The organism is Bacillus lumedeiriae, from assembly GCF_044891285.1.
In the GTDB taxonomy this organism is placed as follows: Bacteria; Bacillota; Bacilli; order Bacillales; family Domibacillaceae; genus Pseudobacillus; species Pseudobacillus lumedeiriae.
In genome coordinates this window covers 230686-282517 of sequence record NZ_JAUIYO010000003.1, presented here as the reverse complement: position 1 = coordinate 282517, position 51832 = coordinate 230686, and the positions used below count along the sequence as shown (strand labels likewise).

49 protein-coding genes, 11 tRNA genes and 1 pseudogene are annotated in these 51832 nt (G+C 41.8%); 43 read left to right on the top strand and 18 right to left on the bottom strand.

The genetic code is table 11. From position 1 onward, the window contains the following. Window positions 1–53: 53 nt before the first annotated feature. The 11 genes from QYG89_RS07630 (at window position 54) to QYG89_RS07580 (ending at window position 1095) form a co-directional block, all read left to right on the top strand. Window positions 54–130 (top strand) — tRNA-Asp (locus tag QYG89_RS07630). Window positions 131–179: 49 nt separating this feature from the next. Then, window positions 180–255 (top strand) — tRNA-Phe (locus QYG89_RS07625). A gap of 35 nt (window positions 256–290) precedes the next feature. After that, window positions 291–375 (top strand) — tRNA-Tyr (locus tag QYG89_RS07620). A gap of 17 nt (window positions 376–392) precedes the next feature. After that, window positions 393–468, top strand: a tRNA-His gene (locus QYG89_RS07615). Window positions 469–481: 13 nt separating this feature from the next. Next, window positions 482–556: transfer RNA gene (locus QYG89_RS07610), tRNA-Gln, on the top strand. A 12-nt stretch (window positions 557–568) separates the two neighbouring features. Next, window positions 569–642, top strand: a tRNA-Cys gene (locus QYG89_RS07605). A gap of 11 nt (window positions 643–653) precedes the next feature. Continuing rightward, window positions 654–727, top strand: a tRNA-Gly gene (locus QYG89_RS07600). Between the two features lie 15 nt (window positions 728–742). Further along, window positions 743–816: transfer RNA gene (locus QYG89_RS07595), tRNA-Ile, on the top strand. 6 nt (window positions 817–822) lie between these two features. Beyond that, window positions 823–894 (top strand) — tRNA-Asn (locus QYG89_RS07590). Between the two features lie 15 nt (window positions 895–909). Continuing rightward, window positions 910–997 (top strand) — tRNA-Ser (locus QYG89_RS07585). A gap of 24 nt (window positions 998–1021) precedes the next feature. Then, a tRNA-Arg gene (locus QYG89_RS07580) sits at window positions 1022–1095 on the top strand. A gap of 373 nt (window positions 1096–1468) precedes the next feature. Here the strand turns inward: QYG89_RS07580 and QYG89_RS07575 are convergent. From QYG89_RS07575 to QYG89_RS07565, 3 genes are read right to left on the bottom strand one after another with little or no spacing between them, the layout of a single operon-like run. Further along, window positions 1469–2260 carry a putative hydro-lyase gene (locus QYG89_RS07575; protein ID WP_404316188.1) on the bottom strand — a complete coding sequence of 264 codons (792 nt, stop codon included), beginning with the start codon at window positions 2258–2260 and terminating at the stop codon, window positions 1469–1471. Between the two features lie 21 nt (window positions 2261–2281). Continuing rightward, a complete protein-coding gene (locus QYG89_RS07570; RefSeq protein WP_404316187.1) occupies window positions 2282–3502 on the bottom strand; it encodes an NRAMP family divalent metal transporter in 1221 nt (406 codons plus the stop codon). 19 nt (window positions 3503–3521) lie between these two features. After that, on the bottom strand, window positions 3522–4280 hold the full coding sequence (locus QYG89_RS07565; RefSeq protein WP_404316186.1) for a LamB/YcsF family protein: 759 nt from the start codon (window positions 4278–4280) through the stop codon (window positions 3522–3524). 291 nt (window positions 4281–4571) lie between these two features. Between QYG89_RS07565 and pxpB the strand changes: the two genes are divergently transcribed. The 4 genes from pxpB to accC are packed head-to-tail and all read left to right on the top strand — an operon-like array spanning window position 4572 to window position 8140. Continuing rightward, the gene (gene pxpB / locus QYG89_RS07560; RefSeq protein WP_404316185.1) at window positions 4572–5309 is read left to right on the top strand and encodes a 5-oxoprolinase subunit PxpB; all 738 of its coding nucleotides are present in this window, start codon (window positions 4572–4574) and stop codon (window positions 5307–5309) included. Continuing rightward, window positions 5306–6301 (top strand): 5-oxoprolinase subunit C family protein, encoded by a 996-nt coding sequence (locus QYG89_RS07555; protein WP_404316184.1) that lies wholly within the window; start codon window positions 5306–5308, stop codon window positions 6299–6301. The genes pxpB and QYG89_RS07555 overlap by 4 nt, the downstream gene beginning before the upstream one ends. 14 nt (window positions 6302–6315) lie before the next feature. Then, window positions 6316–6780, top strand: coding sequence for an acetyl-CoA carboxylase biotin carboxyl carrier protein (gene accB, locus QYG89_RS07550; RefSeq protein WP_404316183.1), 465 nt, complete (start codon window positions 6316–6318; stop codon window positions 6778–6780). Window position 6781: 1 nt separating this feature from the next. Next, window positions 6782–8140 carry an acetyl-CoA carboxylase biotin carboxylase subunit gene (gene accC / locus QYG89_RS07545; RefSeq protein WP_404316182.1) on the top strand — a complete coding sequence of 453 codons (1359 nt, stop codon included), beginning with the start codon at window positions 6782–6784 and terminating at the stop codon, window positions 8138–8140. Window positions 8141–8195: 55 nt separating this feature from the next. On the opposite strand, the gene QYG89_RS07540 is transcribed toward accC, so the two are convergent. Beyond that, the gene (locus tag QYG89_RS07540; RefSeq protein ID WP_404316181.1) at window positions 8196–8954 is read right to left on the bottom strand and encodes an IclR family transcriptional regulator; all 759 of its coding nucleotides are present in this window, start codon (window positions 8952–8954) and stop codon (window positions 8196–8198) included. 402 nt (window positions 8955–9356) lie between these two features. On the opposite strand from QYG89_RS07540, the gene QYG89_RS07535 reads away from it, so the two are divergent. The 8 genes from QYG89_RS07535 to QYG89_RS07500 all read left to right on the top strand — a co-directional run bounded on the left by QYG89_RS07535 (window position 9357) and on the right by QYG89_RS07500 (window position 12759). Further along, window positions 9357–9977, top strand: a complete 621-nt coding sequence (locus QYG89_RS07535) for a DUF3298 and DUF4163 domain-containing protein (protein WP_404316180.1) — start codon at window positions 9357–9359, stop codon at window positions 9975–9977. Window positions 9978–10337: 360 nt separating this feature from the next. Next, entirely contained in the window at window positions 10338–10559 is a 222-nt protein-coding gene (locus tag QYG89_RS07530) for a spore germination protein (RefSeq protein ID WP_404316178.1), read from the top strand. Window positions 10560–10585: 26 nt separating this feature from the next. Next, window positions 10586–10798, top strand: a complete 213-nt coding sequence (locus QYG89_RS07525; RefSeq protein WP_404316176.1) for a spore germination protein GerPB — start codon at window positions 10586–10588, stop codon at window positions 10796–10798. Between the two features lie 48 nt (window positions 10799–10846). Next, window positions 10847–11473: a spore germination protein GerPC gene (gerPC, locus tag QYG89_RS07520; protein WP_404316173.1), complete on the top strand. Its 627-nt coding sequence runs from the start codon at window positions 10847–10849 to the stop codon at window positions 11471–11473. After that, on the top strand, window positions 11470–11646 hold the full coding sequence (locus QYG89_RS07515) for a spore gernimation protein GerPD (RefSeq protein WP_404316171.1): 177 nt from the start codon (window positions 11470–11472) through the stop codon (window positions 11644–11646). The genes gerPC and QYG89_RS07515 overlap by 4 nt, the downstream gene beginning before the upstream one ends. Before the next feature lie 13 nt (window positions 11647–11659). Then, entirely contained in the window at window positions 11660–12028 is a 369-nt protein-coding gene (locus tag QYG89_RS07510) for a spore germination protein GerPE (protein ID WP_404316169.1), read from the top strand. A 56-nt stretch (window positions 12029–12084) separates the two neighbouring features. Beyond that, window positions 12085–12303, top strand: coding sequence for a spore germination protein (locus QYG89_RS07505; protein ID WP_404316167.1), 219 nt, complete (start codon window positions 12085–12087; stop codon window positions 12301–12303). A gap of 30 nt (window positions 12304–12333) precedes the next feature. Then, complete coding sequence (locus tag QYG89_RS07500) at window positions 12334–12759, top strand: Hsp20/alpha crystallin family protein (protein ID WP_404316165.1); 426 nt, start codon at window positions 12334–12336, stop codon at window positions 12757–12759. Between the two features lie 379 nt (window positions 12760–13138). On the opposite strand, the gene QYG89_RS07495 is transcribed toward QYG89_RS07500, so the two are convergent. Together QYG89_RS07495 and QYG89_RS07490 are read right to left on the bottom strand one after the other, a co-directional pair. Next, complete coding sequence (locus QYG89_RS07495; protein ID WP_404316163.1) at window positions 13139–13318, bottom strand: aspartyl-phosphate phosphatase Spo0E family protein; 180 nt, start codon at window positions 13316–13318, stop codon at window positions 13139–13141. Between the two features lie 316 nt (window positions 13319–13634). Continuing rightward, a complete protein-coding gene (locus QYG89_RS07490; RefSeq protein ID WP_404316161.1) occupies window positions 13635–14771 on the bottom strand; it encodes a CAP domain-containing protein in 1137 nt (378 codons plus the stop codon). A gap of 290 nt (window positions 14772–15061) precedes the next feature. Between QYG89_RS07490 and fliD the strand changes: the two genes are divergently transcribed. The 3 genes from fliD to QYG89_RS07475 all read left to right on the top strand — a co-directional run bounded on the left by fliD (window position 15062) and on the right by QYG89_RS07475 (window position 19704). Beyond that, window positions 15062–17137 carry a flagellar filament capping protein FliD gene (gene fliD / locus QYG89_RS07485; RefSeq protein WP_404316159.1) on the top strand — a complete coding sequence of 692 codons (2076 nt, stop codon included), beginning with the start codon at window positions 15062–15064 and terminating at the stop codon, window positions 17135–17137. Window positions 17138–17282: 145 nt separating this feature from the next. Continuing rightward, a complete protein-coding gene (locus QYG89_RS07480; protein ID WP_404316157.1) occupies window positions 17283–17669 on the top strand; it encodes a hypothetical protein in 387 nt (128 codons plus the stop codon). 295 nt (window positions 17670–17964) lie between these two features. Then, window positions 17965–19704, top strand: a complete 1740-nt coding sequence (locus QYG89_RS07475; protein ID WP_404316155.1) for a methyl-accepting chemotaxis protein — start codon at window positions 17965–17967, stop codon at window positions 19702–19704. A 349-nt stretch (window positions 19705–20053) separates the two neighbouring features. Here QYG89_RS07475 and QYG89_RS07470 read toward each other — a convergent pair whose 3' ends face one another. Genes QYG89_RS07470 through QYG89_RS07460 form a run of 3 tightly spaced genes read right to left on the bottom strand, consistent with a single transcriptional unit; the run spans window position 20054 to window position 23142 of the window. Beyond that, entirely contained in the window at window positions 20054–21295 is a 1242-nt protein-coding gene (locus QYG89_RS07470) for an ABC transporter permease (RefSeq protein ID WP_404316153.1), read from the bottom strand. Beyond that, window positions 21288–21974: an ABC transporter ATP-binding protein gene (locus QYG89_RS07465; protein WP_404316151.1), complete on the bottom strand. Its 687-nt coding sequence runs from the start codon at window positions 21972–21974 to the stop codon at window positions 21288–21290. Before QYG89_RS07465 ends, QYG89_RS07470 begins: the two co-directional genes overlap by 8 nt. Next, window positions 21949–23142, bottom strand: a complete 1194-nt coding sequence (locus QYG89_RS07460; protein WP_404316149.1) for an efflux RND transporter periplasmic adaptor subunit — start codon at window positions 23140–23142, stop codon at window positions 21949–21951. Before QYG89_RS07460 ends, QYG89_RS07465 begins: the two co-directional genes overlap by 26 nt. Window positions 23143–23627: 485 nt before the next feature. On the opposite strand from QYG89_RS07460, the gene QYG89_RS07455 reads away from it, so the two are divergent. The 6 genes from QYG89_RS07455 to QYG89_RS07430 all read left to right on the top strand — a co-directional run bounded on the left by QYG89_RS07455 (window position 23628) and on the right by QYG89_RS07430 (window position 33687). Next, window positions 23628–25367, top strand: coding sequence for a methyl-accepting chemotaxis protein (locus QYG89_RS07455; RefSeq protein ID WP_404316147.1), 1740 nt, complete (start codon window positions 23628–23630; stop codon window positions 25365–25367). A 493-nt stretch (window positions 25368–25860) separates the two neighbouring features. Further along, window positions 25861–27267 carry a sigma-54 interaction domain-containing protein gene (locus QYG89_RS07450; RefSeq protein WP_404316145.1) on the top strand — a complete coding sequence of 469 codons (1407 nt, stop codon included), beginning with the start codon at window positions 25861–25863 and terminating at the stop codon, window positions 27265–27267. Window positions 27268–27482: 215 nt separating this feature from the next. After that, window positions 27483–28985 carry an aminotransferase class I/II-fold pyridoxal phosphate-dependent enzyme gene (locus QYG89_RS07445; protein WP_404316143.1) on the top strand — a complete coding sequence of 501 codons (1503 nt, stop codon included), beginning with the start codon at window positions 27483–27485 and terminating at the stop codon, window positions 28983–28985. 137 nt (window positions 28986–29122) lie between these two features. After that, the gene (locus QYG89_RS07440) at window positions 29123–30616 is read left to right on the top strand and encodes an amino acid permease (protein ID WP_404316141.1); all 1494 of its coding nucleotides are present in this window, start codon (window positions 29123–29125) and stop codon (window positions 30614–30616) included. Between the two features lie 281 nt (window positions 30617–30897). Continuing rightward, the gene (locus tag QYG89_RS07435; protein ID WP_404316139.1) at window positions 30898–31929 is read left to right on the top strand and encodes an aromatic ring-hydroxylating oxygenase subunit alpha; all 1032 of its coding nucleotides are present in this window, start codon (window positions 30898–30900) and stop codon (window positions 31927–31929) included. Between the two features lie 180 nt (window positions 31930–32109). Continuing rightward, complete coding sequence (locus tag QYG89_RS07430) at window positions 32110–33687, top strand: BCCT family transporter (protein ID WP_404316137.1); 1578 nt, start codon at window positions 32110–32112, stop codon at window positions 33685–33687. A 56-nt stretch (window positions 33688–33743) separates the two neighbouring features. On the opposite strand, the gene QYG89_RS07425 is transcribed toward QYG89_RS07430, so the two are convergent. The 4 genes from QYG89_RS07425 to QYG89_RS07410 all read right to left on the bottom strand — a co-directional run bounded on the left by QYG89_RS07425 (window position 33744) and on the right by QYG89_RS07410 (window position 37169). Continuing rightward, a complete protein-coding gene (locus tag QYG89_RS07425; RefSeq protein ID WP_404316135.1) occupies window positions 33744–35117 on the bottom strand; it encodes a sigma-54 interaction domain-containing protein in 1374 nt (457 codons plus the stop codon). Between the two features lie 390 nt (window positions 35118–35507). After that, the gene (locus QYG89_RS07420; RefSeq protein WP_404316133.1) at window positions 35508–36050 is read right to left on the bottom strand and encodes a chromate transporter; all 543 of its coding nucleotides are present in this window, start codon (window positions 36048–36050) and stop codon (window positions 35508–35510) included. Continuing rightward, a complete protein-coding gene (locus tag QYG89_RS07415; protein ID WP_404316131.1) occupies window positions 36047–36652 on the bottom strand; it encodes a chromate transporter in 606 nt (201 codons plus the stop codon). The genes QYG89_RS07420 and QYG89_RS07415 overlap by 4 nt, the downstream gene beginning before the upstream one ends. 28 nt (window positions 36653–36680) lie before the next feature. Continuing rightward, a complete protein-coding gene (locus QYG89_RS07410) occupies window positions 36681–37169 on the bottom strand; it encodes an Lrp/AsnC family transcriptional regulator (protein WP_404316129.1) in 489 nt (162 codons plus the stop codon). 202 nt (window positions 37170–37371) lie between these two features. Between QYG89_RS07410 and ggt the strand changes: the two genes are divergently transcribed. Together ggt and QYG89_RS07400 are read left to right on the top strand one after the other, a co-directional pair. Beyond that, a complete protein-coding gene (ggt, locus tag QYG89_RS07405) occupies window positions 37372–38970 on the top strand; it encodes a gamma-glutamyltransferase (RefSeq protein WP_404316127.1) in 1599 nt (532 codons plus the stop codon). A gap of 263 nt (window positions 38971–39233) precedes the next feature. After that, window positions 39234–40520, top strand: coding sequence for an Nramp family divalent metal transporter (locus QYG89_RS07400; RefSeq protein ID WP_404316125.1), 1287 nt, complete (start codon window positions 39234–39236; stop codon window positions 40518–40520). A 169-nt stretch (window positions 40521–40689) separates the two neighbouring features. Here QYG89_RS07400 and QYG89_RS07395 read toward each other — a convergent pair whose 3' ends face one another. Continuing rightward, entirely contained in the window at window positions 40690–42009 is a 1320-nt protein-coding gene (locus tag QYG89_RS07395) for a Na+/H+ antiporter NhaC family protein (RefSeq protein WP_404316123.1), read from the bottom strand. Window positions 42010–42226: 217 nt separating this feature from the next. Here QYG89_RS07395 and fmdA point away from each other — a divergent pair, with 217 nt between their 5' ends. Both fmdA and QYG89_RS07385 read left to right on the top strand, forming a co-directional pair. Continuing rightward, window positions 42227–43405, top strand: a complete 1179-nt coding sequence (gene fmdA / locus QYG89_RS07390; RefSeq protein WP_404316121.1) for a formamidase — start codon at window positions 42227–42229, stop codon at window positions 43403–43405. A gap of 12 nt (window positions 43406–43417) precedes the next feature. Beyond that, window positions 43418–43690: an FmdB family zinc ribbon protein gene (locus QYG89_RS07385; protein ID WP_404316118.1), complete on the top strand. Its 273-nt coding sequence runs from the start codon at window positions 43418–43420 to the stop codon at window positions 43688–43690. 317 nt (window positions 43691–44007) lie between these two features. Here QYG89_RS07385 and QYG89_RS07380 read toward each other — a convergent pair whose 3' ends face one another. Together QYG89_RS07380 and QYG89_RS07375 are read right to left on the bottom strand one after the other, a co-directional pair. Next, the gene (locus tag QYG89_RS07380; RefSeq protein WP_404316116.1) at window positions 44008–44238 is read right to left on the bottom strand and encodes a hypothetical protein; all 231 of its coding nucleotides are present in this window, start codon (window positions 44236–44238) and stop codon (window positions 44008–44010) included. Window positions 44239–44243: 5 nt separating this feature from the next. Continuing rightward, a complete protein-coding gene (locus QYG89_RS07375; RefSeq protein WP_404316114.1) occupies window positions 44244–44564 on the bottom strand; it encodes a YbjQ family protein in 321 nt (106 codons plus the stop codon). 413 nt (window positions 44565–44977) lie between these two features. Here QYG89_RS07375 and QYG89_RS07370 point away from each other — a divergent pair, with 413 nt between their 5' ends. After that, window positions 44978–46465: an APC family permease gene (locus tag QYG89_RS07370; protein ID WP_404316112.1), complete on the top strand. Its 1488-nt coding sequence runs from the start codon at window positions 44978–44980 to the stop codon at window positions 46463–46465. Window positions 46466–46621: 156 nt separating this feature from the next. Here the strand turns inward: QYG89_RS07370 and QYG89_RS07365 are convergent, their stop codons facing one another. After that, window positions 46622–47098: a thioesterase family protein gene (locus tag QYG89_RS07365; protein WP_404316110.1), complete on the bottom strand. Its 477-nt coding sequence runs from the start codon at window positions 47096–47098 to the stop codon at window positions 46622–46624. Between the two features lie 93 nt (window positions 47099–47191). Continuing rightward, window positions 47192–47740: pseudogene (locus QYG89_RS07360) on the bottom strand (glutathione peroxidase). A 181-nt stretch (window positions 47741–47921) separates the two neighbouring features. On the opposite strand from QYG89_RS07360, the gene QYG89_RS07355 reads away from it, so the two are divergent. The 6 genes from QYG89_RS07355 (at window position 47922) to QYG89_RS07330 (ending at window position 51626) form a co-directional block, all read left to right on the top strand. Continuing rightward, window positions 47922–48128, top strand: a complete 207-nt coding sequence (locus QYG89_RS07355) for a YwbE family protein (RefSeq protein WP_404316108.1) — start codon at window positions 47922–47924, stop codon at window positions 48126–48128. A gap of 105 nt (window positions 48129–48233) precedes the next feature. Further along, on the top strand, window positions 48234–48572 hold the full coding sequence (gene flaG, locus QYG89_RS07350; RefSeq protein ID WP_404316106.1) for a flagellar protein FlaG: 339 nt from the start codon (window positions 48234–48236) through the stop codon (window positions 48570–48572). A 138-nt stretch (window positions 48573–48710) separates the two neighbouring features. After that, entirely contained in the window at window positions 48711–49115 is a 405-nt protein-coding gene (fliS, locus tag QYG89_RS07345) for a flagellar export chaperone FliS (protein WP_404316104.1), read from the top strand. After that, entirely contained in the window at window positions 49115–49459 is a 345-nt protein-coding gene (locus tag QYG89_RS07340) for a flagellar protein FliT (RefSeq protein WP_404316102.1), read from the top strand. Before fliS ends, QYG89_RS07340 begins: the two co-directional genes overlap by 1 nt. A 399-nt stretch (window positions 49460–49858) precedes the next feature. After that, on the top strand, window positions 49859–50419 hold the full coding sequence (gene hpf, locus QYG89_RS07335) for a ribosome hibernation-promoting factor, HPF/YfiA family (RefSeq protein WP_404316100.1): 561 nt from the start codon (window positions 49859–49861) through the stop codon (window positions 50417–50419). 142 nt (window positions 50420–50561) lie between these two features. Beyond that, window positions 50562–51626, top strand: coding sequence for a YecA family protein (locus QYG89_RS07330; RefSeq protein ID WP_404316098.1), 1065 nt, complete (start codon window positions 50562–50564; stop codon window positions 51624–51626). The last annotated feature ends 206 nt before the right edge of the window (window positions 51627–51832 follow it).

Below are 51832 nucleotides of genomic sequence, written 5' to 3'. Positions count from 1 at the left end.
CGTCGGGCTCATAACCCGAAGGTCGCAGGTTCAAATCCTGTCCCCGCAATCATGGTCCGGTAGTTCAGTTGGTTAGAATGCCTGCCTGTCACGCAGGAGGTCGCGGGTTCGAGTCCCGTCCGGACCGCCATATTTTTTTCAGTAGACTAACCTCTACTGTTACTATATATATCTTGTGTGGCTCAGTAGCTCAGTCGGTAGAGCAATGGACTGAAAATCCATGTGTCGGCGGTTCGATTCCGTCCTGAGCCACCATTTTTATGTTCTCATTTCTCTTTTTCATTAGATATGGAGGGGTAGCGAAGTGGCTAAACGCGGCGGACTGTAAATCCGCTCCCTCAGGGTTCGGCGGTTCGAATCCGTCCCCCTCCACCATTTACTAGATAGCTATGGCGGTCGTGGCGAAGTGGTTAACGCATCGGATTGTGGCTCCGACACTCGGGGGTTCGATTCCCCTCGATCGCCCCATATATATGATTAATGGGCTATAGCCAAGCGGTAAGGCAACGGACTTTGACTCCGTCATGCGCTGGTTCGAATCCAGCTAGCCCAGCCATCCAATCTTAAAGGCAGCATAGCCAAGTGGTAAGGCAGAGGTCTGCAAAACCTTTATCACCGGTTCAAATCCGGTTGCTGCCTCCAGTTCTAGACAGGCGGGTGTAGTTTAATGGTAAAACCTCAGCCTTCCAAGCTGATGTCGTGGGTTCGATTCCCATCACCCGCTCCATTTATTTATCTAAATGGGCCTGTAGCTCAGCTGGTTAGAGCGCACGCCTGATAAGCGTGAGGTCGATGGTTCAAGTCCATTCAGGCCCACTCCATTCCGCAGTAGCTCAGTGGTAGAGCAATCGGCTGTTAACCGATCGGTCGCAAGTTCGAATCTTGCCTGCGGAGTTATTTTATTTTTATGGGGAAGTACTCAAGAGGCTGAAGAGGCGCCCCTGCTAAGGGTGTAGGTCGCGTAAGCGGCGCGAGGGTTCAAATCCCTCCTTCTCCGTTCTACATTACATCATGACATCATGCGCCTTTAGCTCAGCTGGATAGAGCATACGCCTTCTAAGCGTACGGTCAGAGGTTCGAATCCTCTAAGGCGCGTAAAAGAAATAGATGATTAGAGCTTTTTCGTTCACCGTCTACATAGACGAGCGAAGAAGCTTTTTTCTGTTTGTCCAGGGAATTGTCCGAGTGTTCAATAGGTGCAGCGTAGGAAACAGAGCAAGCGATTGCAGACATTCTAACGGTTAGTCATAGTGAAGACAATGAAGTATATGAAATGGCCTTTAAGTGTTTAGTGGATTTGAACATGAAGGAAGAATGATAAAAACAAACGTAGAAATTTTAAGAGGAGGCTGTCTCCAAACGAAATGAGACAGCCTCCTCTTTCATTCCCTTTATTCAGAGAAAGTACTACAAAGAAGGGAGGTCGTTCAGATGGTAAAAAGTTAAACAGGATCCCTAGATTAAGCTTTTATAAAACACTAAATTTTTCGTCTCGCACGTCACTAATAAACATATGACCGGGAGCATGAGTAATCATAAGTGAAGGTTTGCTTTGTAAAGCTACCGCTTGAGGGGTAACACCGCAAGCCCAAAAAACAGGAATTTCTCCTTCTTTGATTGTGACTGCATCGCCGAAATCAGGTTTTGAAATATCAGCAATTCCAATTTGACTAGGGTCACCGATATGAATAGGTGATCCATGTACTGAAGGGAAGCGGCTAGTAATTTGAATCGCGCGAATCGCATCCTCATGCGACATTGGACGCATACTCACAACAGTGGGACCTTCAAATACTCCCGCTTTTTCACAAGGAATATTTGTTTTATACATTGGGACGTTCCGGTTTTCTTCGATATGTCGAACAGGGATGCCGCTATCAAGAAGCGGTGTTTCAAAAGTAAAGCTGCAGCCTAGTAAGAAACCGACCATATCATCTTCCCAATATTCAGTAATATCTGTTGTCTCTTCTGTGAAAACCCCATCTTTGTAAATGCGATATTTAGGAATATCTTTGCGAATATCAGCTTCTTTAGCGATTTTACTCGGATGGAAAGAGCCGGGTTCTGTGACATCTAATAAAGGACACGGCTTCGGATTCCGCTGGCAGAATAGCAAGAAATCAAAGGCGTATTCTTTTTTTAGAATAACTAAATTTGCTTGGGTGAATCCTTTTGACATTCCCGCAGTTGGTTCTGTAATTTCTTGTTTACGAATGAGTTCTCTCACTTCACTTGGAGCCATATATTCATAGTTGATCATATCCTAAATCTCCTTGCGATATTATTTAAATAATAATGGTATTTGTTCAATTAGTGTCCGGATCCCTAAATATCCCATGATGAGTACGACGAATCCTCCTGAAATCGTTAACCATAGTGGATGTTTATAGTCCCCAACGATATTCTTCTTGTAAGCAGCTATTAACAGCGTTCCTAGTGCTATTGGTAAAATAAGGGCATTAAGGGCCCCGACTAATAATAAAACATTGACAGGTCGTCCAACTAAAGAAAACGTGATCGTTGACACTAAAATAAATAAGATAATAATCCAATTATGATACTTTTCAATGACTGGGCTGAATGAACGAATAAATGAAACCGATGTATAAGCGGCACCTACGACAGATGTAATGGCAGCTGCCCACATAATCACACCAAACATTCGGTAACCAATATCGCCTGCAGCAAGCTGGAACACTGAAGCTGGAGGATTGTCTGGGTCAATGGCAAGCCCTTGCGACACAACTCCGAGTACAGCTAAAAATAACGCGACACGCATGATACCTGTAACAGCGATGCCTGTTATAGAACTTTTTGTTACTTCAGGTAAGGATTCAACCCCTTTAATTCCCGCATCTAACAGACGATGCCCGCCGGCAAATGTAATGTATCCTCCGACTGTTCCGCCAACGAGTGTTACGATCGCGAATATACTAATTTTTTCAGGAACGAACGTATTAGCGATGGCTTCTCCAACAGGCGGTGATGTCACGAAGGCCACATACAACATTAAGATGATCATAACGAAACCGGCCGCTTGAGCCGCTTTGTCCATTGCTTTGCCAGCTTCTTTAAAGACGAAAATAAAGATAGCAAATGCTGCACTAATAATGGCTCCTATAATAGGATCAATTCCAAGCATAGCATTTAATCCAAGCCCTGCTCCGGCGACGTTTCCAATATTAAATGCCAGACCGCCTATTACAATAATAGCGGCTAAAAACACGCCTAATCCAGGAAGGACTTTGTTAGCGATCTCTTGACCCCGCAGTCCTGATACAGTAATGATCCGCCAAACATTTATTTGCGCAAAAACGTCTAAAAGTAATGAAATTAAAATAACAAATGCAAAACTTGCGGCTAATTGCTGAGTAAATACCGTTGTTTGAGTTAGAAATCCAGGGCCAATCGATGATGTAGCCATTAAAAAAGCGGCACCGAGCAAGACGCTCGTACTAGCCTTCTTTTTCGCTTTTACTTTTTCATGTTGTTGTTCTGCCATAAAGGTGTCTCCATTCTATTTAAATAATTGATGAAACAACAATCTTGTTATTTTCTAATGTTTCTTTAATATATTTCGCGAAAGCAAGTGCATGTTCACCGTCTCCGTGAATGCAAACGGTGTCTGCTTTTAAAGGAACTTCCGTCTGTTGTTGAGAAGTGACTTTTCCTTCTGTCACCATTTTCACCACCTGTGATACCGATTGTTCTTGGTCTGTGATTAAAGCATCAGACTGAGAACGAGAAGTTAACGTACCATCAGATTGATACGTACGGTCAGCAAACACTTCATGTGCTGTACGTAAGCCGATCTTTTCTCCCGCTTTCGTCAATTCACTTCCAGCAAGTCCAAATAAAACTAAAGACGGCGAGATGTCATAGACCGCCTGGGCAATCGCTTCAGCAAGTTTGGCATCTTTTGCGGACATATTGTACAAAGCCCCATGTGGTTTAACATGCTGCATCGTTTCATTGCATGTAGATAAGAAGCCTTGAAGAGCACCCATTTGATAAACAACCATATCATATGCTTCTTGGGGTGTAATATTCATTTCACGGCGTCCGAATCCATTTAAATCCGGCAGGCCAGGATGGGCACCAATTTTCACACCATTTTTAATGGCAAGATGAACCGTTTCCCTCATCACACTTGGATCGCCTGCGTGAAAACCACACGCAATATTCGCTGATGTGACATATTTTAATATTTCTTGTTGTTCACTAAGTTTATACCGGCCAAAACTTTCCCCTAAATCACAATTTAAATCGACTTTAAACATTCTTTTCTTCCCCTCCAATATTTACTGTACTTCCCTTCATTAAAGGTAAGCGCTTGCAAAATAATTATCCATATTGTTCCGAATTGAGGAACAATGGTTTTGAAAAGTAAATTTAGTTTATCATAAAAAAAAAAATCTGAATAGATATTATTATTTAAATTATTGAAAATGCTGAAATGAAACAATTATGAAATTTTCACACTTGTTTTTTTATTTTTGAATAATTATAATTTAAATAATCCGTTTTTAAGAACGTTAGTACCGAATTTAGAAACTAATGGAGGTGTTGAAATGAGTCATTGTTTCACCCAAGCCAACATAAAACCTTTAGGTGATTCTGCGCTGATTGTACAGCTTGGTGAAGGAATAAGCCCGGCTATTCACCAAAAAGTCCAGGCATTATCATCATTGTTGAATATGAATCCTTTTGATGGATTTGTGGAGTCTGTACCGGCTTTTAACAATATTACAATCCATTACAACCCAGTTGTCGTAATGAATAACCTGGTCAATCACCAATCACCAATCACTTCTTTTCAAGTAGTTTGTTCGCATGTGAATGAATTAATTCAACAGATGGATGAAAGTAAAAGTGTGGAAGCAAGACTAGTTGAGATTCCTGTCTTATATGGAGGGGAATATGGTCCTGATTTAGATTATGTAGCATCGTATCACAAGATATCGGCAGAAGAAGTGATCCGAATACATACACAAAGTGAATGTTTAGTGTATATGTTAGGATTTGCTCCCGGATTTCCATTCATGGGAGGAATGGATGAAAGAATTGCAACGCCTCGCAGAGAGACGCCTAGGTTAGCGATTGCACCTGGGTCAGTCGGAATAGCTGGAAAACAAACAGGGGTTTATCCATTAGAAACACCTGGAGGCTGGCAGATTATTGGGCGTACTCCATTGGAATTATTTCGTCCAGATCTTTCGCCGCCGACATTGCTGCAAGCTGGAGACAAGATTAAATTTGTTCAAATTTCTCCTGAAGAATATCACGCGTATAAGGAGAGTAAGCTATGACTGTAACAGTGCTTAATCCGGGACTGCTGACAAGTGTACAAGACTTGGGAAGATACGGTTCCCAACAGTATGGTGTTATTGTTAGTGGAGCAATGGATAAATATTCGCTAAGAGCAGCAAATTTACTAGTAGGAAATCAAGAAAATGAAGGCGCTTTAGAAATTACTTTATTTGGTACATCTCTTCAATTTGCAGAAGATAGGTTAATCGCTATAACAGGCGGCGATTTACGTGCTGAGATTGATGGTGAGAAAGCGCCAACATGGCAGCCGCTATTTGTGAGAAAAGGCTCGATATTACAATTCAAATCTCCTTTAAAAGGATGCCGGGCATATGTAGCTTTTGCCGGAGGGCTGGCTATTCCGGAAGTAATGGGAAGCAAAAGCACATACCTTCGCGCAGGAATAGGGGGATTTAAAGGCAGAGCTTTGCAAAAAGGCGATGTCATTGAATGCGGCGAAATGAATGAGTTTAGTACGTTGTTATTTGATAAATTAAGTAAGAAACATGGCGGCGTTACGTGGACAGTTAATTATGATGCACTTATCAGTTTGCAGCAAACCCAGACGATACGTGTGATAAGGGGCACCGAGTTCGATCGATTCGATGAAAAAAGTAAAAAAACACTTTTTCAAGAACCTTACACATTAACGACTCAAGCCGATCGGATGGGATACCGAATGGAAGGTCCTTCACTTTCTTTAGAAAAGGAATTTGAATTACTGTCTGAAGGTGTCACACACGGAACCATTCAAGTACCGCCAAACGGACATCCTATTATTTTAATGGCGGACCGTCAAACAACAGGCGGCTATCCAAAGATCGGTCAAATTATCTCAGCTGATTTACCAAGTATGGCGCAGCTGCAGCCAACTGCCAAAATACATTTCAAAGAAGTTTCACATGAAGAAGCAGAGATGGAATTATTAAAGAAAGAGCAAATCATCAATCAGATAAAAATAGGGATCCGCTTTAAAGGACTTTACTTATGAGAGGAAATGACACAATGAAAGTAACTGAGTTCAAAGAATTAATTGACTATATTGAGCAGTCTTCTATCGATGTACTTAAATTAGAGAACAAAGATATAAAACTATATTTTCAAAAGCAGAATGCGGTGAGTGTGGCAATAGATTTAGCAGAACAAGAAACTCAAGCAGTACAAACGGTTACAATAGATGAACCGATCATGGATGGAGAACAGCCTCCATCAACTAAAGAGGATGGCCTTCATCAAATCACGTCTCCTATGGTTGGAACCTTTTATTTACGTTCGAACCCAGATGCAGAACCTTTTGTTCAAGTAGGGTCAATAGTTGAAAAGAACCAGCCAGTTTGTGTGTTAGAAGCAATGAAGCTGTTTAATGAAGTCGTATCAGATGTTGACGGAGAAATAGTAGAAATATTAGCTGAAGATGGGAAAATTATTGAATTTGGACAACCTTTATTTATTGTAAAGGTGAGTGGATAATATGTTGAAGAAAATATTGATCGCTAACCGCGGGGAAATAGCTGTCCGAATTATCAGAGCATGCAAAGAGATGAATATTCAAACAGTGGCTATTTATTCTGAAGCAGATAAAGAGGCGCTTCATGTTAAATTAGCAGACGAAGCCTATTGTATAGGGAAAGCTCCTTCTAAAGAAAGCTATCTTAATACGGTTAATATCATAAGTATTGCAACGATCACTGGAGTGGATGGAATTCATCCCGGCTATGGGTTTCTAGCAGAAAATGCGGATTTCTCTGAATTATGCCGTGATTGCCGTATTGCATTCATCGGCCCCTCGCCGCAAGCCATTCGAAAAATGGGAATCAAGGATGTGGCCAGAGATACGATGAAAGAAGCCGGCGTGCCGATCGTACCTGGTTCAGACGGAATCATAAAAGATTATGAGGAAGGTGTAAAGATTGCAGAGAAAATAGGCTTTCCAGTGATCATTAAAGCGACAGCAGGCGGCGGCGGAAAAGGGATACGGGTGGCCTACGACCAAGAGGAATTAAAAAAAGGGATAGAGGTCACACAACAGGAAGCTGAGACGGCCTTTGGAAATCCTGGGGTGTATTTAGAAAAGTTTATCGAAGATTTTCGTCATGTAGAAATTCAAATCATGGCAGATTCGCACGGAAACGTCATACATTTAGGTGAACGTGATTGTACGATTCAACGAAGAATGCAAAAGCTCATCGAAGAAACTCCATCACCCGCTATTTCCCCCGAAACCCGGGAAAAAATGGGGGAAGCGGCTGTTCTAGCAGCAAAAGCAGTTGATTATGTGGGCGCTGGTACAGTTGAATTTATATATGATCACAAAGAAGATACATTCTATTTCATGGAGATGAACACTCGTATTCAAGTAGAACATCCGATCACAGAGATGGTTACTGGAGTCGACTTGATTAAAGAACAGATTCGAGCAGCTTCCGGCTATCCGTTACAATTGAAGCAAGAAGATGTAACGATGACGGGATGGTCGATGGAATGTAGAATTAATGCCGAAAATCCAGCCAAAAATTTCATGCCTTCACCAGGGGAAGTAAAAGAATATACGTTGCCTGGAGGCTTTGGGGTTCGAGTAGATTCTGCGGTGTATGCAGGATATAAAATACCTCCATTTTATGATTCAATGGTTGCTAAGTTAATTGTCCATGGCAGAACAAGAGAAGAAGCGATTGCGAAAATGGTCCGCGCTTTAGACGAGTTTATTGTAGAGGGCGTTTCAACAACGATCCCATTCCATAAAGCCCTTTTACAAAACGAAGTATTTTTAAGCGGAAACTTTAATACGAATTTTCTTGAAACATATAGTTTAGATATAGAAGAAAACTAAACCGAAAACATCCCCTATTTATTCCTGAGAAAACAGGTAAATAGAGGATGTTTTTTTATGCTTTAATATATCCTAATCGTTCAGAAATTTGTTGGGCCGCCCGCTTTACTTTTTCTGCAAAAATAGATATATTTTCATTTTGATAATTCGCTTCAATACCAGCAATACTAATACCGGCAACGACATCGCCTTTATGGTCGAAAATAGGAGCAGCGATCGCAGATGTATGATTCTCTAATTCAGAATGACTAATCGTGTAACCGTCTTGTTGAGCTTGTCTAATCGTTTGATATAAACATTCTTTATCAGTGATCGTTCCCGTCGCAAAAGGTTTTAGGTCAACCGATTCAATATAGTGATCAATTTCCATACTTGGTAAAAAAGATAAAATGATTCGAGAACAAGCCCCAGCGTATAAAGGACTTCTTCTGCCGATGGCTGTATATAAGCGGACTTTTTGGTTTGTATCGATTTTTTCAATATATATAGCTTCATTGCCTTGTTTAACAATCAAATTAATGGCTTCATCTACATCATTATGCAGCTCTTGCATAATGGGGAGGGCGATTTGCCGAATATCAAGTCTTAAAGAAACGAGATGACCGAAATTAAGAAATAGTAGTCCTAATCGATATTTTGAATCTGTTCCTTTTTCTAAGAATCCCATTTCCTCCAAAGATGTTAACATACGATAGACGGAAGTTTTCGGAATGCCCGATAACTCAATAATTTCTTGGAATGTTAATTGTGCATGATCTATAAATAAATTTAAAATATCCATGGAACGGACAACTGTTTTATTTTTACTATACATGACTGATCTCCTTTATGTAGACATTATACTTTGCCTATTTGAGAATTTAAAATGGGGCCACTACCAAACTATCTACATAGGAAGTGGGAAAACGAATGATCAATACGGCTTAATCTTATCATATCAAATTTTTAAAAGAGGTAGAAGGTGAGAGAAAACTTAGATGAATGGCCGCTCCTTATTACTGAATATGTAAATCCTATTTAATGTTTCAATCTCTGAATGATCCCCATTCTTAGCAGCATTAAAAAAGTATGCGAAACTTCTTGTTAAAGAAGTAGAGAAATGGAAGGAGAAAGCGAATTTAGTGTTCCGCCCGCATCAGCAAGTCCCTATCCTTTTTCCACACCTTTATCCTTTTCAAGAATACGATGAACTAAAATGAAAAAGGGATGAAGAACGATGCCGATTGCGTTACCAGTGAATATTGAAACGGTTAAAATCAGCGGCGGGCCGAATAAAACCGTCTTTTATCCTAGGGTAACCGGTATGGAAAATCAGAGGCTGGAAAGAGCAATGAACGAGACGATTGCTTATCAAACACAGCAGCTCATCAAGCAGCAAGTGGGGAATATGCCGACGACAGTGACGGAAATGATTGGATCGTATGAAATCAAAAATAACCAGCGCCAGGTTTTGAGTCTGTCACTCTCTAATTATACGTATCACTTCCATGCCGCCCACGGGATGACGTATATAAAGTCGTTGACGTTTGATCTGAAGCAAGGGAAGCTATGTCAACTGAAAGATTTATTTAAACCGGGAAGTGACTATGTGAAAAGACTTTCTGACTTGATCCGTGTGCAGATCAAACAGCGGGATATTCCGCTCCTGGACGGTTTCACAGCCATTCAGCCGAATCAAGACTTTTACATTGCTGACAAAGCGCTCGTGATCTACTTTCAGCTGTACGAAATCACTCCTTATGTTGTCGGCTTACCGATGTTTCCGATCTCTGTCTTTGATTTACAGGATATTATCGACGAGAATGGCCCGCTTGGACGGATGGCCGTGAATAACTAGCTAATCATAAAGGGAATCAGCGACAAACACCTATCAGGAAGAAGGAGTTCGAAAAAACAGCGAATTCCTTCATTTTTTTTTGATTGGTTAATATATTATCTGTAAGTGTATGAAATTTTCCCTTCTTATCTAGACGTTTATCCCGCATTAACTGGCAGTAAGATCCCCAGCTCAGGGGTGTAGATTGTTTCTAAGAAGCATAGGTGGAGGATCAACTGCCAGTAAACGCCCGATCCATTCAACTAACCATCAGTGGGGAGGAAGAAAACCCCCCACTGATGGAAGTTTCATGTTATCACATTTATTCTGTTTCTTCATACTGTAACTAGTAGTAATCGCTTTTCAAAAGGGATGGGATCAATGCCAGCAATCGTAGGAGCGGTAAAGGTAATTAGTATAGGGAACAGCAGCATTTTCAATATCGGTGACGTGTATACGATTTCTCCATCCAGCACAGCCAAAACCTTTGCTGGAGCGGGTTCTTTTAATACAGGGGATGGAATGCGCGTAAGAAATGAATATAGTTCCACGAATACGTATGACACAGACGGGGCCGATTCAAACATTGAGACGGTGATTTAAACATGTTTGACAAAGGAGGAGATCGCATGAATGTTCATATTCATCAAAGCATCGTGATCCACAACTTAAAAATTGATGCGATTTCCAACTCTTCCTTTTTGCAAATCGGCAGTGCCGGCATGATTAAAGCGTTGTCCAATCTTTATAATACGGGGGGATTTACTGAACCGGCTCCAGAAGCGAGGGAGCCGGCACCGCGCCCTTTTTTTGTTCCGCTTACTCCACCGGCTCGTACTTAATCATCGTAACGAACATTTTTTATAATCTAGCTGTAAGGGGGAGATTTTATGTATTTTGATTATTCTCATATGATACATAATCTCCAAAAAATATATGAGCAAATGGAATTTCAGAGGAGCAAAATCACTCAGCTGGAAGCGGATGTAGAAAAGCTTCGGCAGGAAGTTCAATCGTTAAAAAAAAACCAGTGGTCCAAGATTGAAAGAATTGAATATAAATTTGATCAATTAAAAGTGGAAAGGCTGGAAGGTACGTTAAATATCGGCATCACGCCTCACAGCGGGGATGGGACGATTGAAGATTTTTCCGTTGATCAAAACGAAGTAACCGTTCCGTCCATGAACCCGCAGCAGCGGCTAATGTTATTTGGAAACATTCAGCGGCAAGTTCATGAGTATTTAAATGGGGATTGTTATCCAGCTCTGAGGGAGATTGAGCAGAAGAAAAATCAGCTGTTAGATGCCGATTACCGGAAATATATTATTGACGATATTAGAAAGCAGATTGATTCACGTGTTCATTATTATCTCAACCAAATGAACATGAGTCATATGGAGAAAGAACAGCTGGCAGAGGTGGAAGAAAGAACGGTCCGTAGAGTAAAGGAAGATATTCATAAGACATATGATGAATTTATTGCTCAGCTGCCGAAGGAGGGAGGATTTCTGAAATGAACTTCACGGTCGTTAATGAAAATATTTGTGTCAATCATATAGAGATTGGAGGAGTGTCGAGTTCCTCCGTTACTTTAGTTGGCGATACGGATTCGATTACGCTGTCATCTGTTTTTGATACACCGCTTGAGTCTTTAATGATCGGACCTTTTGTTCCTCTTTCTTCTGGGTAGAGGAGGTGTTCCATTGTTTAAGAGAACATCCGTCGTTAAACATATTCGCGTGGTCACCGTATCTGACAGCTCGGTTGTAGAAATTGGTGACTCTGCTGCTATGAAACTAGGGAATCGTGTGTTAGCTGTCCAACGTCAAACAGAGCTCTTTTACGGAAATGAAGGGAATTTTGAAGATTATCCGATTTTTTCAAAAGCGATTCCGGTTCTAAAAACAGATGAGAACCTTGCTTTTACAAGATACAATCTTTCTCCTTTCATCCGTGTAGGACATATTAATATCATTGGGGTCGCTTCATCCAGTGTGCTGCACATCGGATCAACGGGAATGATTCATGCGGATTCGAGAATCAAACATATTCGACAATTGTTACATGAATAAAAGCATGTTCTTCATTGTGATCGTAAGGAGAACTATGCACTGAAAAGGGTGTTCTTATGCCTTCAATTATTAGCGGGCCGTTTAAGGTGAATTCCAATGGCGGAGTGATGAACTTCGGGGATGCTTTGAATATTTCTCCAAAAAGTACATCTAAGAGTGTAGCGGGTTCAGGCGGGGGGAATACAGGGGATTTTATCATTACGAATAATGGAATCAGTGTAAGCAACGTGGCGGACCCTGATGCGGTCGATCAAAACCAAGCCGGAAATGTGTGATGACACATTGAGAAAAAGTGGTGAATATCCGTGGATCATTACTTTAATGGATGGGATTCTTTCTTTAAAAAGTTTTTTGAAGGGGAAATGGAAGGGAAACTCAATCATTATTTTAAAGGAGCAGAACATCAGCTGCGCGTGAATTTATACGAATCCAAAGATGAGCTTATGTGTTTGTTTCTTCTCCCAGGAGTCAAAAAAGTAGAGGATATTCATTTGAATGTGCACGAAAGGACATTGGAAGTCAGCTGTGACATCCGCCTCGAGCATAGCGGATTTCGTATCGTTCAAGAAGAATTTAACGAAGGGATATTCAGGCGGATGATTAATTTGCCATTTTCCGTACGAACAGATCGGATTGATGCTTCCTATAAAAGGGGGCTGCTCGCCGTTCACTTATTCCGCCTTATCCCGCGCAGCGACAGCCAAAGCATTTTAATTAAGGATGGCGAATAAAGCTATAGTAATGGCCTGGTGATCCGTTTCTCACTGAATCACCAGGCCATCTTTGTGGGGGGAAGGGGGAAATAAAAAAGAGAAAGCGGGAATGGCCAATCGGTATCGATTGATGAGTCAGTTATGTACAAAACTAGGCAGCTCATTCACAAGCAAACAGGCGGACGGATACCGCTTGTTCTGTTATTTCTGTGCCAGCGCACGTGTGGAGGGGACAGAGGGGAATGGCAGGTAATAGCTTCTTCTTTGGATTTTTCATAGAATCCTGCTGCGCACCTTTGTATCCATATGAATCCGCATTGTTTCATAAGAAAATAAACCTATCAAAGCTCGGCTTCATGATAAAATCTTTGATGCCTCATTTCAAGGGCTCAAATTTTCAGCTGGCGTATGAAGACAAGGCTAGTAACTGATATTTGTTAATCAATATATCTAGTTCTTCGCTATATTTAATTGTTTCATCATTAGTCAGACCTTTAGATAATCCAGCAGAAATCATTAAATGCCGGACAGTATTAATTTGGTCCATTAATTCATTAACTGTTTCATTGTTCATCATTCTCATCTTCTCCTAATCTAATAGTACAGTTTTGAGAATATTCGTGTTATTTAACATTATATGACTCCTAGGTCATACAGAAAAGGGGTTCGACAAAAGTTCTAGAAAAACTCCATTTTATTTAATAGGCGGGAGTCAAGAAATGTTCAGGAGATGACAAAACAAAGGGCTGCCATACAGTCAGGAGAGACCGGCTGTATGGCAGCCCTTTGTTTTTGCGGTCAACATTCATTGGTTTTCCGTCGATCGTGCGGCAGATGCGGTCGACTATGTCGGAAATACGGTCGAGATTCAGCGATATACGGTCGCCCAGCCCTTATCTCCTAAAGAAGTTCTCTGTATAGTAAGGCTGGAATTTCTCATTAAAGGCAACACCCACACCTAGAAAGCGATATTCTGGTCGAAGGATGTTTTCCCGGTGTCCGAGGGAGTTCATGAGTCCTTCGTGTGCAAAGATGCTGTTAAATTGTCCATAGGCAAGGTTTTCTCCAGCTGCCGTGTAGAAAATGTGATCCTTATCCATTCGGTCAAATGGAGACTGTCCCTGCAGGTTCGTATGGGAAAAGTAATGATGCGCAGCCATATCTATACTATGTTTTTTTGCCGTTTCTTTCACTTCATCGTCCCATGTCAAAATCGGGAGGCGGTGATTCACGCGGGCTGCGTTCGTCAAGTCAAACAGTTGGTACGCAAAGCCTTCTTCTAGCTGCTTGCTTCCTTCTGTGTAAACGTCATTCTTTTTCTGTTCCAAATGTTTGCTGATAATCTGAATGGCCGTTACTGTATTGTTCTCATGCTTGTCGTAAAAAACCGTTACGTAGCTGTCATCCATATCGAATACGTCGTAGTCACGATCTTTTTCAAATTGAAGAAAGACGAGCCCTTTGCGCATGCCACTTAACGGCGTTCCTAATGATTGAAGAACGGTGTCCTTTGGAGTTCCCAGCTTAATCCCGCTTACGGACGCAATTAAATCTTGATTGGTATAAAGCCCCTCTACTTTATTTTCTTCATCATAGATGACCATCATGAAGTTTTGATAGTCTTTGTGATAGGTGTGCCATTCGGTTCCATACTCGTTATAAGACGAGCGTTTCGGAGGCCCGACCAGCTGCTCTACTTTTTCCTTACTATCCAGCAGTTCAATGTTGTGGACTGAGAAAGCTTGTTTCGCCGGCTTTTCTAAATGAGGCTTCTCCACGGGTGTCGTTTCCGATTGTTGTTGTGAAAGGGCAGTGACGGTATCATCTACTTCCATGATCAGCTGGTAAAAGCTCTGATAAAGAGTGTCCAATGCTGTTGCAACCGCTGGATCTTCTTTGAGAGCCAGGATATCCTCTTTAATATTCTCCAATGAAGGGAGAGTGTCTGTTTTTCCGAGCTGTTTTTCAATAAAAGGCCAAGAGACAAATAAAAGGAATAAAAGCAGTAAAGTGACAAATAGCCTCCTCAATGTGATGCCTTCCTTTCTAAATGAATGCGAGGTACGTCTGTACCTTTCTTAATTATAAGTTTTAACCATTACGATTCATATTAAAAGGCGTTTGCCTATTTATGGTGCCCGTGAAGCCAATTTCCATTAGGCAGACAGGCGCTTTTTACTTTTACAAAATCTGCTACTTTCGTTCTATTCTTTCATTAATATAGTTAAACTCTTCCTAATCTAACCGATATAATGAGAAGAGAGAGTCACCATGATACAGGGACTTACGGTGAATAAAGAAATATAGGAGTTGGATATAAATGGTTCGAATTGGCGGATTGGCAAGCGGAATGGATATTGATTCGCTTGTAAGTGACTTAATGAAAGCAGAACGAATGCCTTTAGATAAATTGAAGCAAAAGAAACAAGTACTCGAATGGCAGCGGGATGATTTCCGTTCCATGAATACACTATTGTTAGATTTCCGTTCCGAATTAACACAGATGAAACTGACGACTAAATACCGGGCGAGAACGACATCATCCACAAACGCAGAACGAGTGACAGCCACAGCAAGCAGTGCGGCTGGGCAGGGGTCTTATTCGATTAGTAAGGTGGAGCAGCTGGCGAGCTCAGAAAGAGTTTTAAATAGTGGTAAAATTAATCTTGATTCCAGTCGGGGCCTGTACGAACAGATGACGAGCGAAACAGAAATAGGCCTATGGAAGCAGGGAGCTGTTGAAACGAAATCATTTGTGGCAGATGGAACTAAGGCTACATTTGACCTTGAAATACCAGGAGATAAGTTTTTGGATGCTTCATCATGGAGCGTAAAAGTGAATGGCAAAGGTTATAAGGTGCTTACTGACCCAACTGAATGGGGAAATCTTGATGAGACAGACAATAGCCATGTATTTATAGATGGTACTGGAAATGTTCAATTTAAACAAAATGTAGCTAAGGATAGTAATGTTCGTATCGACTATATCGCTGAGACTAAAACGGATACGATAACGTTGGCTCACGATTCGAAATCTATTCAGCTTTCGAAAGGTTCGATCAATGCAATAAATTCTTTTGTTCTTAAGGTAGATGGTGCTCAGACAAAGGAATATGATGTAGATAATGATGGAAATGTATTTAAAAAAGGTAGTACAGATCCTAATGATAAAGTAGGGACTTTGGATAGGAAGACTGGGAAAATTGAATTCATTGATGGAAAAATGGATTTGCCTCCAAAGACAGAGACGGGAACAACAGGGCCAAAGTATACGGTGGAGATTAATTATAATCAAAACTATACAACTTTTAGTTTAGACACCGCCACTTCTAAGGGTGCAATGCATGAAACTTTTATTGTACAGGGGAATGAATCGCTTAATCAATTGAGCAGTCGGGTGAACAGTTCCAATGTCGGTATCAACATGTTTTATGACCAGCAGTCTGGACAGATGACATTGAATCGAACGGAAACAGGCAAATTTGCGAAAACAGGAAATGATATCACGGCCAAAGGTGACTTCATGGAGAAGCTATTAAAATTTGATGAGACTGCAGTGGTGACAGCAGGAACAAATGCTGATTTTACTATAAATGGTATTAAAACTAATCGAAGTTCCAACACTTTCGAAATGAACGGTGTCACATTTACATTAAAGCAGAAATTTGAAGATAACCAGCCTGTTAGTATCTCCATTAACAATGACAGCAACCAGGTGTTTGAAAACATTAAGGAATTCGTCAACAAATATAATGAATTGATCGATAAGATTCAAAAGAAGACGAGTGAAGAGAGATACCGCGGTTATACGCCGCTGACGGATGATCAGCGGGAGCAGCTGTCTGATAAGCAGCAGGAGCAGTGGGAGGAGAAAGCGAAGAGCGGTTTATTGCGCCGCGATCCGCTGTTGGCGAGTGTTTTAACGAACATGCGTATGAGTTTTTCTCAGCCTGTTATGAATGACAAAGTATCGAGTGTCTTTAATCAGATGGCTAAGCTTGGGATCACAACGACGGGCAACTATTTGGAAGGCGGAAAACTGGAAATTAATGAAGCTAAGCTTCGTAAAGCAATTGAAGAAGATCCGGAATCGGTCGAGAACTTCTTCCGCGGTGATGGAACAACAGAGGGACAAAAAGGAATCGTTCAGCGTTTATACGATACCGTGAATGGTACGATGGACAAGCTGAAAGAAAAAGCAGGAAACTCTTTCTCCACGCTTAAACAATTTGCCATCGGCCGCACACTAGAAGGCTTGAACACTAGAATAGACGGTTTCGAAGGCCGCCTCAAGCAAGTGGAAGACCGTTACTGGCGTCAATTTACCGCGATGGAAAAAGCGATTCAGCGTTCTAATGAACAGTCGATGTTCTTGATGAATCAGTTTGGTGGTTAAGGATAAGGTTTAAAAACAGGCTATGTTAATGATGATTGATTGTGCTGATTTATTGATTGGAGCGGAAATCAACAGGCATGTTTAACAACGCCAGAAGGCATATACAACTAGAAGGTTTGAACAGAAATGAAATTAGGTGAATCTATTGGAAAAAGTACGATTAACAGAAGAACAGTTCGTCTTTGTTGGGCAGTATGTTGAATTAGTAGCAACGATAAAGGATGGATTCCAGTACGTCATGGAAAGCTTTGAGGATTACAGCAAAACAGAAGGCGATCAAGTGTTGTCCGATATTTTGTCAGCCTTGCCTCAAGTGACGAGCGGGAATGGGATTTTACAAAAAATCTTTCCGCTCGACGTAGGGAACAAAATAGAAAAGTTCGATATCGTAGTAGAACAATTTTTTCTGCTCGATGGCTTTTTTAATGATCGGCAGAGAAAAGAAGAAATCGTAAAGGAATCGATTTATCCGGCTTTTAACAAGTGGGTTGGAGAGGTTGAACAGGAGCTATTGCCTTATATCAGATCTTAAATAGAAAGTGCTGTCCGAAAGTAAGTGAGTCACTCACTTTCGGGCAGCACTTTTTGTTATCTATATGGGATTGTATGTAAAATTTATACATTATGTGGATGTTATACTCATTAGTCAGTCTAAAGTCTTAAATGTAAATGAAAAATTCTAAATATTTTGTACAAATTCATGACTATCTGCCGATACATATATGTGTAGAAAACATATTCGGAAAGGAAGTCATGCAAAAGTATCATTCCATATGAAATATTTGGAGCATTTTTCACGAACAAAAAACAGATAAGGGGAACGTCGCATGAAACACATGTTTTTGTCGCTTAGAAGTAAGTTAATGGTTTTGTGTTTGTGTTTATTAGTGATAACGGCCACAGTGATTGGGGCAGGGGCTTATCAAATAGCAAAAAACCAGCTGGATGAGTCGGGAAAAGAGCAGTTGAAAAACAGTACAAAGATGGTTATTGGCATGATCAATCTGTTGAATGCCGAAGTCGAAGCGGGGAATATGACACTGGAAGAAGCTCAGGAAAAGCTGCGTCAGGAATTATTAAGCGAAAAGAATTCCGATGGGAAGCGAACAATGAAAGAACAATATAGAGTGAAAGAAACGGGGGACATCTGGGCGATTACTGAGGATCAGATAACAGTAATGGATCACTCAAGTGAGGGGGCAGACATTACTGATCTGAAGACGGAAGACGGAATTATGCTGGGCAAGGTATTGGTAGAAGCAGGTCAAAAGGGTGAGTACGTTACGTACAAATGGATGAATCCTAATACGAACAAAGTAGAAACGAAAATCTCCTATGCTGAAAAGGACCCGCATTGGGGATGGATCGTTGGTTCGGGAGCCTATTCGTCCGAGTTTAATAGCGGCGCTGCGAACATATTAGTGCTAGTTTCTATCATTTCCGCCATCGCTATAGCCATCGGTGTGATCGTGATCAGTTATTTTTCCAAACGGTTAACGAAGCCGATTTTGCTGATCAGTGAGGAATTGAAAAGAGCGGCCGACGGGGATTTTTCTGGTAAACCTGTGGACATTCGTACAAAAGATGAAGTAGGCGGATTAACGAAAGATTTTAATCATATGAAAGAAAATATTAAAACACTGATCAGTCAAGTGAATCAATCGACGGAGCAATTAGCTGCTTCTTCGGAACAATTAACAGCCAGTGCGGAACAAACGAGTAGAGCCACTGAGGAAATTACCGAATCTGTTCAAGAGGTAGCAGATGGTGCAGAAGGCAATACGAATCATTTACAAGAAAGTGCTCATTCTTTAGGGGAAGTGGCAATGGGTATCCAAAACATTGCAGCCAGTTCTCATGCGATTGCTGCAACAGAGGAAAAGGCAACCCGACAAGCTAAACATGGTGAAGAGCTTGTGGAAGAAACGGTTCAACAGATCAACATTATTGAACACTCGGTCAATGAAAGTCATGATGTACTTTTACTGCTTGATCAAAGGTCAAATGAAATCGGTGAAATTTCTAAAGTGATTACAGCGATTGCTGATCAAACCAATTTATTAGCGTTAAACGCAGCAATTGAAGCGGCAAGGGCGGGGGAACACGGAAAAGGATTTGCGGTAGTAGCGGATGAGGTAAGAAAACTGGCGGAGCAATCGCAGCAGTCCTCTACACAAATTTCTGAACTCATTCAGGAAATCCAAGCCGACATGCTTCGTTCCACTCACTCTATGAACCAAGTGAAGAAAGAAGTACAGGCAGGACTAGTGATTGTTGGAAAAACAAAAGAGGATTTTCAAGAAATCATGAATTCTCTTCAAGAAATGGGTACACAAGTCAATGAAATGGCAGCAACGGCGGAACAAATATCTGTTGGGACCCAGGAAGTGTCCGCCACTGTTACGAACATTACGTATACTTCAAAAAATACGTTGATGTATACTCAAAATGTCGCAGCCGCTGCCGAAGAACAGCTCGCTTCAATGGAAGAAATTACAGCGTCAGCAAGCTCATTATCGGTGCTTGCCATGGAATTACAGGACCAAGTGAACCGATTTAAGCTGTAGACTAGTGTTCGGTGATAAGGTTCTAAATAGAAAGTGCTGCTTAATAGTGAGTGAATGGCTTACTTTTAGGCAGCGCTTTTTTATTGCCTTCCTTGTATTACGGTATAAGTTTTCAATGATCACCTTTGAACTTTGTTGGATTTAATTAGGAGTATCATATAAGTGAAGGTGGTACATTAAAGATAAACAGCTTAGTGCTCGAGAAGCCCAGCGGACACGGTGGATTCGATTATAATGGTCTCTAGAAAAAATTAATTCATGAGCTGTTTAAAGAGTTTGTGTTGTTTTTTGTGCCTGACTTGTATATAGAAGAAGGATGCCGCATGGGACATCCTTCTTGTAAATTCCCTTATTCATAACGAAGGGCATCGATCGGTTTCATCTTCGCTGCTTTCAGCGATGGAATCAGTCCGAAGATGATGCCGACTGCCATGGAGAAAAGCACGGAGCCGACAATGGCTGGAACGGGTATAGCAAAGGGGAGATGGGCGAAGTGAGCGATGGCTTTGGCCCCTCCTAATCCAGTTAAAATGCCGATGATGCCTCCTAAACTCGTCAAAACGGCCGATTCGGTTAAAAACTGCGCCAAAATGACCCAGCGTTTCGCACCCAGCGCTTTTTTAATGCCAATTTCACGTGTTCGTTCGGTGACGGATACGAGCATAATGTTCATGACGCCGATGCCCCCTACTAATAAGGAAATACTGGCAATGCCGCCTAATAGTAAGGAGAATGCGCGGTTGAACTCGTCCAAATCAGCCATAATTTCATTAAGATTCGGAATGCTGTAATGCCAAGTCGAATCGGCAGGGATGTCTTCATTCAGCACAGAAGCCACCGCTTGCCCGGCCGCTTCTAAATCATCAGAGTGTTCTGTCTGCACGATGATTTGCGGCATGTCGTTAAAGCTTCCAAGATGGGGCCAGGCCGCTGTTGGAATGAGCATTTTCCCTTGTTCATAGTCCATAGCAAACATGTTCTTTTCTTTGTTTTTCTCTTCTTGGTAAACACCGACGACACGAAAGGGGACGGCATTTACTTCAATGATTTTATTCACTGCTTCTCCATCGGGAAATAAGTTATTTTTTGTTGTTTCATTGATCATTGTTACTTGGTGACCGCGATTGTATTCAGTCGGAGTCACTTTTCTTCCTTCTATCATACGGATAGGGAAGGAGGCAAGATAACGGTCATCCACTGCATAAATGTCTGTATCAGAGAAATGGTTTAAATGGAACACTTGCGCGTAACTTTGATAAAAGACAGCGACGTTTTTCACTAAGTCTAAAGAGGCTGCTTCTTGCAGGCGCTCTTTCGTGATGGGCGGCAGTGCATTAGGAGGAGGCTCTTCTTGAACGTCTCCAATGTATTCTCCCATCATGCCGGGATTCATATCTGATTGAAACATGACAGTGATCGAGTTGTTTCCCGTGCCGATCATTTCGGATTTTAAGCTTTCTTTCTGCCCTTCGATCATCGATACGATCGCAATAATCGAGGCGATGCCGATAATGACACCCAGCATCGTCAAAATCGAACGCATTTTGTGAGCGTAAATAGATTGAAAGGAAAGTTTAATGTTATCAAACATGGATCATTCTCCTTTCATCCTGTAGAATCCGGCCATCGCGGAGGAGAATGGTTCGGTTCGTGTATTCCGCGATTTCCTGTTCATGGGTGATGAGAACGACGGTGACTCCTTCTTCATTCAGCTTCGTAAAGATGTCCATGACTTGTGCACTCGATTTGGAATCGAGCGCGCCGGTCGGTTCATCGGCCAGGACGAATTTTGGGTGATTGACGATCGCTCTCGCAATAGCGACCCGCTGTTTCTGGCCGCCTGACAATTCGGTCGGTTTAAAATGAAGGCGTTCCTCTAAACCGACTTTCGTTAACGCGTCGATGGCCCGCTCTTTTCGTTCTTTCTTATCAACTTTCGCATAAATAAGCGGCAATTCTACGTTCTCAAGGGCAGAGGAGCGGGGCAGCAAGTTAAAGCTTTGAAACACAAATCCAATGTATTTGTTGCGGATCGCTGCGAGCCTGTTTTCTTTGCCTGATAGCATATTCATTCCATCGAGTGTGTATTCTCCCGAAGAAGGTGTGTCTAAACAGCCGATAATATTCATCAGTGTGGATTTCCCTGAACCGGAAGGACCCATAATCGATACGTATTCCCCGCGTTCAATCGTAAGGTGAATATCATGCAGGATCGGAATTTCTTCTTTTCCTTGTTTATATGATTTATAAAGGTTCTTCAGTTGCAGCATCCGTTGTAACCTTCTTTCCCTCTTTTAGTGAATCATCTGGGAACACAACATAATCATCGAGGGTTAGACCTTTCCTAACAACGATCATCATTCCGTCTTCCATTTCAGCTCCCAATTCTACTTCCTGCTTTGTGAGGGCACCGTCTTTTACTTTCCAAACCGAAGCTTTTTTACCGTCTTGCATAATCATGTCCGTTGGAAGTACGATCTCTTGTGATTCAGCAGCTTCACCTGCTAATTCAATGAAAACGTGATAACCGAAGTCCAATCCATCATGATTGTCTAGCTGTACTTTAAATGGATAATTAGAGGCAGTTGGGTTGGATGGGTCTTCATAATCCATAAACGATTCGCCGTCACTTTCTTCTGAAGGGAGTTTTCCAATTTCTGCAATCTTCCCAGACCATTGCTGTTCAGGGTTTTTACGGCTGACTACACGGACGGCTTGGCCGATTTGTAATTCGTCTTTTACTAGCTCGTTTACCGTTCCTTTCACGTAAACAGCATCTGTGTTGACAATTTCCATAAATGAGCTGCTGTTTGCTCCCCCATTTTCTTGATCTGTCTGTTGTTGTTCCGTATCAATTTTTTGAATGATCCCATTCACCTTGGCTGTGACGATATGATTATTGATCTTTTTCTTTAACTCTTCATAATCCATTTTTACTTTTTGTGCTTCCAAGTTGGCCATTTTCAGATCTACTTCCGCTTGCTTCAGCTGCTGTTGAAGTTCGTTTTTCTCCTCCGCCGCCGCGTTTTTCAGCTGTTTGCGGTATGTGCTGATTTCTTCCTTTTTTTGATTGACTGTGATATTGGACATTTCTACATCAATAGCTTTTTCTTTCACTTGCATTTGTCCTTCTTGGTTGTTGTAAGAAAAGAGTTTAGCTCCGCTTTGGACTTCATCGCCTTCGCTCACAAATACTTCATCTACTTTTCCGCGTTCCGGCTCTAGCATAATCTTTTGCTTTTCTTTCGGCTCTACCACACCGGCGAACAGTTGGCCATTGCCATTCACGCCGCCGCTCAATTCACTTACTTGAATGGGAAACGGCTCGATCGCTTCCATGGCTTCACCTGATCCCTTTTTTAAAAAAACATAGCTTCCAATACTCAAGACGACTGCTGCTAAGACAGCCGTAGTAATGATCCATTTTTTCTTCCCCATTATTTTTCCTCCTAAAGTAAAACATCGTGCTAGTTTCCTAGATGATGTTATCGAAAAAAAGGTAACATTATGAATTTTATCATGTTACTGGAAGTTAATAAACAAATTCATGTCAAATATTTCATTAATTTTACATGTAGATTAAATTATGTAATAGAGTGAAAGAGATAAATAGCAAGATAGAAAAATAAGTATTGTTGGTTAGAGCGAGAGGTGAGAGACTCTTTGAGAAAGCCAACACTTGAAGAGGAAATCAACAGGACGTTAACAAAGCCAAAGTATTAAAGTGAAAAACATCTACTTTCTGTGTCTATGCCTTTTATTGAAGATAGAAAGTTTAGAATATTTGAATAAAATTAAAGGAATATATACAGATTTATTCCGATATGCCGATATATAAGAAAAGAAAGCTTGAAAAAGGAGGGCTGAAAAAATACAGCCCATCTACCAGGTAGTAAGGAAAATGAGAATAAGGAGAAAATGGAATGAAGAATGTGTTTTTGTCGCTTAGAAGTAAGTTCATTATTTTATGCCTATTGTTATTAGTGATTCCAGCTTTAGTGATCGGCACAGGAGCCTGCCAAGTATCAAAAAAGCAGTTAGATGAGTCTGGAAAAGAACAGTTAGAAAACAGTGTGAAAATGGTTATTGGGATGATTAATCTTTTGAATGCTGAAGTAGAAGCGGGACACATGACCCTGGAAGAAGCGCAGGAGAGTCTTCGCAGGGAGTTATTAGGTAAAAAAGATTCCGAGAATCAACGTACGATAAAAAATGAGTATACGGTGAAAGACAGCGGGTATATTTGGGCGATTGATGAAGAGGCTGTTACGGTGATGCACCCTACAAATGAAGGGCAGGATTTTCCTGATATTAAGACGGAAGATGGTGCGATGGCAGCAGATGAATTAGTGAAAACGAGCAAAAAGGGCGGATACGTGTCGTACCAATGGGAAAATCCCGCCACTGATAAAGTAGAAACGAAGATTTCTTATGCTGAAGTAGATCCGCATTGGGGATGGGTTATCGGATCAGGTGCTTACTTATCAGAGTTTAATAGCGGCGCTTCCGAGATACTAACGCTAGTTTTCGTGATCTCTGCCATTTCAGTCATAAGTGGTATTGTGATTGTCAGTTATTTTTCAAAGCGTTTAACGAAGCCGATTATGCTGATTAGTGAGGAATTAAACCGATCAGCCCAAGGGGATTTTTCCGGTACACCAGTGAAGGTTAGGACAAAAGATGAAGTGGGCCGGCTCGCCAATGACTTTAATTATATGAAAGAACATGTAAAAGTGCTGATCAGTCAAGTTCATCAATCGACTGAGCAGTTAGCCGCTTCTGCCGAACAATTAACGGCAAGTGCAGAACAAACGGGGAAAGCAACGGAAGAAATTACTGGATCTGTTCAAGAGGTAGCAAATGGAGCAGAGGGCAGCACAAATAATTTAGAAGAAAGCTCTCATTCTTTAGAGGAAATTGCATGCAGTCTTCAAAGCATTGCTGAAAGTTCTGTGCTCTTATCTAATACAGAGGCAAAGGCTACAAAGCAGGCAAAGCATGGCGGGGAACTGGTCGAGAAAACGGTTCAGCAGATCAGCATGATTGAACAGTCAGTGAATGAAAGCAGTGAAATGCTGCTGCTGCTCGACAAAAGATCGAATGAAATAGGCGGGATTTCAAAAATGATCACCACAATTGCTGATCAAACGAACTTGCTAGCATTGAATGCAGCCATCGAAGCGGCAAGAGCCGGAGAAAATGGGAAAGGTTTTGCCGTAGTAGCGGATGAGGTGAGAAAACTTGCAGAGCAGTCTCAACAATCATCCACACAAATTTCCCAGCTTATTCATGAGATTCAGGAAGAGATTGTCCGTTCATCCAACTCCATGAACAGAGTGAAAAAAGAAGTACAGGCGGGGCTGGTGATTGTCGGGAGAACAAAAGAGGATTTCAAGGAAATTGTGGATTCTCTTGGGGAGATGGACAAGCAAGTAAATGAAATGGCGGCGACAACCGAACAAATATCCGCTAGTACCCAGGAAGTCTCAGCGACAGTTACAAACATTACTGCAATTTCTAAGGAATCGCTGGGGCATACCCGGAAGGTTGCAACTGCTGCTGAGGAGCAATTGGCTTCAATGGAAGAAATTTTAGCATCGGCCAGCTCATTATCTATGCTTGCAATGGAATTGCAGAAGCAGGTGAATCGGTTTAAGTGGTAAACAGGTGAATGATTCGATACTCATTGATATGTTCGTCTCCAAGAATAGACCAATCTACATTAGATTAAGCAGAAAGGAATTAGAGTGTTTTCACTCTAGTTCTTTTTTTATCTTTAACCATGTGGAGTGGAAGGCGTGAGACTCCGGTGGAATCAACAGGGAAGCTTAACAAAGTCCTATATTTTATCGATTGATCTGCGTTATTCGATTGGCGGCAGGATGGGCTTGTACTTAAAAAGGAAGATTCATTATAATAAAATCAAATGGTAAAAATTATAGAATTTGATTAGCGTCATCCATTTCATCAGCTGCATGACACAAAGTCTTAGAGATAGAGTAGTAGTATATGTTTATAACAGCATAAGCGGCTAAATTTTAAAAGGTGCCCAAAAACCGGCGCTGTAATGACAGAAACTCGGCATTGATTGTTTAATAGGTGCTCAGCTTAAAATGAGGTAAAGGTTTTGTAAGAGGAGAAGGTGAGTCATTCAAAGTGCTATTAAATGTGACGGATACGAAGGAAACGGAAATGCTTCAGGCAATTTTAGGTACGATTGATGAAGGGATTCATGCGGTAGATGCGAATGGAATGACGATTTTTTATAATCATGTGGCAGCAAAGAATGATGGAGTGAAGAAGGAAGAAATACTAGGGAAGCATTTGCTGGAGGTGTATCCTTCTTTATGCGCTTCTACTAGTACATTGATGAAGGTAATGCAAACGGGAGAGCCGATTTGCAATCAGCATCAATCCTACTATAATATCCGCGGTGTGCTCGTTGATACAGTGAATACGACGCTGCCGATTAAAGTAGACGGTGAAATTGTCGGTGCTGTTGAGATCGCTAAAGATTTAACGAAAGTCAAGCGGCTGTCAGAAAAACTGATTGATTTGCAGGCAAAAGTAGAAACGACTCAGCAGCAAAAAAAGGCTTCTGATAGTCATGTGGGTGCGAAATATAGGATGACGGACATCATTACGAATGATCCTGCCTTTCAGCAATTAAAAGTGAAAGCATTAAAAGTAGCCTCAACGACATCGCCTATATTGATATATGGTGAAACGGGTACAGGGAAGGAATTGCTTGTGCAGGCGATTCATAATGCATCGCCGCGCCGGTTGGAGGCATTCATCGCGCAAAACTGCGCAGCAATCCCTTCGTCACTACTTGAGGGGCTGTTATTCGGAACCGCAAAAGGAAGCTACACTGGAGCCGTCGACCGTCCTGGCCTGTTTGAACTTGCGGACGGCGGAACGTTATTTTTAGATGAAATTAACTCTATGCCGCTAGATGTTCAAGCAAAACTGTTAAGAGTATTGGAAAATGGTGCGATTCGAAGGGTCGGAGGAACGAAAGAATACACGGTGAATGTGCGGATCATTGCGGCAATGAACGAGCCGGCAGATGTTTGTCTGCGTGAAAAGACACTGCGGTCTGACCTTTATTATCGTCTAAATGTCATCAACCTGCATATCCCGCCGCTGCGAAATCGAAAAGGTGATATTCCATTGTTGACAGACCACTTTATTCAAAAGTACAACTTTCTTTTCGGAAAGCTTGTGACGAAGGCGGATGAGACAGTGAAGGCTGTTTTTCATCAGTATGATTGGCCGGGCAATGTCCGTGAGCTGGGGCATGCGATTGAATCAGCGATGAACATTATGGACGGCGATTTGGTCAAGATTGAGCACATTCCGCTGCATATTACCGGGGGTGAGACAGCCCTAGGAAGAGATTCAGTCTCACTTAAGCCTCTGCGGCAGGCATTAATAGAAACAGAGGATCACTTGATTAGGCAGGCTTTAGAGGAAACGGGCGGAAACATTCAACAGGCAGCTAAACTGCTGGATATTCCGCGGCAAACACTGCAATATAAATTAACCAAATTAAATATATGATAGCAGCCGCCGGGATTTCGGCGGTTTTTTTGTTTTTTTAGGGGGAAGTCCAGGTGAAACAACCATGATTTGTCATGCAAATATTTAAATTTTCCCCGCTGCTACAAGGTTTGTGGAAGGTGCTTCCTGCTCTTGGCATGCGGCTTGCTATAAAGAAAGCGAGACAGCTCATGCCAGAAGAAGACTGTCAAACAAGAGTACGGGAGGAGAAAAACATGAATCTAACAATTTCACCGATTTATAAAGGGCCTCATTCCACCATTGATCACACAGCAGCTCCGCTTTATCAGGCGCTTTGTTTATATGAAACGAGTAAACGCACATCTATGCACGTTCCAGGACATAAGGATGGACGTGTATTTGACCGGGAAGCATGGGGGCGTTTCTCAAGCATCTTAAGTATTGATGCCACTGAATCTGTAGGAATTGATGATCTGCATCATCCGACTGACTTTATCGCGGACGCCCAGGCATTAGCAGCGGAAGCATTCGGGGCGGATCATACATTCTTTCTTGTAGGAGGAAGTACGATTGGGAACATCGGTGTAGCTCTGACTTTATGTGAGCCGGGAGATAAGATTCTTGTTCAGCGCAATATGCATAAATCCGTATTCCACGGATTGCTGCTGGCGGGTGCCCAGCCTATTTTTATCGCACCAGCTATTGAATCAACAACAAAGGCAGCGAAGGTATCTGATATTCGTTATATTGAAAAAGCACTCAAGGACAATCCCGATGTGAAGGGAGTGTGGATTACGAACCCTAACTATTACGGCATGAGCCAAGACATTACCCGCTTAGCAGAGACTTGTCATAAAGCGGGAGTGCCCCTGATTGTTGATGAAGCACATGGCGCTCATTTCGGGCAAGTAGAAGAGGTGCCGCCATCGGCTCTTTCCAAAGGAGCGGACGTCGTTGTGCAGTCCACACACAAAATGCTGACGGCGATGACGATGGCATCGATGCTGCATGTGAAAGGAAATCGTGTATCCCGGGAGCGGCTGGCACAAGTACTAGGTATGATTCAATCAACCAGTCCTTCTTACCCGCTGCTCGCATCCTTAGATCTGGCGAGACGTTATTTAGTAACAGAGGGACGGACTCATTTAAAAGAAACCGTTAAACGTTTGGAAACACGGCGCAAGGGTCTTTCGAATGAACTGAAGGCGCTTTCTATCTGGGAAGGCAGCAAGGAGGTTCATTATAGAGATCCGCTGAAATGGATTATTTCCTGCAATCATGAAATGATCTCCGGCTATCAGCTTCTCGATCTATTTTATGAGCAGGGATGCACGGCGGAAATCAGCGACCCGCGCAATATCGTCTTTTTGTTCTCGTTAAATGAGGAGGAGGACGATATTGAAAAAGTAGTGGAAGCGATAAAAGCCATTGACGGGAAGCTGCAGCAGTGGTCCATGATGGATTCCAGGGAGAAAGGCGAAACAGTTCTTTTTGCAGAAGAAGGTACGCTGTACAAACAGGAAATTTCTTTGCGGGATGCGTTTCACATGCCTCGTAAAAGAGTAGCGCTGGAAGAAGCAGCCGGTTCCTTATGTGGAGAAATGGTTCTCCCGTATCCACCAGGGATTCCGCTCTTGACGCCTGGAGAGGAGATCACTTCTACCCATATACAGACGATTAGAGAGCTGAAAGAAATGGGGGCCTATTTTCAGAGCCCTTCGGATGATACGTTAAAAACGTTGTATGTGCTTAAGTAATTTATGGACCAATCGGCCGCGGCGCCTGCGGGAGATTGCGGCTGATCATATAAAAAGTATGAAGACTGGAAATGAACAACCGAAGAATCTGCAAGCAGAACATGACAAGTCCTCATCAAAAAAAGGAGGAACAATGTATGCCAGGTAACGCCTCTCAATCTACTCTTTTATCTTCGGCTGAGGCAGAGAATCAGTTGTCACAAGGATCACCGCAGGAATTACAGCGAAATTTAAAATCGAGACATTTGACGATGATTGCCCTTGGAGGAACGATCGGAACAGGGCTGTTCCTTGCCAGTGGAAGCGCCATTCATACAGCGGGTCCAGGCGGTGCTCTTCTTGCTTATGGAGCGATAGGCATCATGGTGTATTTTGTGATGATCAGCCTTGCGGAAATGGCGGCTTTTTTGCCCGTAGCCGGTTCGTTTAGTACGTATGCCACTCGTTTCGTTGACCCGGCATTTGGTTTCGCCCTCGGATGGAATTACTGGTATAACTGGTCGATTACCATTGCTTCTGAATTAGCAGCAGTGACGATGATTATGAAGTTTTGGTTTCCAGATAGTCCTTCTATTCTTTGGAGCGGGCTTTGTTTAACGATTATTTTTCTATTAAATTATCTTTCTGTTAAAGGGTTTGGAGAATCAGAATACTGGTTTTCGATGATTAAAGTGGTGACGGTCGTCGTGTTTCTTGTTGTTGGCGTGCTCATGATTTTTGGTATTATCGGCGGCGAGTCTATCGGTTTTACAAATTTCACAGTCGGAGATGCCCCGTTTCACGGCGGATTTATGACGATTCTCGGTATCTTTATGGCTGCTGGTTACTCATTCCAGGGAACGGAACTTTTTGGAGTAGCCGCCGGTGAAACAGATAATCCTGCCCGTTCGATACCAAAAGCCGTTCGGCAAGTGTTTTGGCGTATTCTGCTGTTTTACATTTTTGCGATTCTGGTTATTAGTTTGCTTATTCCTTATACGACAGAAAGTTTAGCAAGTGAGGATGTAACAGTAAGCCCATTCACGCTTGTTTTTAATCAAGCGGGGATTGCTTTCGCGGCATCCGTCATGAATGCGATTATTTTAACAGCTGTCTTATCAGCGGGAAGCTCGGGCATGTACGCTTCCACTCGTATGCTGTGGGATTTAGCACGGGAAGGAAAGGCGCCTGCATTTTTGGCGAAGCTGGACCGGCGGGGCGTTCCGGTTCACGCGTTAATCATTACTTCCCTCGTTGGTACGCTTGCTTTCCTTGCGTCTTTCTTTGGCGATGGAGCCGTCTACATTTGGTTGTTAAATGCATCAGGAATGTCAGGCTTTATCGCATGGCTTGGCATTGCGATCAGTCACTATCGTTTCCGTAAAGCGTATGTTGCACAAGGCCGGGATTTACGGGAGCTGCCTTACCGGGCAAAATGGTTTCCATTTGGCCCGATCTTTGCCTTTACACTTTGTATCATTGTTATTCTCGGACAAAACTACAGCGCTTTCATGAAGGAGACAATCGACTGGAACGGAGCACTTATTTCCTATATCGGTCTTCCTTTATTCCTTGCCGTTTGGCTTGGTTATAAATTTGTAAAGAAGACAAAGGTGGTACCCTTTGATCAGTGTGATTTTGACAAGCATTAATGAAAGAGGAATCAGAGTATATATGCTCTGGTTCCTTTTTCACGTTTTGCAGTGTTTTCGATTCAGGGAACATCCTACTTCAGTAGGATAGGATGAGTGTTAAAAAACTCACCTGAACATAATTGAACTCATTTTTTTGTGGAAAACAGCGTTTTATTACTCTGTTTTCCTGTTTAAACAGCAATTAACGTACTTGGCACAACTATTGCATTATGAATAGCAAGCGCAAAGCTGCTTTTATGAAGCGACTATTATATGCAATGTGGAGAGGGGAATTATTCATGAGTGTGAAAGAGAATGTAAAGGGATTAGAGTATACACTGCCTTATAATCAGTATGTAGATCCTCAAGTTTTTGAGGAGGAAAGAAAGAAAATCTTTTTGAAAAGCTGGGTTTTAGCTGGGCATGTGAGCCAGATTGAAAAAAATGGTGATTTTTTTACCTTTGATATCGCTGGAGAATCTCTGATTATTAGCAGGGATAAAGATGGCAAGATTAACGCATTTTATAATGTTTGTCCTCATCGGGGAGCTAAAGTGGAACATAGTGAACAAGGGAACAAAAAAATATTTATGTGTTCGTATCATGGATGGACCTTTCATTTGGATGGAAAATTAAATAAGGCTCCTAATTTTCACACGACGGATTTAGGGGAGCATAGCTGCATGACTCCTGTAAAATTGGAAGTCTATCAATCCATGATTTTTATTAATTTAGATCAGGATGCTCTTCCTTTTAAAGAGTGCTATAAAGAATTAACAGCGAATTTAGATAAATATACTTTTCTCCATTCTTTAAAGAAAATGAGAGTGAGTCAACGGATGATTGATGCGAACTGGAAAGCGGTTGTCGATAATTATTTGGAATGTGACCATTGTCCAATTGCCCATCCTGCGTTTTCAAAAACGTTTGATTTAAAAAATTATAATATTGATCTTCACGAAAATTATTCTTGCCAATATTCAAGTTTAACGAATGGCGACAGTGAAGAGCAGGCTCAATTTTATTGGGTATGGCCGAATATGATGATTAGCATTTATCCAGGTTCCGGCAACATGACGACGAGTCAGATATTGCCGATTGCACCGGATAAATCATTAGCTGTTTATAGCTACTACTTCCAGAATGAAGAGATTTCAGAAGAAGAAGAAGAGTTAATCAAGTTTGTCGATCAAGTACGTGAGGAAGACTTTGATCTCGTCGAAATGTTACAGAAAGGCTTCCGTACTCAAGCTTTTAAACGAGGTGTTTATTCTCCGACTGAACACGCGCTGCATCACTTTCATCAGCAAGTGAAGGAAGCAATGAAATGAGATAATTGAAAACGCTTACGAATGTGAAAAAAGCCTTCTGAGGTAATGAACCTTAGAAGGCGAAATCCATTGATTCAGTCTTTTGATATAATAAAAAAGAAACATAAATAGAGCTGCAGCCATTAAATGATTTATTTGTATAGTCAGAATTCAGAATATACAGAAAGAGGGGGATGTGTCATGGAACAGTCGAGAATTGATAAGTTTATTTTTACAACGGCTCTGCTTGTATTAGGGGCATTTACAGTTCCCGTATTACTTAATCCTGAAAAAGGCAATCAGTTTTTAGGAAGTGTATTGGGCCTCATCAGCGGAAAGTTCGGCTCGTTGTATTTACTTGTTACGTTTGTTATTTTCGGTGTCTTACTTTACTTAGCCATGAGCAAGTATGGAAATATTAAGCTGGGAGATGAAAAGGATCGGCCAGAATTCTCTACAGCCAGCTGGATTGGGCTGATCTTTACATCAACGGCAGGATCAAGCCTGCTATACTGGGGATTTATCGAGTGGAGTTACTATTATACAGCGCCTCCATTTGGGATTGAGCCAAAAAGCGTTGAGGCTGCTGAGTGGGCCTCCACTTATGGGATTTTTCACTGGGGGTTTATGGGGTTCTCGGTTTATTGCTTGCCATCTATTGCTTTAGCGTATGCACTATATGTACGAAAAATCCCTAATATGAGGCTGAGTTCAGCCTGCCGCGGTGTTTTAGGTGATCGAGTAGACGGGTACTTAGGAAAATGTATTGATGTCTTGTTTATGTTTGGAATCGTTGGCGGTGTAGGAACGTCACTCGGTTTGGGTACGCCGATGCTTTCAGAGGCTGTATCAAAGTTGATTGGTGTTGAGCGTTCGCTGGGACTGGATATAGCTATTATTGCCTTTTGGACTATTATCTTTTCTGCGAGCTTATATTTCGGGCTGCAAAAAGGATTAAAAGTGTTAAGTGACATTAACATTAATATTTATCTCGCATTCGCTCTCTTCTTTTTTATAGCAGGACCAACGGTGTTTATTATTAATAAATTCACAGACAGCATGGGATTGCTGATACAGAACTTCTTAAGAATGAGTCTTTACACAGATTCGGTAGGCGGGTCAAGCTTTGCGCAGGACTGGACTATTTTTTATTGGGCGTGGTGGTTTGCGTTAGCTCCGTTCATGGCAATGTTTACAGCAAGAATATCAAAAGGAAGAACGATACGTTCCGTCGTCTTTGCGATGTGTATCGGCGGTACTCTTGGCTGTGCTTTAGCCTTTTCCGTGTTTGGCAACACGAGCCTTTATTTTGAGTTGAATCATATTCTTCCTGTCATCGACATTATGCAAAATGAAGGAGCACCTGCAGCGATTGTTGCTATGATCGGGGCGATGCCTCTTGGCACGAATGTGCTTCTTGCTGTTTTCGTTGTTCTTGCCTTTATTTTCTTAGCAACAACGATCGATTCTGCGGCTTATACCCTTTCATTTATGTCGACAAAAGCTACGACAGAAGAGAAAGAGCCGGCAAGATGGGTTCGTTTGACGTGGGCTATGATTATCGGTTCAGTCGCGGTTATTTTAATGTATGGAGGCGGGTTGGAAGCTTTACAAACCTTGTCAGTCATTACCGGCTTTCCGATCATGTTTATTTCGATTATCATTTTGATATCCTTATTGAAGTGGTTAAAGGAAGATTACTCTACTCCTTCGCTTGTGATCCATCCATCTGAACAAGTTAGGGATAAGGAATATGTTCCTGACAAAAAATCCAGCTAAAGACAATAAAATGAGGAGTTGTCCGTTTATAAGGGACAACTCCTCGTTTTATGAAATTAATCAATTTTGTCACGCAAATCCTCACAATATTGTTGAATAAGCTTCAAGGCACTCGTTTGACTGATTTGTAAGTCTTTTGCTACTTTTCGAGAACTTTTATGGGCTTGAAAGGATTTTCGAACCAATTCTCTTTTTGTTCGTTCGACAGCCTCGCTAAGGGAGGAAGGAGAATTCAGCTTAGGGTTTTCCTGCATACTTTGATAGATCGTTTCAGGAAGGTCATGAATATGAATGATGGAATCGCTTGTAATGACAAGTCGCTCTATTAAATTTTCTAATTGCCGCACATTTCCCGGCCATGAGTAATACGTAAGCATGTCTAGACACTCTTGAGAAATGAGTTTATTCATCTCATAGAGGCGATTAAATTTATATAAAAAATTATAGGAAAGTGGAACAATATCTTCTTTTCGTTCCCGAAGCGGCGGCATTTTGATATCAATGACATTTAACCGATAAAATAAATCTTCACGAAATTGGCGTGCATTCACCATTTCAAGCAGATTTCGATTGGTCGCTGCAATGATGCGAATATCTACTTGTTTCTCCTCATGGCTGCCAATGGGGATAAACTTCTTTTCTTGAATCACTTGAAGCAGCTTTGCTTGAAGGTTTAATGACATTTCACCAATTTCATCTAAAAAAAGAGTTCCTTTATTGGCTGTTTCGAGGAGTCCTATTTTCCCTGAGCGGCTGGCACCGGTAAAAGCTCCTTGGGTATATCCAAAAAGCTCCGATTCAAGCAATTCAGCGGGAAGAGCTGCACAGTTAATAGTTAAAAACGGGCCCTCTTTTCTCTTGCTCGTTTGGTGGATATAGCGGGCGAGTACTCCTTTTCCTGTACCGGATTCTCCCTGGATTAAAACAGTCGAATTGGTTGCCGCAATTTTTTGAGCGAATTTTAAAATGCTTTTCATTTTTTCGCAGTTAGTAATTACATCAATCTCGGTTTGTTCCGGTAAAGGAGCATTCACTTTTTCTTTCATGTCGAGCAATTTGTAGTCCTGCAATTCTCTTGCAGTTGTTACGACTAGTTCTACTTCGTTTTTATGATTTAATATTGGAATAGCCGATGTAAGTAATTCTGCGCCAAGCTTCGTTGTTTGCTTCATGACAAGCGGCTTCTTCTTTTCGTATACCTCTGGAGCGAGAGACGGCTTCCAATACCCATTTTCAAATAGTTCCACACTAGATCTTCCTAAGACCTCTTGCTTTTTTAATCCATAATGTTTTTCACAGGCATTATTTACATAAATAATTTTTTTATCACTATCTAAAACAAAAATTTCATCAGATGAGTAATCTAGTATTTTCACAAGTGTTTCTAATGTCATATCAACATTTTTAGACATAGCAGATAATTGATGCATGATGGAGCCTCCTATAAAAAGTTCATACAATGAAGAAAATTAGGGAAGGAATGCTTTTCTCTGCAAAGAGGAGGATAAGCTGATTTCTTCTGAAAACATTATAAATAGGGTATTCAAGAGATTTTACCGAAAATTCTTTCTTTTGTCCATCTGTCTGAGGAATAGTTGCCCGTTGGGGAAGTTTCATAAAAATAAATGTTTAAAATGCCTTTTGTCCGCGCGCAAAAAGCGGCCGATCGCGCGTAAAAGAGAGGTGTCCGCGCATAAAAAGGTTAGTCGCGCGCACAAAAGGGAGGTACCCGCGCATAAACCTAAAATATCGGCTCAAAAATAGCTGCTTTACGAAAAAAAGAAGGAGGCTGTTCCAAACAGGGACATCCTCCTTCTTTGTTATGTTGTGAAGTGCGGTAGTACCAATCCGCCGTAAATAAATGCTAAAACGATGACGAGTGCGGGATGGACTTTCCATTTGGTCATGGCTAATAAGGCGAGAGCGGCGATGAATAGGGATTGCCAATAACCGATAGAATCAAAGGAGACGCGGCAGAATTCCCATGTCAGCGTGATCATCATGACAGCGATGACCGGCTGGACGAGCAGAGTCATGCCTTTAACCGTGGATGATTGTTTAAAATGATTCAGTACTTTAAGAAGAATGACTAAGGCAATGGCAGATGGGGCGACAGTAGCGATCGTCGCCACTGTAAGTCCGAGCCAGCCGGCTTGTTGATAGCCGGCAAAAGCGGCAATTTTCGTGGCGATCGGTCCGGGAAGGGCATTAGCCACTGCCAGCATATCTACAAACTGTGCATTCGTCATCCAGCCGTAATGGTCCACGACTTCTTTTTGCATGAGGGGAATAGAAGCTGGTCCTCCGCCATAGCCGAGAATATTTGCTGTAAAAAACGCTAAAAACAATTGCCAAAAAATCATGATGACACCCCACCATCTTGATTGGTTTTTTGTTTTGCGAACTTGTGTTTCATCCAACTGGAGACCTTTATATGGAACATTCCGTATGTTAAAAACAACAAAATAGTAACAGCTGGGTGTAAATGAACGGTGGTGAGCAATACAAAGGAAAGAAGACCAAAGCTTAGGCCGATGATTTTACCTAGCCCTTTCCATGTTTTTACGCAAAATTCATAAGCCATCATACCAAGCAGGACAGCGATGACTGGACGGACGGCTGCAATCATTCCAGCGACAATGGCGGATTCTTTTAGAGAGTAGAGTATTCCTAATAAGCCGACGATCCCGATACTAGTAGGGAGAATATGAGAGAGAACAGCTAGGCACGCGCCGATACTTCCTTTTTGACGGTAGCCGAGCTGTGCGGCCATCTTCGTAGCAATTGGACCTGGCAAAGCATTAGCAAATGCTAATATTTCGCCGAATTCTTCATCACTCATCCATTTATATCTTAGGACAGCTTCATGACGAAAAAGTGGAATAACTGATGGACCTCCTCCATACCCCAAGATTCCTGTTCTTATCATTGCCGCCGCAATATTTAAATAAGCTTTCAGGTTCATATATATTCCCTCCTATCGCTGCAATGTTTTATAGTTTCATTCCCATTCGGCTCTTATAGCGCTTGAGCAGCATTTGAGTATCTACACGCATGATTCCAGGTGTAGAATAAAGGGTTTCAAGTAAGAAACTTTCCATTTCCTTTGCATTTTTAAAGACGCCGTGCATGTGGAGTGTACTCGGTCCTGTCATGTGATAAAGACTGGTAACTGCAGGATGTAAGGCTAGCTTTTCAGCTATTTCGTCTAAATACTTTGGTTCTACATCCACATTGAAAAAGGCTGAAACTTGAACGCCTACTTTTATAGGGTTAATCACAGCGGTAAAACGTTCAATGACTCCTTCTTCGATTAAGGAATTAATACGGGACTGGACGGCTACTCTAGACAGTCCGATTTGCTTGGCAAGATCGGTATAAGAGATGCGGGCATCTTCGAGAAGCACTTCTAAAATTTTTTTATCAATTTCATTCAGTTTCATAGGGGGCATTTCGTTTCTGTCAAACTCTTTAATTACCATCAGCTGACCCTCCAATGTTTTTTTTATTTCGAATTGTAAGTAAAAATAAATAAAATCTTTCGTTGTGAATAACTATATATTAAATAACTTTCCAAATCAATGAAAAAAAGTTATTGACTTAACTAATTGTTTGTGAGAAAGTATTGTACAAAGTTATAAGTCTGAATTTTCAGACATCATAAAAATGCAGGGGGGAATAAGAATGGCGGATCGTCCAGCTGGAAATCCTTTACTTACCCGTTCGGTTGTTCATGCACCAAACGGTATGGTCGCTTCGAGCCAGCCTTTAGCATCTATGGCGGGGCTTCAAATTTTGCAACAAGGGGGAAATGCATTTGATGCAGCTATAGCAGCGGCAGCGGTACTAGCCGTGGTGGAACCCATGCAAACAGGACTTGGAGGTGATATGTTCGCACTTCTTTACAATCAAAAGAACAAAAAAGTAGAGGCTTTAAATGGCAGTGGCCGTGCTCCCTTTAAATCAAGCAGAGAATATTACTTGTCACGAGGATATACAAAGATGCCGCTGACAGGAATTTTATCGCTCACAACCCCAGGTACTGTAGATGGATGGGCAGAGATTCTAGAAAAGCATGGAACAATGACATTTGCTGAAGTGTTACAGCCAGCCATCGAGTATGCTGAAAGAGGGTTTCCTGTTTCTGAGATTATTGCAGCACAATGGAAACGATCAGAGTCACTATTAAAACAAAATAAAGAAGCAAGCGAATGTTATTTGATAGAAGGAAAAGCTCCGAGAGAAGGAGAGGTTTTTAAAATCCCGCAGCTGGCAGATACATTAATAGCTATTGCAGAAGGAGGAAGGGATGCCTTTTATAAAGGAAAGATCGCTCGTGAAATTGCAGCATATGTCGAAAAACAAGGAGGACTTCTTAGTTACGAAGATTTGGCTTCACACTCATCGACATGGGTGAAAGCGATTACAACCAATTATAAGGGTTATGATGTATATCAGCTTCCGCCAAATGGGCAAGGGGTTGTGACGCTGTCGATGCTCAATATGTTGGAGAACTTTGATTTAGCCAATATAAAGCATAATTCATCTGAATATATTCACCTTCTTACTGAGGTGAAAAAGTTAGCTTATGCTGACCGTGACTGTTTTATTGCCGATCCGGATTTTGCGCCTGTGCCAGTAGAAAAAATGCTTTGTAAAGAATATGCATCCAGCCGCAGTCAGCAAATTGACGAATTGTTCCCTATGCAAAGCGCAGGGGCTGGTTTTGAGTTAGTAGGAGATACTGTTTACTTATCAGTAGTAGATAAAGATCGAAATGTCATATCGTTCATTAATAGTTTGTTTACTCCTTTTGGATCTGGCATCGTTGCGGGAGAGACAGGTGTTGTTTTACAAAATCGAGCGGTGGGATTTTCTCTTGAAGAAAGCCATTTAAATACATTAAAGCCGGGGAAAAGAACACTCCACACGATTATTCCTGCGCTCGTCATGAAAGATGAAAAACCTTATTTTTCTTTTGGAGTAATGGGGGGAGACATGCAGCCGCAAGGCCAGGTACAAGTGCTGCTTAATCATTTGGAATATGGAATGAATGTTCAAGAGGCAGGAGAGTCTCCGCGTTTTCGTCATTTCGAGCATGGAATAGCTTTAGAGTCAGAAATTTCAAGTCAGACAAAATTAGAGTTAATGGAAAAAGGCCATACCCTCATCTCTGGATTAGATTGTTTCGGAGGATATCAAGGTATTCTGATTGAGCCAAAAACAAATATGCTGCAGGGGGGATCGGATCCTCGAAAAGATGGCTGTGCCATTGGTTATTAAACTATTCATCTAAAAAACAGGCCATTTATCAATGCTAATCTACTTTCTCTATCTATAGCAGGAAAGCATACAACATTTTCTTTATTGCATTTGTCAGTCGTGGGTTTCAACTAAAGATCAACGACATGAGAGCAATTCCTTCTTCGATAAGTCACACTCTCATATTTCCGTTTCAAAGAGCAAAAATGAGAAGGGCACTTACTCATTTAGTCTTATGGAAACTAAATTAGTGACTGCTCTTGATCAATGAGGAGGAAATTTAAATGGAAGAAAAAAAGTATGTTGCAGAGGAGTCTGCTTCGGTACAACCTGCTAAGTTAAAGAGTAAAAGTAAGTTTGCTATCTTAGGGCCTGGTATTGTTTTGGCAGCTACTGGAGTCGGAGCAGGGGATCTTGTTACAGCGATTGTTGCCGGTGCGGATTTCGGAATATCCCTTGCATGGGCGGTTTTCATTGGCGTCTTTTTTAAGTATATCCTTACAGAAGGTGTCGGCAGGTGGACCTTAGCTACAGGACAGACCATTTTAGAGGGCTGGCGCTCGCTCGGAATGTGGACAATGGGCTACTTCTTTGTGTACGTTACTTTGTTCGGGCTTATCTATGGTGCAGCCATTGCTACGGCATGCGGTCTCATCATGTATACGATGTTTCCTATTATGCCTTTATGGGCATGGGCGGTGCTTCATTCTGTCGCGGGCTTTGCTCTCATTTGGTTCGGCCGATATAAAATATTCGAACGTGTCATTACCGTTTTAATCGGAATCATGTTTGTGGCTGTTGTCGGTTCTGCTATTGTGATTCTCCCAAGCCTGGGGGCCATTCCAAGTGAAGCGCTTGTACCTAGAATACCGGATGGTTCTATTTATCGCATTCTCGGTATAGTTGGAGGAGTAGGCGGGACGATGGCGCTGGCAGCCTATGGATACTGGATACGTGAGAAGGAATGGAACGACAAGTCGTGGATACCTGTTATGCGTTTAGACGCATCCATTGCTTACATCATTACAGGTCTTTTTACTGTATCGATGATGATTATAGGTACACATTTTCTATATGGCTCTGGTATAGCTTTTAGTGGCTCAGAAGGGTTAAAAGATTTTCTAGGTTTATATGGACAGAACTTTGGAACGACAGCAAAATTCGCTTTAAATATTGGCTTCTGGGCAGCTGCATTTAGCTCTCTAATCGGATCATGGAGTGGAATACCTTACTTGTTTGCGGATTTTGTACGAGTTGTCAAGCGGAAGGGTGAAGATAAGGGGAATCAATCCAATCCAGTATCCGAAAAAGATCCTGCATACAGAGCATTTTTAGCGTGGCTTACTTTTCCATCTTTGCTTTTATTGATATTTAACAAACCAGTTAGTTTAGTACTCCTATATGCTGCACTGGGTTCGGCATTTTTACCTTTCCTTGCTATTACGTTACTTTTATTATTAAACTCGAAGGAAAAGGTAATGCCGGATTATCGAAACAAATGGGGGCATAATGCTACGTTAGTGTTTATTATTTTAGTGTTTATCGTTTTAGGTGTGATAGAGTTTTTATAACAATGAAACGTCTATCACAGGGAGGCTTCATTCGCTGCTAATGGTTCTATGAATGGATGGGATGTTTACTAGCAGTTAATGAGGAATAAAGATACCTATGCCAACGAAAAAGCTCGCAGAGAAGTTTATTTTCTCTGCGAGCTTTTTTTGATTGTTCAATATTAAGAGATTAAGATACACTTTTCTTTTCTATCGCGGGCTGTTTGTCCGATAATCTTGGCCAGTTGAAAAGGATCGCTAAAATTCCGCAGACACCTGTTAAGACGGGATAAAACGAATAAGGCATGATCGCGACAGGAGAGATGGCGGCAAGACCTGAAGCGGCCATGAGCTGTCCGCCATAAGGAATAATTCCCTGAACAGAGCAGGCAAAAATGTCTAAAAGGCTGGCCGATTTTCTTGGATCAATTTCGTATTCGTCAGCGATGTTTTTCGCTAGCGGCCCAGTCATAATAATTGAAACGGTGTTGTTGGAAGTCGACAAGTTCGTGATTCCAACCAGGCTGGCGATCCCGAATTGGGCTCCGCGCTTTGATTTAATGTTTTTCGTAATAGTATGCAGCAAGAAATCAAGGCCGCCATTATATTTAATGATTTCTACCATTCCACCAATTAAAATAGCGAGCATGGCAAGGTTTTGCATATTCCCAATTCCTTCACCAACGGTTTGCAGGAAGGTGAGAAAATTATAGCTGCCATCGATGAAGCCGATGATGCCTGATAAAATAATTCCTCCAGTTAATACGATCAGCACATTGACACCAGCGAGAGCGGCCGCTAAGACGGCAAGGTAAGGAAGAATTTTCACAAAGTTGTATGAGTATGAATCAAGTGTTCCTTGTACACCTGCTGTTAATGCGAATAAAATGATGGCCGTTACAATGGCTGCCGGCAGGACGATAAAGAAATTTACTTTGAATTTATCTTTCATTTTTGTGTGCTGGGTTCTCACCGCAGCAATCGTTGTATCAGAGATAAATGATAAATTATCCCCAAACATGGCCCCGCCAATGACGGCTCCCATTGCCAGTGCAAGCGAAACATCGGTTTGTCCGCTGATCCCCACTCCAATCGGAGCAAGTGCGACAACGGTGCCTGTTGATGTCCCCATAGAAAGGGAAATAAAGCAGGCGATGAAAAAGAGACCGACGATTAATAAGTTATGAGGCAGTACAGATAAGGCCAGATTTACCGTCGATTCTACCGCACCCATGCCGTTAGCTGCAGCAGAAAAGGCCCCGGCTAAAATAAAGATAACAGCCATTAGCATAATATTCGGATGGCCGGCACCTTTACAAAACACGTCCATTTTTTCAGAAAAAGGTTTTTGTCTATTCATGGTAAGAGCTGTCCCGACAGCAATTAAAGCAGCAACGATAATTGGAACAGCTTTAAAATTACCAGTAATGATCCCGCTGCCAATAAATATAGATAAAAAGACAACGAGCGGCAGTAAGGCGAAAGGCGTTCCTTTTGTACGGTCACTCATTTTGTTCACCTCTTAATCCTTATTATTCTTATTGGTTATAAAGATGATAAACGTTGATTCCATAATTGTCAATATATTCAATCAACGGGTTATTGCTTATATGAAGAAATTTAAATTTAAATATTGTGAATAGTTTGACTTATATTTCTGAGGGGGGTAAAATGAGAGCGCATACATAGTCTAACTTCATAGATAAATAGATTGAAGGAGGAACAACATGCCAAAAACTTTGTTTAAACTCGATCTCACTAAAAAAATGGAGCAACAAGCTCATCCGGGACATAATCGCTGGCATCCAGATATCCCTGCTGCTTTTTCAGTAGAGCCAGGAGAGTCTTTCCGTATGGATTGTAAGGATTGGACGGACGGTCAAATTAGCAACAATGACGATCCGAGCGATATTCGAGACGTCGTTTTGCCGCGCGTCCATGTATTAAGCGGACCGGTCTATGTCAATGGAGCGGAGCCGGGTGACTTGTTAGTCGTTGATATTTTGGATATCGGCGCGTTTCAGGAGCAAGAGTGGGGGTTTAACGGAATTTTTGCTAAGGAAAATGGCGGAAGCTTTTTAGTGGAGCATTATCCTGAAGCGGCGAAATCCATTTGGGATTTTGAAGGCATTTACACGACTTCAAGACACATTCCGGGTGTGAAATTTGCAGGTATGATTCATCCTGGTCTAATTGGCGTAGCGCCTTCCATGGAACTTCTACAAGAGTGGAATAGACGGGAGAATGAGTTGAAGATGACGGATCCTGATCGTGTTCCGGAACTAGCTACTTCTCCTCAAGCCGAACATGCTGTGCTCGGGACGCTAAAAGGAGCAGAGTTTGACCGCGTGGCAAAAGAAGGAGCGAGAACGGTTCCTCCGAGAGAGAATGGCGGAAACTGTGATATTAAGAACTTATCCAAAGGCTCAAGGATCTTCTTCCCAGTATTTGTGGATGGAGCGAAGTTGTCGGTAGGCGACCTTCATTTTTCACAAGGGGACGGTGAAATCACGTTCTGCGGCGGAATTGAAATGTCAGGGTGGATTGACCTTCGTGTCGATGTCATTAAGGGCGGCATGGAGAAGTATAAGATTAAAGATAATCCTGTTTTCAAGCCTGGCCCAGTTGAGCCGCGTTATTCCGATTATTTAGTATTTGAAGGCATTTCCGTAGACGAGATGACAGGCACGCAGCATTATTTAGATGCGAATATCGCATACCGCCGCGCTTGTTTAAATGCCATTGAATATATGAAAACACTTGGCTATACAGGGGAACAGGCGTACATGCTGTTGAGTACAGCGCCTATTGAGGGCCGGGTGAGCGGCATCGTAGACATCCCGAATGCATGTTGTACAGTAGCGATTCCAACACAAATATTTGATAAAAATATTGATCCGAAGTAAGGAGGAAGAGCCTTGCCTAGTTATACATTCAACTGCAGTCACTGCGGTGAGTTCACATTGTACTTTAAATCAATGGCGGGCTACAAAGGAGAAGCACAGTGTCCCGATTGCCAGGGGGCGGCAACTCGGGTCTACTTACCTCCTAATTTATATTCCTACTCTAAAGAATTGCGGACGCGCATCGAAAAAGGAATGGAGCCTCGCAGAGTAACGAGGGAAGAGTTGGGGCCAAAGCAAAGACGAGTGAAACCTCAAGTCAATCGTCCATGGCAGGTAGGACATTGAGCAATGGAGAAGCTCATTAGAACAACGAATAAGGGGATTTAGATGGCAGGAAAAGCTCTACTAGGCTAGCTTGAAACAATCCATAGATTGAGTTTTAGCAAGGGGTATGTATGTTTTTAATAGAAGGCTGTGTTAATGACGATTGTTGACTAGAGCGGAAGGCGGGGGCCCTTAGCGAAAATGAACAGATCCGATTAACATAGCCTGCCGGTAAAAGCGGTTGACTCCAAAGCGTCGGACCACATTCTCAATACATTGTACTGAAAATGTAAGGTCCGGCACTTTAGTTATGAGCCAACCGCTTTTTTGTATTCGATTTAATCCTCTTCCTTATAGAAACGTTCTCCTGTGTCAGGGTGCATGTAAACGACTAGCTTTTTTTGGGTCGTAGGATCAATAGATACTTCTTTTGTACGGACGAAACCTTGTGGCACTTGCTGGCCATGTTTCGTCTTGAAACGGCGGTCCCAGATGAACCAAGATCCGATGACTAAGAGGATAAGAGCGACAAACTGTAAACCATAGAAGCCAATAATCCATTCTAGCATCGGCTTTATTCCTGTTCCACGACAACGGCAGTTCCATAAGCAACAATTTCACTCATGTTTTGGCCGATTTCCCCGGAATCAAAACGCATCATAATAATCGCATTGGCATCCATCGATTTTGCGTTTTTTACCATGCGGTCGATCGCCTGCTTTCGCGCATCCTCAAGCATTTCTGTGTATTGGTTAATTTCTCCTCCGATTAGTCCTTTTAATGAAGCGACAATGTCTTTTCCAATCCCCCGTGCTCTTACTGTCAATCCGAATACAGGTCCTTTTACTTCAGTAATTTTATAGCCGGTAACGTTTTCTGTTGTTACGATGATCATGTTTTTTCCACCCCTTAATAATAAATGTTTCCCTTTGTTTATCTATTCTACCAAATAGTGATAAAATTGGCCTCGTTTATTAAAAAAAGTGTGTATCTTAGAAAGGAATAGCTTCACACTTATATAAGTTTTTAATAATATTCATCGAGATGTTAAATTGTTAGCTTCACAAATTTGTAATATAGTATGGGTAGGGAACATGGAATAACCGCAGCAATTAGACAACCACTTCTTCCGACCAATCGATGCAACAGTGCCGACCTCAAATAAGTATATGTTCATTTTTCAGAATATTATTATATTTCTGAATTGATAAATGGTGGGAATTATGCTCTTAGGGATGGTTAAGGCTTTTTAGACTAAACCTCTCTTATATGAGCTTAATTACTTATAAATTGGGGAGGTTTTTTTGCATGGAAGAAAGGACGCAGTTGGACAAGACGTTAAAGCCGCATTGGGTTTGGGCGATTGCCCTAGGTTCGGCAATCGGCTGGGGAAGCTTTGTCCTTCCGACAGATTGGATGGCGAAACCGGGACCGCTCGGGGCAGCGATCGGATTTGGAGTCGGCGGGCTCCTCATGATTTTAATTGCTGTCAGCTATGGGTTTTTGATTCGTCATTTTCCGGTATCTGGAGGAGAGTTTGCCTATGCGTACCTCGGCTTTGGGAGAACACACGCTTATATTTGCGGATGGTTTTTAGCGCTTGGGTATATGAGCATTGTCGCATTAAACGCATCAGCGTTGGCACTCTTGTTTAAATTCACCATTCCCAAAATAGCCATGCAAGGACAGATGTACAGCATTGCGGGCTGGGACGTATACTTCACAGAAGTGTTAATTGCGACGGCTGCTTTGTTTTTATTTGCTTGGCTGAACATTCGCGGTGCGTCTTTTTCAGGACGCCTTCAGTTTATCTTCTGTGTCGTTCTCGTATTAGGTGTGGCAGCGCTGGCGCTCGGCATGTTTTCTCATCCTGACTCATCCTTCTCTAATTTACAGCCGGCGTTTAATCCGGAAATTCCTGCTATGTCCGCCATCCTGACAATTGTTGCTATTGCTCCATTTGCTTTTGTCGGCTTTGACAATGTGCCGCAATCAGCAGAAGAATTTGATTTTCCAGCAAAGAAAGCGTTCATGCTTATCGTATGGGCACTCATTATTGCAACGTTCATTTATGTAATAAACATTATGTTTACTGCTGTTGCCATGCCGTGGCAGGATTTAGTTGCAAAGCAGTCGATCTGGGGAACAGGGGATGTTGTTGCAGGGCACTTTGGTACTATTGGATTAGTTGTATTGGCTATTGCTATTTGTATGGGGATTTTTACAGGGTTAAACGGGTTTTACGTATCAGCGAGCCGCCTGCTGTTTGCGATGAGCCGTGCGAAAATTTTGCCTGAGGTATTTGGAAAGGTACACCCGAAACACAGAACGCCTTATGCCGGAATTATTTTTACGATGGCAGTCTGTTTAGCAGCTCCATGGTTTGGCAGACAAGTGTTGTTATGGATCGTTGATATGGCTTCCATCGGTGTAGCCGTGGCCTATTTCTACACTTGTTTTGCCGCTTATAAGTTCTTCAAATGGTCGGGCGATGATACTGTGATGGAAGGAGCCGTTTCACCAGGACGTAAGCTTTGCAGTCTGCTTGGTTCCATCGCTAGTCTTGTCTTCGTCGGATTGCTTGCTATTCCAGGATCCCCAGCGTTTATGGGCGTGCCATCTTGGATTGCTTTAATTGCCTGGCTCGCCATAGGAGTTGTATTCTATATGGTGCGCGGAAAGTCATTTAAACAAATTCCAAAGAAAACGCTTGATTATTACATTCTCGGCGAACACAGTCACTTGGCCGATGGATTTAATCATCCAAGTAATGCCGATGAAAAAATTGCACCTTAAATAGCAGGCTTATCATGAAGGAAGGGCTGTTTTAATCGACAACGATTAAGCAGCCCTTTTTGCGATGGATAGAAAAATTGCACATTGGTATATGCAGGGCACTAGCCTAGCAAAAAAGTAGAAGAATCCTATTTTGAACATTCTCTGCCGAAAGAACTATTTCTTTCGGCGAATACCAACTGTTCTTCCTGCTTCTTTCGGTTTAGGAAGACTTTCCTGCTGTTTGGCCAGCCACTCCATTTTTTCAAAGAGTTCGGCAGGAAATGGGGCGGAACGGCGCTTTTGTTTGTCGATGCCCATGAGCAGCTGTTCACATGTCGCTGCCCGCTTTCCGCCTTCACCGAACAGTTCAAAGAAAAAGTGAGCGCGCTTTTCATCGTAATCAAGCAATTGTAACGTCACTTCAAACGATTCATTCGGCATCATTTCTGCTAAGTAACAAATGTGACTTTCCAGAGTGAACATGGTGTATTGATGCTTTTGGCGGAATTCTTCATTAAAGCCGACCTCATTCATCCAATTAAACCCTGCCCAGCTGAATACGCGTGCATACTCAGCGTCATTCATATGGCCGTTGTGATCGAGCCATTCATCCCGCACACAATCCTTAAGAATAATCCAACTTTTGTTCACAAGCTGCACCCCTTCAATTTCTCCCTGTTTGATGTAGGAGTTTCTGCTTCTACATGTTATCACAATTGAGATTCTCCATCTTTTTAGGGATGATTACATTAAAAGTTTTTCTATTTCTTGCTCCAACGAAGAGGAAAGGTCTGAAGGTTCGAATCTTTTAACGACATTGCCATTTGGATCGATAAGAAATTTAGTGAAATTCCATTTGATGGAGTTTCCGATCAGCCACTCGGGGTTTTTGTCAGTAATCATCAATTTTAATAGTTTTTCATGGATGTTAGACTCATTAAATCCGCGGAATGGGGCTGCGTCTCTTAAAAATTGGAATAGCGGGTCAGCACCGTCCCCGTTCACTTCTGTTTTCGATAATATGGGGAAGGTAACCCCGTAATTTAATTGGCAAAACTCTGCTGCTTCGTTGTTGTTGCCAGGCTCTTGGCCGCCGAACTAATTGCACGGAAAACCGAGGATTTCGAGGCCTTTTTCCTTGTAACGTATGTATAGCTTTTGCAAGTCTTCAAATTGGGGTGTAAAGGCACACTTGCTGGCCGTGTTGACAATAAGCAATACCTTTCCAGCATATTCTTTCAATCCAATTTGATCTCCATTTCTTTTTTTTGCTGTAAAATGATGTATATTCAAGTGAGTGTTCTCCTTTAACGATTTTATTTATAATAATTACTTGTGTCTCAAGATTAATTAGGTGTTTAGAACTAATTCTGACTTGTTTAAATGATGTAACTTCTATGGTTGTTGGTATGAATGGGATCAAGAATCGACTATAGTTAGAAAAGGCATAATCAGGAGAAAGGGGTTTTAATGAATGAGTGGGAAAAACCGTAAAGACATCAAAGCGGGATTAAAAGTGGATATTGTGCTGAAGCAGGATCAGAGAACGGGAAAGAGAACGACGGGCATTGTTAAAGATATTTTAACAAACTCAAGTTCTCATCCGCATGGAATTAAAGTGAGGCTTCAAGATGGACAAGTGGGTCGTGTGCAGCATATCTATCTAACAGAAGAGGGATGATGGCGGCTATTTTTGCATGATCTTATAAGTGATTCTGTTATTAAAAACTGTCAGCTTCTTCCGATATAACTAATAGCACATACATGGGGGAAGGGGCGGTAAGGAATGATAGAAAAGGTAAATGGGATAAATCCGATAGTTCCATCTGTTCATCGGACGAGTCAACCGGATAGTGACCGGCAAATGAATGATCTATTAAATAAGATGCAGCCTCAGCTAAATAAAGAGGAGATGGAAAAAATCGTGCTGGGTATGAACGATTTCCTGAAACCATCGAATACCCATTTGAAATTTGAATTTCATGAAAAGCTCGAAGAATACTATGTGACAATGGTGGACGATGTGACTCATGAGGTGATTAAGGAGATTCCGGCGAAGAAACTGCTTGATATGTATGCAGCTATGAAGGAGTATTTAGGAATTTTAGTAGATAGAAAGATCTGAAAAACGTCGCTATAACTGAAAGAATGAAGGTCACGATGATTGTTCATTTGCGGCAGCGGGCGGAGTGAGTAAGTAATTCAACGGAACATCTTTTTTTTCACAAATTAATTCTAGTAATCTGTAAAGGAGTGTTTTTTCATGGCAATGAAAAACCCTTATCAAACCTATTCAAACAATGCTGTAACGACGGCTTCACCGGGTGAGCTGACATTGATGTTATATAACGGCTGTTTAAAATTCATAAATCAAGCAAAGAAAGCCATTGCTGACCAAAATATTGAGATGAAAAATACAAACATTCAAAAAGCGCAGGCCATCATTCAAGAGCTGATGGTGACGCTGAATATGGATGTTGGTGTATCCGAAAACCTGTTGTCTTTATATGACTACTTGAACCGCCGTTTAATCGAAGCGAATATTAAAAGTGACGTATCTATTTTAGAAGAAGTGGAAGGATTTGTGACAGAGTTCCGTGATACTTGGAAAGAAGTTATCCAGAAAAATCGTCAGCTGCAGCATGCTAATGCAGGTGGTCAGGCGTAATGTCGACAGTAAAAGCTTGTTTTGATCTAACAGCAAAGCTGTTTGGATTAGTCAATGATCCATCAGCTGACCGTGATCAGACGATAGCGGCCATCGAAGAGCTTCTCGAAAAAAGACAGGAGCTTCTTATAAGTATCAAGCCGCCTTTTACAGAAGAAGAGCAGCTGATCGGGCGGGAAATCCTTAAGCGCAATGCGGTCATCGAGATTCGGTTAAAAAAAATAAAAGAAGAGATTCAAAAAGATATGAAAAGCTTAACGAAGAAAAAAGATTCCGTAGATAAATACGTGAATCCATATGCATCGGTGCAATTGGACGGTGTTTTTTATGATAAAAAGAATTGACTGCGAGTGAACCGCCTTCCGCTGGTTCATTCAGGCTGTTGATAAACGCCCGCTTTCTTCGGTGCTCATGACCCTTATGGTCACTTTGCTCCTCGTCAGGCTTCGCGCTTGGAAAGACAAACGTTTTCAATCAGCCTGAAGGTGTCTGTAATCTAAGCGAACCGCTTTCTGCCGGCTCGCTTTTTTAATGGGGAGTTTCATGGCTTAGCGGTAGAATATCATGAATCAATGCCAATATTTCATGACTCAGCAGCAGGAATACCTGGATGTGAAAAAAGTAGAAATGAACATACACATCACTTATTACAGTTTTGACAAATGTTTTTATAAGGTTAAGCAGGAGTTTTTAAAGGGAAGGAGAAATATATAAGCATAGCTATTTGTAAAGGAGGAGTCTACATGTTAGACTACAGCATCCGCGGTGAAAACATTGAAGTCACTCCGGCGATTCGTGAATACATTGAGAAAAAGGTCAACAAATTAGAAAGATATTTTATCGAATCTCCAAATGCTACTGTTCATGTCAACTTGAGAGTATACCATGACAAAAGTGCAAAAGTTGAAATCACGATTCCGATGAAAGATCTTGTGCTTCGAGCCGAAGAACGAAATGAAGATATGTATGCGGGCATTGATTTAATTGTCGATAAATTAGAGCGTCAAATCCGTAAACATAAAACAAAGGTAAATCGCAAGTTTCGTGAAAAAGGCGACACCCAAGATTATTTTACGATTGCACAAAGTGAAATCGCATCAACAGGGGTAGAAGAAGAAACGGATGAATTGGCTATTGTTCGTACGAAGCAATTTGATTTGAAACCAATGGATTCTGAAGAAGCTGTTCTGCAAATGAACCTCCTAGGACATAACTTTTTTATTTACACAGATGCAGAAAGCAATGCAACAAATATTGTATACAAACGAAAAGATGGAAAATATGGCTTAATCGAAACAAACTAATTAACGATCGACAATCCCGCTGTTTGCTAATGGCGGGATTTTTTATTCAAGGAAGGGGCTCTTTTCGCCTTTCCTGTTGTGGGTTGACAATTCGTGTTAAGATAGAGGAAGAGTTTGGTGATCCAAAGGGAGGAGTAAATTCATGTCAATTGGACGGAATGAGCCATGTCCATGCGGAAGCGGGAAAAAGTTCAAGAAGTGCTGTGGAAGAGTAGAAGGCTCGGCCATACATGGAGTGATGCAGGAGGAGCTTGAAAGCCTGCAGCGTGAGCTTATCGATTACGCAATGGAACATTATTCATATGAAATGAAGAAGCAGTTTCAATCGCTTTTACATACATACGAAGCGCTGCGCAAAGATCCACAGGTCTATCTAGTGGCTTTTGAGATCTGGTTTATTTTAACGAAACCTGTGAAAAATGGACGAACGATACTTGAGGAATTCGTTGCCCACCGTGCTTCGTCGGTGAAAAGAGAGCGGACGAGAGCGATCTTCCTTACATGGCCCCGCGTAAAGTTTATTGCTGGTGCTGTGAAAGAGATTCAAGACAACGTATATAAGGTGGAAGACGTATTATCGCGGGAAACCGTGTCTATTCGTGCGCGCCGACAGCTGCCGATTGAAGGTGTGTTCGTAGTGGGAGGATTACTGCCGTTTGAAAAAGAGCACACATTCTTTATGATTGATTTCCACTTCGAAAAACAATTAGTGCCACAAGCTGAAAAGTGGCTCGTATCTCAGTTTGAACAGGCCGAAGAAACGAGTTCGCAAGAGTTTTTAGCTAAAGATTGGCTATCTATATTGGAAGGGATCTTCGTTATATACGATGCACAAAAACAGGGTGAAGAACAGTCAGTTGATTACGGTGAATTGACGTGGAACAAGGAATCGCAAGAAAAAACAGCTGACCATTTACTTGCCTTTTTACAGGAAGAAGGGATAGGAGAGTTAAGACAGCAAACCGCTGTACTCCTATGGAACGTGTACTGTCAAAAGGAAAATCCGACCATTCGCAAACCGGAAATTTATACAGCGGCTCTATATGCCCTTCTGCAATCTTATCAAATCGTTGAAACAGATTATTCAAACAGCAAACTTGCTTCTCGTCTCGGCGTCTCAGCCGCTAGCTTGTCAAAACGAGCGAAGGAAATGGAAGTAGTCCTTGAGGAACGCCTTCAACAAGGAGAAAAAGCTGTACAAGTATAAAAACGCCTATGATGGGCGTTTTTATATTTTTGGATTTGTTAAACGTGCTGTTGCTTTCTGCTGGGAGCCTGCTCGCCAGGGGATCTCTTGGACACGCTTTTCCTGCAGGAGTCTTGCGCCTTTCTCTCCCATCACATAGAGGGGAAGAATCATCATTAACATAGCCATATTTTTATAGACAATATTTCTTTCAGAGGACTGGACAC

Bases quoted from the DNA above. Each gene is read 5' to 3' on its own strand.
- QYG89_RS07575 (WP_404316188.1), bottom strand. From the start codon at position 2,260: ATGATCAACTATGAATATATGGCTCCAAGTGAAGTGAGAGAACTCATT.
- QYG89_RS07570 (WP_404316187.1), bottom strand. From the start codon at position 3,502: ATGGCAGAACAACAACATGAAAAAGTAAAAGCGAAAAAGAAGGCTAGT.
- QYG89_RS07565 (WP_404316186.1), bottom strand. From the start codon at position 4,280: ATGTTTAAAGTCGATTTAAATTGTGATTTAGGGGAAAGTTTTGGCCGG.
- pxpB (WP_404316185.1), top strand. From the start codon at position 4,572: ATGAGTCATTGTTTCACCCAAGCCAACATAAAACCTTTAGGTGATTCT.
- QYG89_RS07555 (WP_404316184.1), top strand. From the start codon at position 5,306: ATGACTGTAACAGTGCTTAATCCGGGACTGCTGACAAGTGTACAAGAC.
- accB (WP_404316183.1), top strand. From the start codon at position 6,316: ATGAAAGTAACTGAGTTCAAAGAATTAATTGACTATATTGAGCAGTCT.
- accC (WP_404316182.1), top strand. From the start codon at position 6,782: ATGTTGAAGAAAATATTGATCGCTAACCGCGGGGAAATAGCTGTCCGA.
- QYG89_RS07540 (WP_404316181.1), bottom strand. From the start codon at position 8,954: ATGTATAGTAAAAATAAAACAGTTGTCCGTTCCATGGATATTTTAAAT.
- QYG89_RS07535 (WP_404316180.1), top strand. From the start codon at position 9,357: ATGCCGATTGCGTTACCAGTGAATATTGAAACGGTTAAAATCAGCGGC.
- QYG89_RS07530 (WP_404316178.1), top strand. From the start codon at position 10,338: ATGCCAGCAATCGTAGGAGCGGTAAAGGTAATTAGTATAGGGAACAGC.
- QYG89_RS07525 (WP_404316176.1), top strand. From the start codon at position 10,586: ATGAATGTTCATATTCATCAAAGCATCGTGATCCACAACTTAAAAATT.
- gerPC (WP_404316173.1), top strand. From the start codon at position 10,847: ATGTATTTTGATTATTCTCATATGATACATAATCTCCAAAAAATATAT.
- QYG89_RS07515 (WP_404316171.1), top strand. From the start codon at position 11,470: ATGAACTTCACGGTCGTTAATGAAAATATTTGTGTCAATCATATAGAG.
- QYG89_RS07505 (WP_404316167.1), top strand. From the start codon at position 12,085: ATGCCTTCAATTATTAGCGGGCCGTTTAAGGTGAATTCCAATGGCGGA.
- QYG89_RS07495 (WP_404316163.1), bottom strand. From the start codon at position 13,318: ATGATGAACAATGAAACAGTTAATGAATTAATGGACCAAATTAATACT.
- fliD (WP_404316159.1), top strand. From the start codon at position 15,062: ATGGTTCGAATTGGCGGATTGGCAAGCGGAATGGATATTGATTCGCTT.
- QYG89_RS07475 (WP_404316155.1), top strand. From the start codon at position 17,965: ATGAAACACATGTTTTTGTCGCTTAGAAGTAAGTTAATGGTTTTGTGT.
- QYG89_RS07470 (WP_404316153.1), bottom strand. From the start codon at position 21,295: ATGTTTGATAACATTAAACTTTCCTTTCAATCTATTTACGCTCACAAA.
- QYG89_RS07465 (WP_404316151.1), bottom strand. From the start codon at position 21,974: ATGCTGCAACTGAAGAACCTTTATAAATCATATAAACAAGGAAAAGAA.
- QYG89_RS07460 (WP_404316149.1), bottom strand. From the start codon at position 23,142: ATGGGGAAGAAAAAATGGATCATTACTACGGCTGTCTTAGCAGCAGTC.
- QYG89_RS07455 (WP_404316147.1), top strand. From the start codon at position 23,628: ATGAAGAATGTGTTTTTGTCGCTTAGAAGTAAGTTCATTATTTTATGC.
- QYG89_RS07445 (WP_404316143.1), top strand. From the start codon at position 27,483: ATGAATCTAACAATTTCACCGATTTATAAAGGGCCTCATTCCACCATT.
- QYG89_RS07440 (WP_404316141.1), top strand. From the start codon at position 29,123: ATGCCAGGTAACGCCTCTCAATCTACTCTTTTATCTTCGGCTGAGGCA.
- QYG89_RS07435 (WP_404316139.1), top strand. From the start codon at position 30,898: ATGAGTGTGAAAGAGAATGTAAAGGGATTAGAGTATACACTGCCTTAT.
- QYG89_RS07430 (WP_404316137.1), top strand. From the start codon at position 32,110: ATGGAACAGTCGAGAATTGATAAGTTTATTTTTACAACGGCTCTGCTT.
- QYG89_RS07425 (WP_404316135.1), bottom strand. From the start codon at position 35,117: ATGCATCAATTATCTGCTATGTCTAAAAATGTTGATATGACATTAGAA.
- QYG89_RS07420 (WP_404316133.1), bottom strand. From the start codon at position 36,050: ATGATTTTTTGGCAATTGTTTTTAGCGTTTTTTACAGCAAATATTCTC.
- QYG89_RS07415 (WP_404316131.1), bottom strand. From the start codon at position 36,652: ATGAACCTGAAAGCTTATTTAAATATTGCGGCGGCAATGATAAGAACA.
- QYG89_RS07410 (WP_404316129.1), bottom strand. From the start codon at position 37,169: ATGGTAATTAAAGAGTTTGACAGAAACGAAATGCCCCCTATGAAACTG.
- ggt (WP_404316127.1), top strand. From the start codon at position 37,372: ATGGCGGATCGTCCAGCTGGAAATCCTTTACTTACCCGTTCGGTTGTT.
- QYG89_RS07400 (WP_404316125.1), top strand. From the start codon at position 39,234: ATGGAAGAAAAAAAGTATGTTGCAGAGGAGTCTGCTTCGGTACAACCT.
- QYG89_RS07395 (WP_404316123.1), bottom strand. From the start codon at position 42,009: ATGAGTGACCGTACAAAAGGAACGCCTTTCGCCTTACTGCCGCTCGTT.
- fmdA (WP_404316121.1), top strand. From the start codon at position 42,227: ATGCCAAAAACTTTGTTTAAACTCGATCTCACTAAAAAAATGGAGCAA.
- QYG89_RS07380 (WP_404316116.1), bottom strand. From the start codon at position 44,238: ATGCTAGAATGGATTATTGGCTTCTATGGTTTACAGTTTGTCGCTCTT.
- QYG89_RS07375 (WP_404316114.1), bottom strand. From the start codon at position 44,564: ATGATCATCGTAACAACAGAAAACGTTACCGGCTATAAAATTACTGAA.
- QYG89_RS07370 (WP_404316112.1), top strand. From the start codon at position 44,978: ATGGAAGAAAGGACGCAGTTGGACAAGACGTTAAAGCCGCATTGGGTT.
- QYG89_RS07355 (WP_404316108.1), top strand. From the start codon at position 47,922: ATGAGTGGGAAAAACCGTAAAGACATCAAAGCGGGATTAAAAGTGGAT.
- flaG (WP_404316106.1), top strand. From the start codon at position 48,234: ATGATAGAAAAGGTAAATGGGATAAATCCGATAGTTCCATCTGTTCAT.
- fliS (WP_404316104.1), top strand. From the start codon at position 48,711: ATGGCAATGAAAAACCCTTATCAAACCTATTCAAACAATGCTGTAACG.
- QYG89_RS07340 (WP_404316102.1), top strand. From the start codon at position 49,115: ATGTCGACAGTAAAAGCTTGTTTTGATCTAACAGCAAAGCTGTTTGGA.
- hpf (WP_404316100.1), top strand. From the start codon at position 49,859: ATGTTAGACTACAGCATCCGCGGTGAAAACATTGAAGTCACTCCGGCG.
- QYG89_RS07330 (WP_404316098.1), top strand. From the start codon at position 50,562: ATGTCAATTGGACGGAATGAGCCATGTCCATGCGGAAGCGGGAAAAAG.